Annotated in this window: 52 protein-coding genes, 1 tRNA gene and 1 other RNA gene (1 of these 54 running past the window's edge); 16 read left to right on the top strand and 38 right to left on the bottom strand. The window is 47.4% G+C overall.

What is annotated here, in order from left to right; translation table 11 throughout:
- The 3 genes in view from AB3114_RS02285 to AB3114_RS02275 are tightly spaced (at most 13 nt apart) and all read right to left on the bottom strand, a layout consistent with a single transcriptional unit that may run on beyond the window.
- Positions 1 to 546, bottom strand: the 5' portion of a protein-coding gene (locus tag AB3114_RS02285; protein ID WP_367341645.1) for an ABC transporter ATP-binding protein. Its footprint begins 129 nt before the window's first position; 546 of the gene's 675 nt are visible here — the first part of the coding sequence; its start codon is at positions 544 to 546; its stop codon lies off the left edge, out of view.
- A 13-nt stretch (positions 547 to 559) separates the two neighbouring features.
- On the bottom strand, positions 560 to 1600 hold the full coding sequence (locus AB3114_RS02280; protein WP_367341644.1) for an ABC transporter permease: 1041 nt from the start codon (positions 1598 to 1600) through the stop codon (positions 560 to 562).
- A gap of 2 nt (positions 1601 to 1602) precedes the next feature.
- Positions 1603 to 2169: a TetR/AcrR family transcriptional regulator gene (locus tag AB3114_RS02275; protein ID WP_367341643.1), complete on the bottom strand. Its 567-nt coding sequence runs from the start codon at positions 2167 to 2169 to the stop codon at positions 1603 to 1605.
- Between the two features lie 165 nt (positions 2170 to 2334).
- Between AB3114_RS02275 and AB3114_RS02270 the strand changes: the two genes are divergently transcribed.
- A complete protein-coding gene (locus AB3114_RS02270) occupies positions 2335 to 2583 on the top strand; it encodes a hypothetical protein (RefSeq protein ID WP_367341642.1) in 249 nt (82 codons plus the stop codon).
- Positions 2577 to 2924 (top strand): type II toxin-antitoxin system PemK/MazF family toxin, encoded by a 348-nt coding sequence (locus tag AB3114_RS02265; protein WP_367341641.1) that lies wholly within the window; start codon positions 2577 to 2579, stop codon positions 2922 to 2924. The genes AB3114_RS02270 and AB3114_RS02265 overlap by 7 nt, the downstream gene beginning before the upstream one ends.
- Positions 2925 to 3041: 117 nt before the next feature.
- Here the strand turns inward: AB3114_RS02265 and AB3114_RS02260 are convergent, their stop codons facing one another.
- The gene (locus AB3114_RS02260) at positions 3042 to 3878 is read right to left on the bottom strand and encodes a DNA/RNA non-specific endonuclease (RefSeq protein ID WP_367341640.1); all 837 of its coding nucleotides are present in this window, start codon (positions 3876 to 3878) and stop codon (positions 3042 to 3044) included.
- 216 nt (positions 3879 to 4094) lie between these two features.
- Here AB3114_RS02260 and AB3114_RS02255 point away from each other — a divergent pair, with 216 nt between their 5' ends.
- Together AB3114_RS02255 and AB3114_RS02250 are read left to right on the top strand one after the other, a co-directional pair.
- On the top strand, positions 4095 to 5243 hold the full coding sequence (locus tag AB3114_RS02255; RefSeq protein WP_367341639.1) for a pyridoxal phosphate-dependent aminotransferase: 1149 nt from the start codon (positions 4095 to 4097) through the stop codon (positions 5241 to 5243).
- Positions 5244 to 5256: 13 nt separating this feature from the next.
- Positions 5257 to 6243, top strand: coding sequence for a D-2-hydroxyacid dehydrogenase (locus tag AB3114_RS02250; protein ID WP_367341638.1), 987 nt, complete (start codon positions 5257 to 5259; stop codon positions 6241 to 6243).
- Positions 6244 to 6300: 57 nt separating this feature from the next.
- Here AB3114_RS02250 and AB3114_RS02245 read toward each other — a convergent pair whose 3' ends face one another.
- From AB3114_RS02245 to AB3114_RS02235, 3 genes are all read right to left on the bottom strand, one after another.
- A complete protein-coding gene (locus AB3114_RS02245) occupies positions 6301 to 7695 on the bottom strand; it encodes an amino acid permease (protein ID WP_367341637.1) in 1395 nt (464 codons plus the stop codon).
- A 132-nt stretch (positions 7696 to 7827) separates the two neighbouring features.
- Entirely contained in the window at positions 7828 to 10248 is a 2421-nt protein-coding gene (locus AB3114_RS02240; RefSeq protein ID WP_367341636.1) for an LPXTG cell wall anchor domain-containing protein, read from the bottom strand.
- 97 nt (positions 10249 to 10345) lie between these two features.
- Positions 10346 to 12118 (bottom strand): 1-deoxy-D-xylulose-5-phosphate synthase, encoded by a 1773-nt coding sequence (locus AB3114_RS02235; RefSeq protein ID WP_367341635.1) that lies wholly within the window; start codon positions 12116 to 12118, stop codon positions 10346 to 10348.
- A gap of 173 nt (positions 12119 to 12291) precedes the next feature.
- Between AB3114_RS02235 and AB3114_RS02230 the strand changes: the two genes are divergently transcribed.
- The 5 genes from AB3114_RS02230 (at position 12292) to AB3114_RS02210 (ending at position 17051) form a co-directional block, all read left to right on the top strand.
- A complete protein-coding gene (locus AB3114_RS02230; RefSeq protein ID WP_367341634.1) occupies positions 12292 to 13545 on the top strand; it encodes a DUF2075 domain-containing protein in 1254 nt (417 codons plus the stop codon).
- A 45-nt stretch (positions 13546 to 13590) separates the two neighbouring features.
- Complete coding sequence (locus AB3114_RS02225) at positions 13591 to 14274, top strand: TVP38/TMEM64 family protein (protein ID WP_367341633.1); 684 nt, start codon at positions 13591 to 13593, stop codon at positions 14272 to 14274.
- A 22-nt stretch (positions 14275 to 14296) separates the two neighbouring features.
- Positions 14297 to 14689, top strand: a complete 393-nt coding sequence (locus AB3114_RS02220; RefSeq protein WP_367341632.1) for a VOC family protein — start codon at positions 14297 to 14299, stop codon at positions 14687 to 14689.
- A gap of 16 nt (positions 14690 to 14705) precedes the next feature.
- Positions 14706 to 15245: a GNAT family N-acetyltransferase gene (locus AB3114_RS02215; protein WP_367341631.1), complete on the top strand. Its 540-nt coding sequence runs from the start codon at positions 14706 to 14708 to the stop codon at positions 15243 to 15245.
- A 63-nt stretch (positions 15246 to 15308) separates the two neighbouring features.
- Positions 15309 to 17051 (top strand): ABC1 kinase family protein, encoded by a 1743-nt coding sequence (locus AB3114_RS02210; RefSeq protein ID WP_367341630.1) that lies wholly within the window; start codon positions 15309 to 15311, stop codon positions 17049 to 17051.
- A 78-nt stretch (positions 17052 to 17129) separates the two neighbouring features.
- Here AB3114_RS02210 and AB3114_RS02205 read toward each other — a convergent pair whose 3' ends face one another.
- On the bottom strand, positions 17130 to 19136 hold the full coding sequence (locus tag AB3114_RS02205) for a KUP/HAK/KT family potassium transporter (protein ID WP_367341629.1): 2007 nt from the start codon (positions 19134 to 19136) through the stop codon (positions 17130 to 17132).
- 157 nt (positions 19137 to 19293) lie between these two features.
- Between AB3114_RS02205 and AB3114_RS02200 the strand changes: the two genes are divergently transcribed.
- On the top strand, positions 19294 to 20682 hold the full coding sequence (locus tag AB3114_RS02200; protein ID WP_367341628.1) for a hemolysin family protein: 1389 nt from the start codon (positions 19294 to 19296) through the stop codon (positions 20680 to 20682).
- A 62-nt stretch (positions 20683 to 20744) separates the two neighbouring features.
- Here AB3114_RS02200 and AB3114_RS02195 read toward each other — a convergent pair whose 3' ends face one another.
- A complete protein-coding gene (locus tag AB3114_RS02195; protein ID WP_367341627.1) occupies positions 20745 to 21629 on the bottom strand; it encodes a LysR family transcriptional regulator in 885 nt (294 codons plus the stop codon).
- Positions 21630 to 21666: 37 nt separating this feature from the next.
- Complete coding sequence (locus tag AB3114_RS02190; protein ID WP_367341626.1) at positions 21667 to 22584, bottom strand: prenyltransferase; 918 nt, start codon at positions 22582 to 22584, stop codon at positions 21667 to 21669.
- A 92-nt stretch (positions 22585 to 22676) separates the two neighbouring features.
- On the opposite strand from AB3114_RS02190, the gene AB3114_RS02185 reads away from it, so the two are divergent.
- Entirely contained in the window at positions 22677 to 23663 is a 987-nt protein-coding gene (locus AB3114_RS02185; RefSeq protein WP_367341625.1) for a polyprenyl synthetase family protein, read from the top strand.
- Between the two features lie 70 nt (positions 23664 to 23733).
- Here the strand turns inward: AB3114_RS02185 and AB3114_RS02180 are convergent, their stop codons facing one another.
- The 11 genes from AB3114_RS02180 to AB3114_RS02130 all read right to left on the bottom strand — a co-directional run bounded on the left by AB3114_RS02180 (position 23734) and on the right by AB3114_RS02130 (position 36039).
- Positions 23734 to 24765: an NAD(P)/FAD-dependent oxidoreductase gene (locus AB3114_RS02180; RefSeq protein WP_367341624.1), complete on the bottom strand. Its 1032-nt coding sequence runs from the start codon at positions 24763 to 24765 to the stop codon at positions 23734 to 23736.
- Between the two features lie 31 nt (positions 24766 to 24796).
- Entirely contained in the window at positions 24797 to 24967 is a 171-nt protein-coding gene (locus tag AB3114_RS02175; protein ID WP_367341623.1) for a hypothetical protein, read from the bottom strand.
- Positions 24968 to 25181: 214 nt separating this feature from the next.
- Complete coding sequence (locus AB3114_RS02170) at positions 25182 to 26555, bottom strand: SLC45 family MFS transporter (protein WP_367341622.1); 1374 nt, start codon at positions 26553 to 26555, stop codon at positions 25182 to 25184.
- A gap of 47 nt (positions 26556 to 26602) precedes the next feature.
- Positions 26603 to 28285 (bottom strand): alpha-glucosidase, encoded by a 1683-nt coding sequence (locus AB3114_RS02165; protein WP_367341621.1) that lies wholly within the window; start codon positions 28283 to 28285, stop codon positions 26603 to 26605.
- 208 nt (positions 28286 to 28493) lie between these two features.
- A complete protein-coding gene (gene cydC / locus AB3114_RS02160; RefSeq protein WP_367341620.1) occupies positions 28494 to 30245 on the bottom strand; it encodes a thiol reductant ABC exporter subunit CydC in 1752 nt (583 codons plus the stop codon).
- A complete protein-coding gene (cydD, locus tag AB3114_RS02155; RefSeq protein WP_367341619.1) occupies positions 30235 to 31962 on the bottom strand; it encodes a thiol reductant ABC exporter subunit CydD in 1728 nt (575 codons plus the stop codon). Before cydD ends, cydC begins: the two co-directional genes overlap by 11 nt.
- Before the next feature lie 16 nt (positions 31963 to 31978).
- Positions 31979 to 32998, bottom strand: a complete 1020-nt coding sequence (gene cydB, locus AB3114_RS02150) for a cytochrome d ubiquinol oxidase subunit II (protein ID WP_367341618.1) — start codon at positions 32996 to 32998, stop codon at positions 31979 to 31981.
- On the bottom strand, positions 32999 to 34429 hold the full coding sequence (locus AB3114_RS02145) for a cytochrome ubiquinol oxidase subunit I (RefSeq protein WP_367341617.1): 1431 nt from the start codon (positions 34427 to 34429) through the stop codon (positions 32999 to 33001). It lies immediately after the preceding gene.
- Positions 34430 to 34761: 332 nt separating this feature from the next.
- A tRNA-Ala gene (locus AB3114_RS02140) sits at positions 34762 to 34834 on the bottom strand.
- Positions 34835 to 34887: 53 nt separating this feature from the next.
- Positions 34888 to 35376: a flavodoxin family protein gene (locus AB3114_RS02135; RefSeq protein WP_367341616.1), complete on the bottom strand. Its 489-nt coding sequence runs from the start codon at positions 35374 to 35376 to the stop codon at positions 34888 to 34890.
- Between the two features lie 141 nt (positions 35377 to 35517).
- The gene (locus AB3114_RS02130; protein ID WP_367341615.1) at positions 35518 to 36039 is read right to left on the bottom strand and encodes a GNAT family N-acetyltransferase; all 522 of its coding nucleotides are present in this window, start codon (positions 36037 to 36039) and stop codon (positions 35518 to 35520) included.
- Positions 36040 to 36184: 145 nt separating this feature from the next.
- On the opposite strand from AB3114_RS02130, the gene AB3114_RS02125 reads away from it, so the two are divergent.
- Positions 36185 to 36826: an endonuclease III domain-containing protein gene (locus AB3114_RS02125; RefSeq protein ID WP_367341614.1), complete on the top strand. Its 642-nt coding sequence runs from the start codon at positions 36185 to 36187 to the stop codon at positions 36824 to 36826.
- A 44-nt stretch (positions 36827 to 36870) separates the two neighbouring features.
- On the opposite strand, the gene AB3114_RS02120 is transcribed toward AB3114_RS02125, so the two are convergent.
- Genes AB3114_RS02120 through AB3114_RS02110 form a run of 3 tightly spaced genes read right to left on the bottom strand, consistent with a single transcriptional unit; the run spans position 36871 to position 39210 of the window.
- Positions 36871 to 37683: a glycosyltransferase family 8 protein gene (locus tag AB3114_RS02120; protein ID WP_367341613.1), complete on the bottom strand. Its 813-nt coding sequence runs from the start codon at positions 37681 to 37683 to the stop codon at positions 36871 to 36873.
- 25 nt (positions 37684 to 37708) lie between these two features.
- Positions 37709 to 38338, bottom strand: a complete 630-nt coding sequence (locus AB3114_RS02115) for a hypothetical protein (protein ID WP_367341612.1) — start codon at positions 38336 to 38338, stop codon at positions 37709 to 37711.
- Positions 38335 to 39210 (bottom strand): DegV family protein, encoded by an 876-nt coding sequence (locus AB3114_RS02110; protein ID WP_367341611.1) that lies wholly within the window; start codon positions 39208 to 39210, stop codon positions 38335 to 38337. Before AB3114_RS02110 ends, AB3114_RS02115 begins: the two co-directional genes overlap by 4 nt.
- Before the next feature lie 181 nt (positions 39211 to 39391).
- Here AB3114_RS02110 and AB3114_RS02105 point away from each other — a divergent pair, with 181 nt between their 5' ends.
- The gene (locus tag AB3114_RS02105; protein ID WP_367341610.1) at positions 39392 to 41083 is read left to right on the top strand and encodes an NFACT RNA binding domain-containing protein; all 1692 of its coding nucleotides are present in this window, start codon (positions 39392 to 39394) and stop codon (positions 41081 to 41083) included.
- A gap of 65 nt (positions 41084 to 41148) precedes the next feature.
- On the opposite strand, the gene AB3114_RS02100 is transcribed toward AB3114_RS02105, so the two are convergent.
- The 6 genes from AB3114_RS02100 to AB3114_RS02075 form a co-directional block, all read right to left on the bottom strand.
- Positions 41149 to 42105 carry an L-lactate dehydrogenase gene (locus tag AB3114_RS02100; protein WP_367341609.1) on the bottom strand — a complete coding sequence of 319 codons (957 nt, stop codon included), beginning with the start codon at positions 42103 to 42105 and terminating at the stop codon, positions 41149 to 41151.
- Between the two features lie 135 nt (positions 42106 to 42240).
- The gene (locus AB3114_RS02095; protein WP_367341608.1) at positions 42241 to 44763 is read right to left on the bottom strand and encodes a carbamoyl phosphate synthase large subunit; all 2523 of its coding nucleotides are present in this window, start codon (positions 44761 to 44763) and stop codon (positions 42241 to 42243) included.
- A 1-nt stretch (position 44764) separates the two neighbouring features.
- Positions 44765 to 45844, bottom strand: coding sequence for a carbamoyl phosphate synthase small subunit (locus AB3114_RS02090; protein ID WP_367341607.1), 1080 nt, complete (start codon positions 45842 to 45844; stop codon positions 44765 to 44767).
- A gap of 15 nt (positions 45845 to 45859) precedes the next feature.
- The gene (locus AB3114_RS02085; protein WP_367341902.1) at positions 45860 to 46753 is read right to left on the bottom strand and encodes an RluA family pseudouridine synthase; all 894 of its coding nucleotides are present in this window, start codon (positions 46751 to 46753) and stop codon (positions 45860 to 45862) included.
- Positions 46754 to 46777: 24 nt separating this feature from the next.
- Positions 46778 to 47218, bottom strand: coding sequence for a signal peptidase II (lspA, locus tag AB3114_RS02080; RefSeq protein ID WP_367341606.1), 441 nt, complete (start codon positions 47216 to 47218; stop codon positions 46778 to 46780).
- Between the two features lies 1 nt (position 47219).
- A complete protein-coding gene (locus tag AB3114_RS02075; protein ID WP_367341605.1) occupies positions 47220 to 47615 on the bottom strand; it encodes an EbsA family protein in 396 nt (131 codons plus the stop codon).
- Positions 47616 to 47646: 31 nt separating this feature from the next.
- Between AB3114_RS02075 and AB3114_RS02070 the strand changes: the two genes are divergently transcribed.
- Positions 47647 to 48042 carry a ribonuclease HI family protein gene (locus tag AB3114_RS02070; protein ID WP_367341604.1) on the top strand — a complete coding sequence of 132 codons (396 nt, stop codon included), beginning with the start codon at positions 47647 to 47649 and terminating at the stop codon, positions 48040 to 48042.
- Here AB3114_RS02070 and AB3114_RS02065 read toward each other — a convergent pair.
- The 4 genes from AB3114_RS02065 to AB3114_RS02050 all read right to left on the bottom strand — a co-directional run bounded on the left by AB3114_RS02065 (position 48039) and on the right by AB3114_RS02050 (position 50730).
- The gene (locus tag AB3114_RS02065) at positions 48039 to 49184 is read right to left on the bottom strand and encodes a class I SAM-dependent RNA methyltransferase (RefSeq protein ID WP_367341603.1); all 1146 of its coding nucleotides are present in this window, start codon (positions 49182 to 49184) and stop codon (positions 48039 to 48041) included. The two genes, AB3114_RS02070 and AB3114_RS02065, sit on opposite strands and share 4 nt — an antisense overlap.
- A gap of 70 nt (positions 49185 to 49254) precedes the next feature.
- Positions 49255 to 49628: RNase P RNA component class B (rnpB, locus tag AB3114_RS02060), an RNA gene on the bottom strand.
- Positions 49629 to 49640: 12 nt separating this feature from the next.
- Positions 49641 to 50006 carry a cell division regulator GpsB gene (gene gpsB, locus AB3114_RS02055; RefSeq protein ID WP_367341602.1) on the bottom strand — a complete coding sequence of 122 codons (366 nt, stop codon included), beginning with the start codon at positions 50004 to 50006 and terminating at the stop codon, positions 49641 to 49643.
- A 124-nt stretch (positions 50007 to 50130) separates the two neighbouring features.
- Positions 50131 to 50730 carry a DUF1273 domain-containing protein gene (locus tag AB3114_RS02050; RefSeq protein ID WP_367341601.1) on the bottom strand — a complete coding sequence of 200 codons (600 nt, stop codon included), beginning with the start codon at positions 50728 to 50730 and terminating at the stop codon, positions 50131 to 50133.
- Positions 50731 to 50812: 82 nt separating this feature from the next.
- Here AB3114_RS02050 and recU point away from each other — a divergent pair, with 82 nt between their 5' ends.
- Complete coding sequence (gene recU, locus AB3114_RS02045; protein ID WP_367341600.1) at positions 50813 to 51424, top strand: Holliday junction resolvase RecU; 612 nt, start codon at positions 50813 to 50815, stop codon at positions 51422 to 51424.
- An 11-nt stretch (positions 51425 to 51435) separates the two neighbouring features.
- Positions 51436 to 53700 carry a PBP1A family penicillin-binding protein gene (locus tag AB3114_RS02040; protein ID WP_367341599.1) on the top strand — a complete coding sequence of 755 codons (2265 nt, stop codon included), beginning with the start codon at positions 51436 to 51438 and terminating at the stop codon, positions 53698 to 53700.
- 54 nt (positions 53701 to 53754) lie between these two features.
- On the opposite strand, the gene AB3114_RS02035 is transcribed toward AB3114_RS02040, so the two are convergent.
- From AB3114_RS02035 to AB3114_RS02020, 4 genes are all read right to left on the bottom strand, one after another.
- A complete protein-coding gene (locus AB3114_RS02035) occupies positions 53755 to 54531 on the bottom strand; it encodes a DnaD domain-containing protein (protein WP_367341598.1) in 777 nt (258 codons plus the stop codon).
- Positions 54532 to 54616: 85 nt separating this feature from the next.
- Complete coding sequence (gene asnS, locus AB3114_RS02030; RefSeq protein WP_367341901.1) at positions 54617 to 55915, bottom strand: asparagine--tRNA ligase; 1299 nt, start codon at positions 55913 to 55915, stop codon at positions 54617 to 54619.
- A 19-nt stretch (positions 55916 to 55934) separates the two neighbouring features.
- Positions 55935 to 56453: a DUF5590 domain-containing protein gene (locus tag AB3114_RS02025; protein ID WP_367341597.1), complete on the bottom strand. Its 519-nt coding sequence runs from the start codon at positions 56451 to 56453 to the stop codon at positions 55935 to 55937.
- A gap of 50 nt (positions 56454 to 56503) precedes the next feature.
- Positions 56504 to 57671, bottom strand: a 1168-nt coding sequence (locus AB3114_RS02020; RefSeq protein ID WP_367341596.1) for an ATP-dependent DNA helicase, incomplete at its 5' end; no start/stop codon positions are given.

Raw genomic sequence — 57671 nt, 5'->3', positions numbered from 1 at the left:
TCCTACGACGCGCACCCGTGAAGAATCGAGGGCGGCCGTCGGTTCATCCGCTAACACGATGGCCGGTTGCTGGTACAGTGCCCGGGCGATTGCCACCCGTTGATTTTGCCCACCAGAAAGCTGGTTGGGATACTGATCAATCAGATCGGCAATGCCCAGTTCCTGAAGCAACTGATCTAGCTCCTTGGGGTTCAGCGTTTGGTCGGAGACCTGGCGCACCAGCTTAAACTGGTCGCGCACCGTCAAATACGGCAGCATCTCGTAGTTTTGCAGGATAAAGCCAATCTTATTCAAGCGCAGCTGGTCCCGTTGCCGGCTAAAATAATGGGCGATATCTTCCCCATCCACCAGCACCTGCCCACTCGTGGGACTCTGCAGGCCACCGGCGATCGTGAGGAAGGTGCTCTTTCCCGAGCCGGATGGGCCGAGAACAAGACTCATTTCACCTGAGCGAGCCTGGAAATTGATGTCGGTCAGCGCCTTGACCGTGTTAACGCCCTTGCCAAAAACTTTATTGACGTTTTTTAATTCTACTCTGACAGTCATTCTTTCACCTTCCCTACTTCAATGCGTCCAGCGGATCGATCCGCATGATCATTGCGGTCGGCAGACAGGAACTCAGCAAGCCGATTCCCAGAATTGCGAGAACCATCCAACTCAGCTGGTGCGGATCCATCAGGACAGGTACACCTGCTGGCAAAGCTTTGATGGTGATCCCAGTCAAAACGACGGCAATAACCACTCCGCTGATGATCAGGATCAGGGACTGGGCAATCGTCGCCCCAACCAGCTTTTCAGACGGAATCCCCTGCGCCCGCAGCAAGGCATACTGCTTGGTCTTTTGCATCGTCAGAATGTATAAAAATACAGCGATGACGACCAAAGAAATGACAAGCAGGAAGCCGATCATCATCTCAAAAGTGGTGTTCTGCGCGGTATAGCCCGGCAACTTGTTGATGAACTGTTTGATGCCGTACCGGCGCATCCCCGCATAGTGGTGGTGGCTGGCTTTATCAGAGATCAGGGCACTGCCGACGAAAGGTCCACCGTGGAGTTTTTGCCACTGACTGAGGGTCGTGTAGGCGATGGGCGCGATGTTCAGCTTGGCATCGCGAGCAAAGCCGACGACTTTCAGCTGTTTGTTCCCGTTAAAGCTGACCTTGGTCCCGAGATGGTAACCCTGCTGGCGCAGTGATTCGTCGAGAACCAGCTGGCAGTCGTTACGCAGCCAGTGGCCACTGACCAATTGGATCTTCTTTTGCGCGATGAAGTCGTGATTTTTCAGGCCGACCAGTTGGACGTCCTGCTTATGGGCAGCCCCCTGGGTTCGCTTCAGTTGTCCCGGCACATCCCCGATCAATGCCATATGTTTAGGTACCTGGTTTGCCATCAAGGTCGACTGGCTGAGGCGGTCATTGGCGTTCTTATTTAGCCAGACCGTTCGCGTGTCCCAGGATTTGAGGGCAGCAGTGTTTTCGTTGCTCAGGCCGTTCATCAGCCCCAGTAAAATGAAGAGCAGGTAGGTAATCATCACGATCATGGTGATGATCAGGCCGTAGCGCAGCTTTTCTTTTTTGATTTCTCTTAATGCCAAAAACATGATTACGATTCTCCTTGAATGATCCTTAGCAGGTTGCCCAAGCGCTGAACGATGGCGTCTTGCTGTGATGGATTGACGAGGGCTTCATTGATCGACTGGTGGACGAGCGTTTGGATGGCCCAGATACGGTCGTCCTTTTGGCTGGCGACGACGGTGTGGTCAATCTCGTGCCCGTGAGCGTGCAGCAAGCCGACATTGATGCGGATGTGGAAGACCAACCACTGCCGCAATTGCTGCTCATCCACTGCCTGCAAGAGGTGCTGGACGGCGGCGAGGTAATCTTTTGTCGTTGGTTTTTGCTTGCCTGTCAGGTCTAAAGGCTGGTGCAGCTGGCGCATCGCCTGGCCGTATGCATAGAGGTAGGCGTCGTCGAGGTCCGCAAAGTAGACGTAGAACGATCCCCGCGCGATATGGGCATCTCGGACAATCCGCGCCACCTGTGCACTGGCTAGCGAGTGACTAGCAAATTCATTCATCAGCGCTTTCGTGATACGGTCGCGCTTCTCGGCTTTCAGTTGTTCGAATTTTTGACTTGGCATCTGTCGATGGCCTCCTTCGTGTGATGACACGGTGTCATTTTTAACAGTTATGATTATAGTGGCGGAATGACATGGTGTCAATATCCAGTAAAATAAAAATCATCGGGCCGGAAGGGGCGGGCTGACTGGGGTTTAGTAATTACTAAAGTAATGATTTATGCTATAATTATAAAAAAGTCCAAGAAGGTGATCTTAATGAATAAAGTAAAAGCTCGTATTCAAGGTAATGCACTAGTTGTTACTATTCCTAAAGCTTTAAATGTTAAGCCTGGAACTGAATTTAAATTCAAAAAAGGAAAAAATGGCTTACTTACTTTGATCCCCATAAGCAAAGAACCGCAAACGCTAGAGGAATTGTTTAAGGATTGGCATGGCGATTACCAAATGCCCGATGATTTAAAGGACTGGGATAACACTAAACCGACAGGAGAAGAATTATGGTAAATAATGATATACTTACACGTGGAAGTATAATCTACATCAATTTTGACCCATCAGTGGATGCTGAAATTGAAAAACGTAGACCTGCCGTCGTTGTTAGCAATAATATTTTATCTAACACATCACCGTTTGCATGGGTTGCTCCAATCTCTCACGGAAACTTTAACGGTAAAGATTATCCTTTACATGTAAAGTTAGATAGTCGAACCATCATCAACGGAACAGTGTATGTTGAACAACTAAAGTCCTTTGATTTTAAAAAACGAAAATGGCAATTTGTTGAAAAAATGCCAAGTGATCTATTTCGAGATGTGCTAACCAAAGTACAATTGGTTGTAAAATAAACTGACAATGCCAATAACATAGTAATTTACAAATTAAATATGAATCCTATACAAGAAAAGAGCGGTTTTTGAAGTGCCATAAAATTATCAGACACTTCAAAAACCGCTCTTTTTCTATTATCTTTGCGTCACCGCGCCTGTCGCATAGTTAATGCTGATGTTGCGTTGGACATTAGGCACGAAGACGTTATATTGCAAATTGCCGTCCGCCGACTTGGCTTCGATATGCGCCCCGGCCGGCACGATGTCGTTGCCATTATAGACATCAGTAACCCGGTAGCGAACTTGCTCACCCCGGTCGAGGGCCTTCCTGACTAAGCCTTCATAATAATTTTGGCCAGTGGAATAAGGACTAGCGGCTTCGTTGGCCCAGGCCGTCTGCGTCGCGATGTTATTCGGGTTGGACTCGGAAGCATCGAAGCCTCGCAAGCCGCCGACCAAGGCATAGCCTAGCAGGTGCCCCCGGTCATAGGCGTGGGAATAGCCCCCGCTGAGGTTAGTGGCCTGCAAGAAACCAGCCGGCTTCCACGAGCTAGCACCATTACCCGTCACGGAACGATTCTGGTACTGGCGAGTAGTCTTGTTAAGCCACGCATCCCCCTGCCACGGTCGTCCCTGGGAATCCAGATGATCAACCGCCCACGGGGCAGCATTGGTATTGGCATTGAGCTTGGTTTGGTCATTATTCACCGTAAAGGCGCCGAAGCCGTTCCACTTGGCAGAACCGCCCAATTGCTTTTTTACACTGGGCGTCAGCACAGCCTGGGCCTGCTGCTTGGTCGGTGGCTGCCGAACCGACTGCTGCGACGTACGATTCCAATAGGTGCCCCGCGTCCAGGCCAAAGCGCTGTTCAGCTTCGACTGACCGCCGAGGTTTAAAAATGCAAATAAAACCAGCACCAGCGGAATCAGCCAATGCCGACTCCACCAGTGGCGGCGATGAAACTTTCTCATGATCTTTTCCTCCACGCGTTTATTATACCCCATTCGAACGTCTGTTCATATGGATGTTTTGACGTAAAGCGGAGAGATTCATACATATTTAATGCATAAATTTACAATAATTTGCATATTTGCCTAGACTTTTTCGCCATTTGCGTTTATACTACGAATAAATTAGATCAATCTCATTTTTTATGAACGGATTTCTCATCAAAGAAAGGTGAAAGTATGGATAAGTCAATTTTAAGTCAACCTTACCAAAAGCCAGCCAAAAACATCCTGGCTGATGTCTGCGCGATGGCCGCTTCGATGGACAACGTCATCGATCTGTCCGTCGGCGACCCGAATTTCAAGACTCCGCAGCCGATCATCGACTACGCCTATAAGAAGACGAGCGAGGGCATGACCCACTACACATCGGCAGAAGGACTGCCAGAATTGAAAGCAGCCCTCTGTGATTACTACAAGCAGTATGACCTGCACTTCGATCCTGATCAAGTCCTCGTAACGGTCGGCGCCCAGCACGGCTTGTTCATCGCCCTGGAAGCGATCCTGGATCCCGGCGATGAAGTGATCATCCCCCAGCCGAGCTATTCACCCTACATCAACCAAGTTAAGATCGCCGGTGGCAAGCCGGTGACGGTTGACAACAAGGCTGCCGACAACTTCGCCATCGACGCAGATGCGATTGCACAAAAGATTACGCCGAAGACCAAGGCAATTATCGTCAACACCCCGAACAACCCGACTGGGCACCTGATGAGTGAATCCGAAATGAAGGCGCTGGCGGATCTGGCCATTAAGAACGACCTCCTGATCTTTAGCGATGAAATCTACGCCGACTACATCATGCCGGGCAAGCATTTCACACCGCTGGCTAAGTATGCACCGGATAATGTCGTCACCAATGGCGGAATGTCCAAGTGCTTTGCCATGACCGGTTGGCGGATCGGCTACATCATCGGTCCCGACTGGCTGATCAACGCGGCCAACGAAGTCAACGACGCTGTTACCTACGTCGCACCGACGATGTCCCAGGAGGCTGCCATCTACGGTCTGCAGCACCACGATGAATTGTCGCAGCCAATCGTCGCTGCTTTCCAGAAACGGTTGACTTACCTGCAAGACAGCTTATCCAAGATTGACTGGATCAAGACCGTCCCCGTCGATGGCAGCATCTACATCTTCGTCGATATTCGCCAAAGCGGGCTCAACTCGGTCGACTTTGCCGATCAACTGCTGAAAAAAGCCGGCATCCTCGTCGTGCCCGGCTTAGCCTTTGGTCCAGCAGGTGAAGGCTTTATCAGAATTGCCGCCACCCAGCCGATGGATCAGCTCCAAGAAGCCGTCAAGAAGATCAGCACGCTGAAGTGGTAAGGAGGGGTTTTCATTGAAAATTTTAATGTACGCCACACTGGCACCAGAAAGAAAATACATTGAACAGTGGTCCAAGAAAAATAACGTGGAAGTCAAATGCGTGGACGAACGCCTCAACGCAAAGACCGTCGAATGGGCCAAAGGCTTTGACGGGATCGATTTTCAGCAAACCCATTCCCTAGAACCGATCGTTTACAAGAAGCTCCACGAATACGGCATCAAGCAGCTGACTGCCCGGATGGTCGGCTATGACATGATCGATTTCGACCTCGCCAAGAAGTACGATCTGATCGTCACCAACGTCCCGGCCTATTCACCGCGGGCAATCGCCGAAATGGGCTTGACCCAGGCCCTGCAGCTGGTGCGGAAGATGGGTTATTACTACCAGCGGATGGACAAGCTCGACTTCCGTTGGGCCGGGCTGGAAAGCACCGAAATCTACAACCTGACCGTCGGCATTATCGGCGCCGGTCATATCGGTGGTGCTACCGCCCAGCTCTATTCCCTGCTGGGCGCCCAAGTGCTGGCCACCGACCCGGTCAAGCATCCCGAATTAGAAGCTTACCTGACCTACACCGATCTCGACACGATCCTGAAGGAATCCGACATCGTCACCATCCACACCCCGCTCGATGACAGTACCGCCAACATCTTCAACGCAGAAACGTTCAAGAAGATGAAGTCCACGGCCTACCTAATCAACATGGCGCGTGGTGGCTTGGTCAAGACTGACGACCTAATCGCCGCCCTGCAAAAGCACGAAATCGCGGGTGCCGCCCTCGATACCTTAGCCGACGAAGGTCAATTCTTTGAAAAGCAAGCCAAGCCGGAAGACATCCCCGAAGACTACAAGACCTTACGGGCCATGCCGAACGTCCTGATTTCACCGCACAGCGCCTTCTATACTGACACGGCGATGAAGAACATGGTCGAGATGGGACTCGATGATGTTGTGGCGATCGTCAATGGCAAGCGTCCGCATTACCCGGTCATTCAGTAAGAATGATGGCATAGCAAAAGCCAGCTGCCCGAAAAAGTAGCTGGCTTTTTGTGTACCCTACTTTTCAGCAGGAGCATTGTGAACGTAGCGGAACCAGTAGCGAATCGACAGCAGAATCAGTACCACTGCCCCTACGCTGACGGAAATCCGCGTATCAGGATTGATGAACATAAATACTAAGATGACCAACAATGAAATGATGGCAAAGTAGTTAAACCACGGGTAAAGCGGCATCTTGAACGGGTGGTCGCTGAGCTCGGTGCTGTTGTCCCGCCGGAAGCGCAATTCTGACAGCAGGATCACGAACCATGGCACCATCCCGGGCAGCACACTTGAGGAGTAAACCACGACGAAGATGTTGTTGAATGATGGGCTGACCAACTTCAAGACTTCGTTCAGGACGAAACCGATCAGAATCCCGGCAGAGATTGACAGGATCGCAAAGTTCGGCACAATTCGCTTTGACAGGTGACCGAAGAAACGCGGAGCTTGGTGGTCGTAGGACAGCTTGTACAGCATCCGGCTGGCACTGTAAATTCCGGAGTTGCATCCCGACAGAGCCGCCGTCAAGACAACAAAGTTGATGATGCTGGCAGCACCGGTGATCCCCACTTTCGTAAAGGTTTCAACGAATGGCGAACCCACGGAATTTAGCTGGTTCCACGGGTAAATGGCGACGATCACGAAGATAGCACCGATGTAGAAGATCAAAATCCGCCAGATGATGGAACGAACAGCTTTGACGATCGCGTCTTGTGGGTGAGCCGCCTCACCAGCGGTGATTCCCAGCAACTCAATTCCCTGGTAAGAACCAACGATGATCGAAAGCGAGAACATGAAGCCTTTGAAGCCACCGGTGAAGAAGCCACCGTGACGCCACAGGTTGCTGATACCGACCGGCTGCCAGTGGTTGCCGAGGCCCAGGCAAATCACGAGCAAGCCCAAGATGATCATAAAGACGATCGTAACAACCTTAATCATCGCAAACCAGAATTCCAAACGTCCGTAAGCCTTGGCAGATGCCAGGTTAGCCAGCGTCAAGGTGACGATCGCGACCACCCCGGCAATCCAGTTCGGCATATGTGGCCACCAGAAATTCAGATACTGGGTAGCCGCAATGACTTCCGAAATGCCGACGACGATAAACTGAAACACGTTACTCCACTTGGTCAGGTAACCAGCCAACGGGCCAATGTAGTGACTCGCGTAGTCGGCAAAAGAACCCGTCCCGGGACGCAAATAGATCATTTCCCCCAGCGCGCGCATAACGGAGTAAAGAACGATCCCCACAAAGGCATAGGCCAACAAAACCGAAGGCCCCGTCCACTTAATCGTCGATTGCGAACCCATGAAAAGACCAACACCGATGGTCCCCCCTAGAGCAATCATTTCCATCTGCGCCGAGGTCAGCGTCCGGTTTAGCTCAACCCCATTTGAATGTTTCTCGCTCATGAATTTCATCCTCCCGTGAGCTGGTCAAGAAACCAACTTCGATTAACTTACGCAAAGATTAGAATACCATTAAAATATAGTGAATCGCAAGTCTAATCGGGAGGGTAATAAGCGAAATTTGTCTCATTGCGGTTATTTTGGCCGTTTTGTCAGACCCAGCAGGGAGGCCCCAGCCATCATCATGCCCAGCAGTGATACCCAAAGGGATCGATGATTATCCCCCGTCTGTGGCAAATTATCATTATGACAATCAGCTGAAGGCATCGTCATCTGATTGAGTTCATTAATCTTTTCTAAGTCACTGGCAGCTGGATCAGTCTTGAATGAAGTCGGCTGACTTGCTGGCATGCTGGTTAGCTCCGGTGCTGACTGAACGGGAACGTTCTCCTGAGCGGAAGGCACTGTCGTAACGGGGATTGGGGCTGGCTGATTATCTTGGGCGATCATATTCTCCGCAGCCGCGCTGCTAGAGTGGTCGCCTGCTGGCTTAATGACGGGCTGATCGCTACTAGCTGGTGTCTCAGTCTGAATTGCGTCGTCTTTTGTGGTAACTGCGCTGTCCGTTTGGCTTTCGTCTTCCTTCGTTGCTGGTGTCGCATCGGTCTGGGTCCCTGAATCAACCGAAACATTATCATCCGTCTGCGTCCCGCCATCGACAGCAGTGCTAGCATCAGTCTGGCTACCTTGATCACTAGTGTTCACTGAAGGAGTCTGAATAGTTGCATCTGTGGCTACGTCCTCATCAGTCTGACTCGCCGAGTCCGCCGTCCCGCTTCCTTGATCATCGGTCTGGCTACCGGTGTCAGTCTGGCCGGAGGAAGCGTCAGTCTGGACTTCGTCATCCTTTTTGATCACTTCATCGGTCTGGTTCCCACTGTCACTAGTGGCGGGGCTATCGGTCTGACTCGCACCATCACTGGTGGCCGGTCCGTCGGTCTGTACGCCATCATCAGTGGTCTCTGTTGTGGTCGTTTGGCTGGCACTGTCTTGATGGCCAGTGGTTTCAGTCTGGGCAGAACTGTCTTTGTGTTCCGCTCGCTCCGTTTGAGTTGAACTGTCCTGATGCTCAGCTGTCTCCGTCTGGGTTGTGCCGTCAGCCACGTCACTGTCCGTTTGCGATCCTGTATCTTCCGTTACCGTGCTATCAGTCCCGGTGTCTTCATCTTTCTTGTTCGTTACGTCAGTCGCGGTGCCCTCATCAATTTTGGCACTATGATCCGTTTGCGTGCCTTCATCGCTGGTATCAGTGCGATCGGTCTGCGTGCTACCGTCAGTCTGAGGAGTGGTCTGCGTGCTGGCATCGTCTTGGTGCCTCTGCTCCGTTTGGGTACCATTCTCAGTTTTTTCGGGATCGTCAGTCTGAGTCCCGGTATTGCTAGCTTTTTCTTCGGTTTGCACTGCCTGGTCCTTCTTAACGCTGTCCTCCGTTTGAGTCGTACCATCGGCCGTAGCCGCCTTGTCTGTCTGGGTGCCTGCATCACTCATGCTAGGTTCATCCGTCTGGCTCCCTTTATCTTGTGGTTGATCCGTTTGGGTAGAGCCATCTTGGACATCGTGCTGCTCCGTTTGGGTGGAATCAGCATGACTAGCAGCTTGGTTGGTCTGCGTTTGATCATCCTTGGAAGTTGGTTGATCAGTTTGGATGCCAGTATCAGCAGTTCCATCGTCAGTTTGGCTTCCGTCATCCTTGCCCGGCTTTGCTGAGTCAGTCTGGCTAGCCTCATCCCCATGACTCGGCGTGACCGGAGTTTGGGTCGTCGCATCGTCTTTGGTGCCAGTCGATGTATCCGAACCCGTTTGACTACCAGACTTATCAGTGGCTGTGGTATCACCCCCAGCAACCCCGTCACGGATGAAGTAAAGGTCGAATGGACCAAATTCACGAAAATCTCCCGAGACCCGAAAATCATCCGCAGTCTTCATAGCGCCCTTGGCCTGGATGTGCTGAATGGACTTCGGACTCAGCCGGTAGCCCTTAAATACCGGCAAAATCAGTTTCTCGCCATCAACCGCCTCTGGGCTGAGGATGTGTACATAGGTTAAATTCGTCTCACCCTTGAAATAGTTATTGACAATTTCAGTACCGTAATTGACGAAGATGTCACGCACGATCGTCGCTTGATCTTCGAAGTGGCAGTTTAAACTAAATTTAGCCGTCTTGCTGATCCGCATGTGGGTAATTCGCGGATAAACATAACAGTCCACTTTGTCCCCACTGGCCGGAGAATGAATGGCAATGATTGCTTCGCCCTTCTTCGGTGACAGGGTATAACGCCGCAGTTTTGCGCACCCTTCCTTCGTAATGGCAATTCCTTTGCCGGGGATTCCTGGTGCATCTTCTTCATAAACAACTTGATTATTTTCATCGATAAATCGGACGTGGTAAGGCCGACTTTGTGAACTAGCCAGGTTGATTCCGACGTTATTGCTTGCAGCATGAACTACCTGCGGTGCTGCCCAGCCCAGTGAGCATAAGCAGAGCGTCAGTGAAGCGGTCGAAACCATGCGGCGTCGCCAATTCAATTTGGATTTTGCATAAACATACTTATTCATAAAAAAACTCCTTATTCGTTCTTCATAAATAAGTACGTGATCTTCACCAAAAATTACCGCAAAAAAAATCCCCGTCATTTGACGGAGATCAATAATTTTACATCGTGGAATAGATGACACGCTCAATATCATCGACAATTTGTTCAGGCGTCAGGTGATACCACTTGTACAGCACATCCAATGGCACGTTGTCGGCAAATTCCCGTGGTGCCCCAAAGGAAAGAACCTTCATATCGGAAGCCCCGTAGTAACGCGATAGTGTTTCACCAAAGCCACCATCAACGCTGCCGTCTTCCAAGGTCACAACCAGGTCATGATCCTCATGCAGGTAGTGTAGATCTTGTTGGTCGATCCCGGTAACTGAAACGGGGTCGATCAGGGAAGCATCGATATTCAGCTTCTTCTTCAGTTCTTTCTGGACCTCTTCACCTAGCTTCCAGAAATCACCAACAGCCATGATAGCAACCTGGCTACCCTTGTGGGCAACGTCGTAGTCGATATGGTTGTAGTTATCGTGCTTAGCCTTGCCATGCAAAACCGGCTTTTCTGGTTGACGGATGATCACCGGCACATCGCGCTGCTTGATACCCCAGCGCAGCATGGATATCATTTCTTCCATCGTGGTCGGTGCAAAGTATTCGAGGTTTGGCAAGTTGCTGATGAATGAAATATCAAATGAACCCTGGTGCGTAGCAGAACCACCGCTAATGGTGCCGCCACGGACAATCATCACGATCGGGGCATCGTTCAGGGCCACATCATGGATCAGCTGGTCGAAAGCCCGTTGCAAGAACGTGCTGTTCATAAAGACGACCGGCCGACTGCCACCTTGGGCTACCGCTGCCGCACTAGAAACACATTCTTGTTCGGCAATCCCGGAGTCCCAGTAATTATCTGGATACTTTTTAGCTAGCCGTTCCAAATCAAATAGACCTGGCGTTGCGGCGTTCATAGCCATTACCGGCACACCGGCTTCGATCTGCCGTTCCAGTTCGTCGATCACGGCTCCACTATAAGTTTCTTTTGGCGCAGCCTGTAAGGCCTTGCCAGTCTTAGGGTCGAATGGTGGACGCCAGTGGAATTCCCGCTTGTGTTCTTCGGCTAATTTGTAACCCTTGCCTTTAGTGGTGTGAATATGGAGAACAATTGGGTGGTCGATGTCCTTCACATCTTTGAAGACGTCGATCATCGTCTTTAAATCGTTGCCGTCCTCAACGTAACGGTAATCCAGCCCCATAAACTTAAAGATGTTATTAGCTGATTTTCCGTGAGTATCGCGCAATTCCTTCAAGCCAGAGTAAAAACCACCCTGGTTTTTATCAATAGAAATCTCGTTATCATTGACTACGATAATCAGGTTGGAATGTAACTTTGAGGCGTTATTAAGCCCTTCAAAGGCCAAGCCGCCTGAAAGTGATCCATCCCCGATGACCGCAACGACGTTTTCGTGCTTGCCCTGCTGGTCTCTGGCAATCGCCAAACCATCAGCCAACGCAATGGACGTCGAAGTAAGACCGATTTCAAAGAAATCGTGGTCGCTTTCTTCTGGCGATGAGTAACCGCTGACGTCTTTATAGTGCTCGGGATCGAGGAAGGCTTCCTTGCGACCCGTCAGCATTTTATGCGCATAACTCTGGTGTGAAACATCCCAAACTATCTTGTCGTGCGGTGAATCAAAAACGTAGTGGTAAGCCAACGTCAGTTCAACAACTCCTAAGTTTGGACCAACGTGACCACCAATTTTTTCATCACGTTCCAAAATGAGCTGCCGAATCTCACTAGCCAGCTGTTTCAACTGGTCCAATGACATCGGCTTCAAATCCTCGGGTTCATTCACCTTATTTAATAGGTAATCTGGATGCAAATTCATCAAGTCCACCCCTTCAGAATGATCATCTGTTTATTTGTTCGTTCTTTCCGTACTTTCCTATTTTACATCAAAAGAGCACGCCTGAGAAGTCGCTAACTTTCCGATAGTATTCACAAGCGCATTGCAATCACTTTCGTTAGGCTTATACTCATTGCAAAGGAGCGTTTTATCATATGGAATCTTCAGTCAGTAATGCAGCAATCGACAAATTATCACCGACACTACCACTAACGGCCGAGCAGGAGCGCTTAGTCCAACAAATTCTGCAATTTTGCAAGGACCACCTCAAAGATAACAACCCGGCAGTATTTACGATTTATGGCGACGCCGGCACAGGGAAAAGCGTGGTTCTCTCCCACCTTTTCGCGAGTTTGCAGTTAGCGGCACGCACCCAGCCCGACAGCCCTTTTTATAAGAGCAATAACTACTTTACCGTCAACCACCCGGAAATTTTAAAAGTCTACCGGGAACTGGCGGGTAAACAGCAGCACCAGTACAAAAAGGACTACCAACGGCCGACTTCCTTGATCAACCGCCTAGATAAGGAAGGAAAAGATGTCGACGTCGTGATCGTCGACGAAGCGCACCTCCTCTTATCTAAGCCAGATCATTACAACAACTTTTATCACCAAAACCAGCTGGTCGAGCTCCTGCATCACGCGAAAGTGGTCGTGCTCGTTTTCGATCAATTTCAAGTTCTGCGAATGAAGAGCCTGTGGACACCCAAGCGTTTGCAAAAGATCACTAACCGTTACCCCCACGCCGAATACCACCTGCACCATCAATTCCGGATGACAGCCAGCGACGAACTGCTCGATTGGTTTAATCAGCTGACTGAATCACGGATCATCAAACAGCTGCCAATAAGTGCCCGCGATCACTATGATTTTCGAATTTATGATGACGCTGAAGCCATGCACCAGGCGATTGTGCGTCGCAACCAGGAAGTCGGTTTAAGCCGTATCCTGTCAACTTCGGGCTATCCTTCCACGTTGGATGGTGGTAAGCACTACATCGATGAAGGCCACTTCCACCTTCCCTGGGACCAATACAATTTCACCAGTACACCCTGGGCCGAAATTCCCAAAACCATTAACGAAGTAGGATCCATTTACACCTGCCAGGGCTTTGACCTCAACTATGCTGGAATCATCATGGGTCCAATTATCTTTCAAATCCCTGGTACCAAGCAGATCGATATCGACTTTGGCAAATACACCGATACTGAATCCCTCAAACGCCGTGATGATCTCACCGACCCTAAAGAGATTAAAGAACTCAAATATAAGATGATTCTGAACGCCCTAAACGTCATCTTAAAACGTGGCGTGCGCGGCACTTATATCTACGCTCATGATCCCCTGCTCAGAAAAACACTCTATCAAATGTTTATTAAGCGTGGTTGGGGCGACGTGCTGGCAAAATAAATATGCTATTATTATATTGGTATATTGTGCAAACGAGGGATTTCAATGCAAAAACAAAAACAACTGAGCAAATGGCCAATTATCATCGCTGCGGTCATCATTTCTTTGTTGGTGATCTATTTCATCTACCGTGACTTTCGGCCAGAATTAGTCATGCTCTTCAACCTCAACCACCATAACCGGGCCGTCCTCGCGCACATGATGCGGAGCCACGGCCTACGTGATATGGCCTTACTAACCATTTTGGTTGCTATCTTTAACGCCATCCCTGGGATGTCTAATTCCATTTTTTGTGTCTTCGCGGGACTTTGTTTTGGGCCGTGGATTGGCCTAGCCATCAACTGGATCGGTGACGTTTTGGGGAACTGCTGCGTTTATGGTCTATTGAAACAAGTGAAATTGTCGCAAAAGTTCAAACATAATAAGACCCTGGAAGCCCTGCTTAACCATCCCCACCAACGATTAAGGCTGACTCTGGGCTTCATGATTCCGGTCATTCCAAGCGTGATCGTCAATTACGCTTGTTCGCGTCATCGCTATTCTGCCGAAGAGTACTTGCCGATGGTGGGTGTGGGAATGCTGCCAACAGCCTTTATCTATGCCTTTGGTGGTGATGCCCTCTTCAAAGGCAACATCAAGCGAATCATCATCGCCGTCGTTTTGATTATCATTATTATTGCCGGTGCCAAAGTCATCAACAAACGCCGGGCAATTAAAAAACAAGCTTAGTCTTTCAAAGGAGTTCTGAAAAATGAAAATGCGCCGCTTAGATCACATCGTTTTGTACGTTAAGGACATGGAAGCTTCACGGCGGTTTTACCACGAAGTTTTCGATATGCCGATTTTAGATGACCAGAGTACCGAAGATTACGTAACTTTACGTTGCGGACACCAACTGATCCGCTTGCGTAAAGCGGGATCAGACAAGGGACTGGTCGTTGAAAAGCCGGAAGCCGGAACCGCTGACTTTTGCATGGTTGCCCGCGACAAGATGGACGACATTATCCGCCACTTCAAGAGCTATGAGGTACCGGTGGTCAAAGGCCCCGTCACCAAACACGGCTCTGAGGGCGAGATGCAATCGATCTACGTTAACGACCCCGACCAAAACTTAGTCGAAGTTGCTGTTTACCAAAATAAATAAGAAGGAGTGAGTGACGATGGCACAAAATGCCCAAGAAGCAATCTACATCAAATTGGCCCACAAGGACGATTTGCCGACAATCATGCAGTTTATTGAGGAAGGCCGCAAGCAATTAAGCAATAAGGGTATCCCCCAATGGAATAACGGTTATCCCAGCAACTTGACGATGCAGCAAGATATCGAAGCCGATAACTGCTACATGTTGATGGTTGGCGATCAGCCCGCTGGTTGCGCCACCTTGATGCTGCAGGGCGACACCTACTACACCCACATCGTTACGGGTAAATGGAAACAACCGGGCCACCCCTTTGCCACGATTCACCGAGTCGCCGTTTCGGATAAATTCCGGGGGATGCGGCTTTCCAGCTACCTCTTCTCGGCAATCATCAGCATTGCCTACGAAAAAGGAGCCCGCAACTTCCGGGTTTCGACGCACGCCACCAACAAGGCAATGCAAGCTTTGCTGGCCAAGTTCGGTTTCACTGAACAGGGAACGGTCTACACTGGTCCAAACCCCGACGACCTGCGCAACGCCTTTGAATTAAACTTAAAGTAGCTAATCGTGAGGCTGAGGATACCGTTTGGATTTCTCAGCCTTTTTTACTGAGGGGATCACAACATGGCTAATACCGAAATGAGCAGATCAGCACGACTGAACGAAATCATCAAGGTCGTGCGCAAATACAAAATGATTAGTAACTTCTACCATCAGACCAACCCGCAGGACTTCCGGCACGGTCTCGAAGAGCTCGGGCCCACTTTTATCAAGGCCGGACAGATGATGTCGACACGCCCCGATTTAGTCAGTCCCGCCTATATTAAGGAACTGCAACGGCTCCAGGATCACGTTCCCGCCGATAGTTTTGCCGTTATTAAAAAATCCGTTGAGCATTCTTTAGGTCAGCCCATGAACCAGGTCTTTAAGTCCTTTGACGAGAAGCCCTTTGCCAGTGCCTCAATTGGGCAGACTTACCATGCTCAATTAATGGACGGGACAGCCGTGGTCGTTAAGGTCCAGCACCCCCACGTCCAAGAACTGGTTAAAACGGACCTGGCGCTCTTTGACCAGGCTATCAAAATTGTGAATGTGGTGCCATTTGGCAAAATGGTGATCGATCCCCAGCGGGTGTACCAAGAACTGAGCAATTCCCTGCTCAACGAAATCGACACCAACCGGGAAATCAAAAACGGTGTCGAGTTTTATCGGCTCAACAATGATGATGACATCATCAAGGTGCCTCGGGTTTACGAAAAAGAATCCGCCCAGGGCTTGCTGGTCAATCAGGCGATGAATGGTACCAGTATTAAGCATTTGATCCACCAGCCACTGAGTGACGATCAGGATAAGAAGAAACAACAACTAGCGGAGCGGCACTACATCGCGCGCATTCTGGTCCGCAATTTCATCAAACAGGTTTTCGTGGACCACTATTTTCACGCCGATCCCCATCCGGGCAACCTCCTATTCTACCGCTTAACACCGGGTGATCCCGATTACGACCGCCAAGCCAGCGATCACCAGTGGTCGGGACAAGTCAAAAGCCTCCAGCTATCGGCTCAACAGAGTCACCGCTTACCACCTTATCGTCTGGTTTACCTGGACTTCGGGATGATGGGCAGATTAACCTCGAACCTCGCTGATGGCATTGCTGACATCGTCCTGGCCCTCAATTCTAAGGACAGTCACTTCATCGGGCAAGCCATTTTGGCCGTCTGCAACCGAACCGGCCAGGTGGACAAAAACCAGTTTTATGAGGACCTCGACTCCTTTATGCGTCCCTACTTCAGTGCCGGCCTAGGTGAAATTGATTTCAGCAACTTCACCTTCCAGATCATCAACCTTTGCGAAAAGAATCATCTGCAGATGAAATCCGAGGTCACCCTGCTGATCAAGGCCTTCGGGTTGCTAGAAGCGACCGTCGCTGCCCTCGATCCCAGCATTTCTATGATGAACGTGGCCCGGCCTTTTGCCCGCCAGATAATCCGCCGGCGATTCAATTGGCGTAATACCATCGATGAAGAGCTGGTCACCCTCTACCGCGGGCTCAAGGCCAGCAGCACTCTGCCGATCAAGGTCAACGAGCTGATTGATAGCATCAGTACCGGCCAAGCGCGCATCAAGTTTCAATACCAGCATGAATCAAAAGTTCTGCGGGCCGTTGAACGGATCGTCAACCGCCTGATGATCGTCATCATCCTGGCAGCCGTCATCCTCGGTTCCTCGATCCTGGTGGAAGGCAGTGCCAACCACCCGAACATCAACCGTCTCGGAGTGGTCGGCTACTCCGTCGCCATCATCGTGATCATCATCCTAGTCATCAACGAAATCATCAGTCGCTGGCGACGCAGTCATCGCCACTAAATAGTGAGAAAAAGCCCGGGCATTCGGCATCACCGAAGGCTCGGGACTTATTTTTTGGCAAATCTCACTCTTTAGAACTTATTTGGAATTAATCACATCATCCTGATCAAGCTTCTTTGCACGCCGTCGTTTCAAGAATAACGGCACACTCTCCACTACCGTATCCGAGAATTCCAAACCATAGAACTGAACCGGCGAAACGGTGTGGTTCTGTAGCCAAATCCGCGTCTGGATGAGGAAGCGACGCCAACCGCCGATATCCGTGTCAGGAGCTAGCAGTTCACGGATAAAGACGAACTTGAAGTCGCCCACTTTCCGTCCTGGGGTGGTCGTGTAGTACTGCGGTTGCTCATCGATGACCCCCTGCTTCATTAAATCAGTGACCACTTGCCGCAGGTACATATTGACACTGTTGTTCATCTTAAAGCCGAGGTAAAGCTGAAGATCGACGATGTTGCGCGTCCCCATCATGTCGACGGTGTAGTAACTGGTGTATGGTTCGTCCGTCGTATTGACCGTCACAAACCAGTAAACCTTAGCCCGCTTGGTATTTTTATCCAAAATCGAATACAGTGATTCCCGCTTGATCATGTGGTTTTGGTCATTGATCCGCGCCATCATGACTAAGTTGGAAACGTAAAGCGGCACTGATTCGTCGTGGGCCAGCTTGGTTAGCATTGGCTTAAAATCATTTAGGCAAACGTGCTCGCTTTCGTCTGTTAAGTCGTCACGCAGGCGATTGCCGTAGAACCAGCCAACCATTGCCAAAAGTATGATCCCGGTCAAGAGCAAGGTAACGAAGCCGCCGTGGACGAACTTTGTCAAACTCGAAATGAGGAAGATCATTTCAATCAGGAAGTAGATGGTGATATAGATATTAGCCAACAGTTTATTAGCTTTGACGCTGATGTACTGGTGAAGCAAGAGACTCGTCATCAGCATGGTAAGCGTAATGGCCAAGCCATAAGCTGCTTCCATGTGAGCTGATGTTCGAAAGCCAAACAAGATCGACGAGGTCACCAGACACAGCAACCAGTTGATCGGGGCGATGTAGATTTGTCCACGGCTGAGCGTCGGGTGTTGAACTTTCAAACGCGGTAGCAGCTTCAGGCCCACTGCTTCTTCAACCAAGGTGAAGGAACCGGTGATCAAGGCTTGAGACGCAATGATGGCCGCCAGGGTAGCAATGACAATCCCAAATAAGTAGACCTGCTGCGGCAGCATCTGGTAGAAGGGATTGTAACCCGTGCCCTGTGCACCTAAACGACCGAGGTGGCTGATCAAGTAAGCCCCCTGCCCAAAGTAATTGAGGGTCAGGGCAGTCAACACGATGGGCCAAGTAAGGTAAATCGCGTCGCGCCCAACGTGACCCATGTCGGAGTACAAAGCCTCAGCCCCCGTCGTCGCTAGGAAGACACTGCCGAGAATAAAGATGCCGACCTTATTTTCCGGAGAAAAGAGGATTTGCAGGCCATAAAGCGGATTGAGGGCTTTAAAAACGGGCCAGAAATTGCGGATATTAAAGACCCCAAAGAACGCTAAAAAGCCAAACCAGAAGACCATGATCGGTCCAAAAGCGTGGCCGATAAAACTGGTCCCGAAGCGTTGAATACAAAACAGCAGCAGTAAGATCAAAAAGGTAATCAGAATCACTTGGTCTTGACTATTCACAAGGACTCCATGACTAGCAAATCGGACGCCCTTGAGCCCTTCAATCGCTGTCGTCACCGTCACGGCCGGGGTTAGCGTTCCGTCGGCTAATAATGCCGCCCCACCGATCAAGGCCGGGATGATCAGCCATTTGGCATAACGTCTGACTAAGGCGTACAGAGCAAAAATGCCACCTTCACCTTTGTTATCGGCCCGCAGAGCGATTAAGACGTATTTAATCGTCGTCATCAGCATTAAGGTCCAAAAAACAAGGGAGAGACAACCGATGACATAAGTTTTGGTCAAATGTTGTGTTCCCCCGACATCATTAATCAGAGCATTCATCACATAAAGAGGTGACGTTCCAATATCCCCATAAACTACGCCAAGGGCAATCAACGCGTTGGCGAGTAAGTGTTGATGTTGATTCTGCATTTGCTCACTCCCAAATTTGAAGTACGTTCATTTTAGTGCTTTCTTTGTCCCCCGTCCAGTAATAGGCGAAGATTATGTGCAATTACTGCTTGCTTATTGGTAAGTTTGCTATAATATGGTTAGCAATAATATTATTTCTGAAAGGAAACCGGTGTCTATGAATTATGATCCTACCAGTCCAGTAATTTTAGTAATTATTATTGGTATTTTGCTTTTTGCGGCTTTGTTTACGCTCCTCGAATACTCCGTTGTTAAGGTGCGCCCGACCGAACTTGCGGAACTCAAACAAAACCGTAAAACCAAACGGGCAATGTACATGGTTCACCACCTATCCGAGTATCTATCGACGGCCCAAGTTGGGGTTACCGTCACTTCCCTGATCTTAGGTTGGTTAGGTGAAACTTATGCCACAGATATGTTGATGAAGATCAACCTTTTGCCAAAGAGCATCGCTGGTGATGTTTCTGGAATCCTCGGCATCTTGATCTTCACTTTCCTGCACGCGGTCTTCACCGACCTGGTACCAAAGAACATGGCCATTGACCAACCAGTGCGCATTCTGATGACCATCGTCACCCCAGTGCACTTCTTCCATATTCTGTTCTACCCGCTAGTTTGGTTATTCAACATCACCGCTGCGGGCGTCACGAAGCTGTTAGGCTTTAACCCACACCCGAACGAAGATATTTACTCCCAAAATGAAATCATCACTTTGTCGCAGCAATCAGAAAAAGCCGGTGAGTTGGATAAAGATGACGTCCTCTTCATGAAGCGTTCCTTTGAAATGAACGACAAGGTCGCTTCAGACGTCATGATTGACCGGACCCAGTTAACGGTCATCGACAGCAAGGCAACGGTAGCCGACGCGGCTAAGTTGTACTTCAGCAAGAAATTCAGCCGTTACCCCGTCGTCCGTAACGGTGACAAGGACCACATCCTTGGTTACGTCTTTAGCTACGACATCATGAGCCAAAACCGTAATAACCCGAAAGAAAAAGTGACAGAGATCATGCGGCAAATCCCGATGGCCTACGAAAACGACTCACTCAACACGATCATGCAAACGATGGTCGACAACCTGGTCCCAATTGTCGTTATCCAAGACGAATACGGTGGGACTTCCGGGATCATCACCGACAAGGATATTTACGAAGAACTCTTCGGCAACATCCGTGAGGAAATCGACCACGATGGTGATGAAATGATCCAGAAGTTAAAGAAAGACGCCAAGGGCAACCAAAGCTACAAGGTTTCTGGTAAAGTTAACCTCGACGATTTCCAACGCTACTTCCAGGAAAGTATCGACCAATTTGAAAACGCCGAAGCAACGACTTTAACGGGATTCTTCTTGGAGGAAAAGTACGAGCTGAAGGTTGGCCGGCCAATCCGGGTTGATGGATTTTCATTCACCCCGCTGGATTACAATAACGCCTACGTTAACAATTTCAGAGTAGTGCAAATTAAGAGCTCGGCTGATCCAAAGAAGGAAGAATCAGATGAAGCCGAATCTGATGAAGATGCAGATTCCAGTTCAGATCAAAACTAATTAAAGCCGAACGCGAAAAGCTCCCCCTAGCCTAATAACAGGCCAGAGGGAGCTTTCTTCTTTTATTTCACAGAAATTTCATCGGCTACCAGTTGAAGAAAACGTTCAGAAGCTGGTGACATCGCCACGTTTTTACGCCAGGCAAGAACGTGGCCCGTCGTCTTGGTTGGGGTGACCGGAACAAAGGCCAGATCAGGATCATTGAAGTTTTGGAACACCCCTAAGATGCTTAATCCGTAATAGCCACCTCTTTTAATCATCTGCATCCCATTCATCGGCAAATTGATGGTCATCCGCACGTCCAGCTTATCCTGATCCAAACTAAGGACATCACTGACGTCGTTACGCACGATATGGCGGCGGGTAACGATTAACGGCAACTTGTAAATATCAGCCCGGTTCATCTGTTGACGGACAGCCAGCGGGTCATCAGAACGCATGATGATTCCCCAGGTTTCCTTAACGGGCAAAACAACGTAATTATATTTAGCCGCTTCAACCGGTTCAATCAAGGCCGCCATGTCAAGAAGCCCGCGGTCCAGGTGTTCTCGTAGCGTATCACCATCTCCATCAAACATGGAAAAGCGAACAGCTGGGTGCTCTTTTTGGAACTGTTGGATCAGTTTAGCAAGAAAAGGCGAAACGCTGCTTTCAACACAGCCCAGATGAACGGTTCCCGTTAAATCAGTATTCTGTTGTTGAAGGTCGTTGGCTGTTTGCTGCAATAACGTCAACATCATCTTGGCGCGCTCCTGAAACAATGCACCACCCTTGGTCAGCTCCATGTGCCGGGGCTGGCGAATAAAGAGCTTGGTCCCTAATTCCTTCTCCAGCTCCATTATTTGCCGCGATAACGTCGGCTGAGTGACATGCAATGCGTTGGCAGCCTTAGTAATATTGCCTGTTTTAGCAACCATCAAAAAATACTTTAAAACACGGGTCTCCATCAAATATGCCTCCTAGTAATTATCCGTTATCAATATTTTAATGCATCAGCCGGATAATTAAAATGCCGATTAGGTAACTTACCGCTTGCGTAGCGGAACCCACCAGCAAAGTTCTAACACCACTCAAAAATGTCTCCGACTTAACCTGCTTATGAATCAGCAGCCTGGTTTGCTTGTAAACGAACGGAATGATCAAGATAGTCAGCAAAACTGTCCACGGGGCAATCCCGATGAATGGCGAAACCACAATTAAAACCATTGCAATCACGTTTTTAACAGAATAAGCAATCAAACCGTTTTTAATCCCGATATAGTGGATAATCGTGTGACGATGGTTGTTTTCATCTTCCTGCATATCGCACAGGTTGTTAGCCAGCATCAGGTTGGAAATCCACAATTGGTCAGGCAGAGCAATGACGATCAAACGCCAGATGGTTGACCAGTTCCACTGAAAGACCTGGTAAGAATTGATGTAAACACTGATCAAGATGATCATAAAGCCCATCGTGAAGCCAGAGAAAAATTCACCAAGTGGCAGTCCAGATAAGGGGTGCGGACCAGAAGAATAAAAAATCCCCACCAGAAAACAAAAGATTCCCATCCACAGGACTGGCAACCCGGCTTTCACTACCAGGTAAATCCCCATAATCGCAGCAACGATCGAAAAAGCCAGCAGCAAGCCGAGGACTAAATTAGGGTTAAGGTTTTCACGGCCGATGATATTGGTCTTACGCTTGTAATTGACTGTATCAATGGCGTGACGATAATCATTATAATTATCCATCATGTCAACGGCCATGTTAAACAAAAACATAGCGATAAAGAAGATAATGGCTAATGGCCAGTTGAGATGGTGAAGATAGTAAGCACTAAAACACATCCCGATGATAAAGGGAAAAACGCTGGCCGTCTTGGCCTTCATTTCTACCAATTCTAAAAACACGGGTAACGACATAAAATTGACATCTCCTCAAACAAAAACTAGTTGTCTACCCTTCTTTAGGGTAAAATAAGAAGTGACGATTTACAAAAGGGAATTGACAACACATGATTAATTTTAACGCACCTTCCGACTATCCGCTGATCGGAAAACAACTAGTGCAAGTCAACCGAGTTATTAACCAAAGAATCAACACGCGCTATCCCGAATTGCAGGATGCCCTGCGCACGATGGCCAGCCATGGTGGCAAATACATCCGGCCCACAATTGTATTATTGATGGCCCGGATTATCGATCCCAGCCTAAAGAATGAGCGTTTGATCAAGGTGGCTGCTTCAATTGAAATTCTGCACATGGCTTCGCTGATTCACGACGACGTCATCGATGATTCGCCCAAACGTCGTGGCGCCGTCAGCATTCAAAGCCGTTTTGGCAAAGATATCGCTGTATACAGCGGCGACCTTCTTTTCACCGTCTTCTTCGATTTGCTGACGGAAACAGCGGCAGATCGCGCCAGTTTCCAACGCAACGCCCATGCGATGCGCCACGTTCTCAACGGTGAATTAGGACAGATGGCCGAGCGCTTCGATATTCACCAGGGCCTCACTAATTACCTGCGCAACGTTAACGGCAAGACGGCTACCCTGTTCTGGCTAGCTGCCGGTGAAGGCGCGAGGCTGGCAGGCGCCACCAACCGCCAAATTTTTTGTGCCCGTAGTTTTGGCCGCAATATCGGCATCAGTTTTCAGATGCTTGATGATCTTCTGGATTATTCCAGTGGTGACAGCCTCAACAAGCCGGTGATGGAAGACTTATCAACCGGTGTCTACTCTTTACCGCTGTTGTTGGCCCTCCAGCATGCTGATGCTGCCAAAAAGTTAAAACCGCTCTTGGCCAAAAAACGTCAGTTAACAGCTGATGATATGGTGACGATTCAACAAATTGTTAAGGCTTCTGGTGCACTTCAGGAAGCCGAACAGTTAGCCACCAAATTCACTAACAAGGCTCTGCAGCGCCTGCACGAATTGCCGGCAGGTCCTACACGTAAATTGATTCATGAGCTAACGATCTCGATGCTGCACCGCAACAAATAGCATAAGAAAAGACTCAACTTAGCTGTGATTTCTGTCGCAGCTAAGTTGAGTCTTTCTTTTAGCTTTCGTATTAGTGATATAAATCGAATTGACCCAGTTTCATCATCTTGCCAGCGCCACCAACCTGGTAAAGCGACTTATCAGCAATCAGCTTCTTCATAATGGAAGCAGACCGGCCAGTGACATCGACACCCATTGCCCGGCCAAAGGCGTGGGTATTACCGATCGAAACGACGGTTCCCAACCAGTGGTACTTGTAATCTTCCTTAACCGGGTTGCCGTTCAGCCGTCCAGCTAAATCGCGGGCCGCAAAGCTAGCCATCGACAGAGCAATCTGAGCGGACGGATTATAGTACTTGTCTTCTCCCTTAGTAGGATTATGGACAGAGGCAACATCACCCAAACTGTACATGTCGTCATGGCCAGGGACGGTTAAGTGGCTAGTGACGGTTATGCGACCGTGGTGGTTCTTGAAACCAGAGTCATCGATGACTTCGCTGCCACCGACACCAGTCGTCCACAAAATCGTGTTGCCTTTCAGCGCGTGCCGTTGACCACTTTGATCGTTGGTATGCACGTAATTGACGACACCAGGGAAGATTTGCTTGATAGTAGCACCCGGAATGATCTTAACGCCCAGATGGGTCAAAGTGTGAATACCATATTGGGCAACCTTGGGATTAAATTGCTTGAGCAGACGCGTTAAAGTATCGATCAAGGTAATCTTAATGTCATCAGCCTTGCAGCCAGCCATTTTAGCGATTTGGGGACGGATATCATCAATTTCACCGGCCAACTCAATACCGGTATAGCCCATCCCACAGATCAGAATTTGCAGATCAAGGGGGTCATGGAACTTCTTGTAATGATCTGTCACCGTTTTAAAGTGCTTTAAGATGTTCACCGCATCATTAACGTTGGTCAGAGGGAGTGTGTTTTGCCGAGCGCCTGGAATATCGTAAGTTTCACTCCTGAATCCTAAAGCTAGGACACAATAATCATAAGTGAGCGGATCGTGATGCTGCAGCTTAATCTGCTTGTTTTCAGGATCAACTTTCATAACCCGGTCCTGAACAAAAGTCGTAATCTTCGGATCGATCATATCTTTGATCGGGTAAGAGATCTCTTCTGGTTTAACTTTTAACTTTGCCTACCGCAACCTGGTGAATCTCAGTAGTTTGGTAGTGGTAATCATTTTGGTCAACCAGTGTAATCTGGACAGCCGCAGGATCAACCCGCTTTTGAAATTTTTCGATAAAATGCAAGCCAGCATAACCTGCACCCAAAACGACAACTCTTTTCATCGTAAGCACCCCTCAGTCAACACTTGATTATCGCCAGGCATTTGTGCAAGATAATCAGCGATAAATCTGATTATTTCCATATAATAAAAACATCAATTATAAGCATAACTTTGTACGAAACAACTGTCAACAAAACATTTTTTCACTAAGAAAACGAAAACTCCGGTGCCCAATAAGCGAGCACCGGAATTTATCAACTATTGGTTACAATAAATTATTTAGCAGCTTCCTTGACGGCAACCCCTTCGTGAATGTTAGGCACAACGATTGCACCGATTAGTAAGGAGATACCGGCAATCAGCATCATCATCGTCTGGTTGTGACCCACTGCTGGGAAGATCAAGAAACTTGCCAGTGAAGCGATGATTTGTGGGATACAAATCCCAATGTTAAAGAGACCCAGGTAAGCCCCTTCGTTTTCACCATTCAATGATGAAGTCAGCAGAGTAAATGGAATCGTGTTGATACTGAAGTTAGCAATACCAAACATGATCATTGCAATGACGGAGACAGCCTTGGAAGTAATGAATGCCATGCTGCCCAAGCCAATGCCACCAAGGGCCAGGCCAAAGATGTACCATTTCTTCCGGGAATTTGGCTTTGCCTTAGCGTAAATCAGGCCCCAAACGATACCAGCAATACTGTAAACGGCGGTCAAAACACCGTACCAGTTACCGGCAGCTTGGTATCCGGCAGAGCTGACGTTGGTAGTGTGCCAAATGTTCTTCGCAACCGTCCCGGTCGTGTAAGTCCAAACGTACATGATAGCGAACCAGGAGAACAATTGAACCAGGTTAATTTCCCAGAATGAACGCGGAGCAGTCTTGACCAAGTGCCAGAGGCTAACCTTCTTCTTAGCTGCAGCAACGTCGATGTTGTGGTACTGAGCATAGTGATCCGGGTCGTATTCCTTGACGTTAAAGACGGTCCAAAGGCCAGTAACAAGCAATACAGCAGCAGCTACCAAGTAGGCCCAAATGACAGTGTGCGGAACAACACCCTTCTTAGCAGTGTTAGACATCCCAAATGCCGTAAAGATGAACGGGAGCAAAGTGGCAATAATTGCACCGGCATTGGAGAACACTTGCTGCCATGACCAAGCGGCGTTCTTCTGCTTGTTGTTAACCATGTCACCGACTAGCATCCGGAGTGGCTGCATGCAGACGTTTGAGAACAGGTCCATGAAGCAAATGGCAATAGCGGCATAAATCATCGCTGCCAATGAACCATAACCGAAACCAAATGAACCTGAGAACGGCAGCATGATCAGAACCAGTGCTGCGATTGGGGTCCCAAAGAGCAGGTATGGCAGCCGCCGACCAAAGCGGTTCCAAGTCCGGTCAGAGAACTGACCCAAAATCGGTTGAATAATCATCCCCATCAGCGGTGGGAAGATGAAGAAGAAACCTAAGTTGTTCGGGTTAGCACCAATCGTTTGGCAAATCCGACTCATCTGCGAACTTTGCAGCGAGAAGGCCATGTTGATGCCAAAGAAAGCAAACGTAATGGAGAAAATTTCGTACTTCGTTAAATTAGGCATCCCGGCGTCGACATCAACCCGGTTGTCCTCATTCCTTTTTTTCGTCATAGTGATTCCTCCTAATCATTTTCAACAGCTAATCTCTCGTGAAAAGATTAATATTGGTAAACCTTGGCTTCGTATGGACGAATCGAGTCACCAGCATCATCAGCGTAGTTACTGATCAAGAGCTTAGCATCTGCTGGAACGTCAAAGTGGCGTTGCAGCGTCTTCTTGCTATAGTTGCAGATGACAAGCAAGGTGGTGTCGCCATTTGAACGCAGGTAAGCAAAGACGTCAGGATCGTCTTCGTTACCCTTAGCCAACTGATAGTCACCATTGGTAATCACTGGCAAGTCGTGGCGCAGTTTGATCAACTTCTGGTAGTAATAGAAGATCGAATCAGGATCAGCCAGAGCCTTCTTTACATTGATCTGCTTGTAAGATGGATTCATCTTTTCCCAAGGAGTACCGTCAGTAAAGCCGGCGTTTTCGCTGTCATCCCATTGCATCGGCGTCCGGGCGTTATCACGGCTGTTGCGGGCAATGTACTTCATCATTGTCTTGCCATCCAGCAGGTGCTGGTCATCAACTAGTTGGTGATAAGCATTGATCGATTCGAGGTCCACGTAATCACTCAACTTTGGGAACTTGGCATTCGTCATCCCGATTTCTTCCCCTTCGAAGATGTATGGGGTTCCCTGCTGGAAGTGCAGCATCGTTGCCAGCATCTTGGCTGACTTAACACGATATTCTTCCGTACTATCATCGCCAAAACGAGACACTACCCGTGGCTGGTCATGGTTGTTCCAGTACAGTGAATTCCAAGCCTTCCCCATCAGCTTTTCTTGCCACTTGGAGAAGTTAGCCCGGAGGTCAGACAGTGAAGCTTTCTTATCATTCCACTTGCCTAAGGCTGGGTTATCGTTGCCATCCAGTCCCATGTGTTCAAACTGGAAGACCATGTTCAATTCTTTATTGTCCAGTGAAGCATACTTTTCGGCGTCTTCAGGCGTTGCGCCTGGGGTTTCACCGACGGTAATCATCTTGTGCTTGCTCATCACGTTCTTGTTCATTTCTTGCAAGAATTCGTGAATGCGTGGCCCGTTAGCAACGATTGGCTGGACGTTAGCGTACTTTTCATCGGCACTCTTCTTACCATCAGGCAGGCCTTGTGGCTTTGAGATCAGGTTGATGACGTCCATCCGGAAACCATCGACACCCTTAGCAGCCCACCAGTTCATCATGTCGTAGACACTGTGACGAACCTTTGGATTCTCCCAGTTCAGGTCTACTTGTTGGGGAGCAAAGAGGTGAAGGAAATACTGGTCGGTGTCCTTGTCATACTGCCAAGCAGATCCTGAGAAGTATGAACCCCAGTTATTAGGTTCGTGACCATCTTTGCCATCACGCCAAATGTAGTAATCACGGTAAGGATTATCCTTGCTCTTCTTTGATTCCTGGAACCAATGATGCTGGTCTGAAGTGTGGTTGACAACTAGGTCCATCACTAGCTTCATACCACGATCATGAATTCCATCAATCAGTTCTTGGAAGTCGTCCATGTTGCCAAGAGTTGGGTTAATGGCCTGGTAATCACTGATATCATAACCATTATCAACCTGAGGCGACTTGTAAATCGGGTTCAGCCAAATAATATCTACGCCAAGCTTTTTGAGATAGTCAAGATGTTCGATAATCCCACGAAGGTCACCAACACCATCGCCATTACTGTCTTGAAAACTCTTTGGATAGATTTGATAAACAACGGAATTCTTCCACCAATGTTTGTTCTCCAATTGAGTCCACTCCTTTGCAATAAACCAAACAGCTAGGCAAACGTTTGCAATACTTACAATTTTCATAGTACCATCATTAGACCAAAAAACAAGGTAAAAAAGAAAACGATTACATTAATTAGGCAAAAGAAAACCCGTGAACGCTTACAGTCCCACGGGTTTGTCCTAACGAAAAATATTTTAAATTTTTTACCAATTGTAATTCAGACTACAGACGCCCTTCATCAGCCGCTTTCAATTCACGGAAATGCTGATTCGTCGCGGCCAACTCCTGTGGCGTCCCCTGCATCGTCAATTGACCATCTTCCAGGAAAATAACCTGGTCCATCTGGTCAATTCCCTGCAAGTGGTGGGTAATCCAAATCAGTGTCTTCCCCTTCAACTGAGTCAAAATCGTATCGATCAAGTCCTGTTCCGTCAATGGATCCAAGCCGACAGTCGGTTCATCAAAGAGGACGACTGGAGAGTCTTTCAGTAAGATCCGGGCCAAGGACAGCCGGTGCCGTTCCCCACCAGAGAAACGCAGTCCTGCTTCATCGACCATCGTATCCAGGCCCTTTGGCAATGCTTCGACCATGCCCTTCAAATTGACCCGGTCTAAGACGTCCCAAATTTGGTCATCAGTCGCGTCTTCATTGCCCAAACGGATGTTATTAGCAATCGTCGTATTAAACAGGTATGGAGACTGGTTCATCACCCCAAGGTAATCAGCCATCTGGTCACCAAATTTGGCAGTTGGCACACCATTGAGAGTTACCGTACCCGAGCTTGGATGACGATCACCACGCAGCAAAGCAGCCAGGGTGGTCTTGCCCGAACCACTCCGGCCCAGAATGGCAATTTTTTCACCCTGATGAATTGTCAGATTGATACCCTTCAGGATTTCCCGGTTAGTTTTGGGATACGTATAGTGAAGATCTTTGACATCAAACTGATAAGGTGCAGTCAATTTCAGCTGGTGATCAACCGCTTTTTGCGGATGATTCAAATTGTTCAACCGTAGCAGTGAATCGGTGTAGATGTTCGTTTCCTGGGCAGCAGCCGGCAGAGCAGCGAATGCTTCATCCAATGGGAAGATTGCCAAAACAAAGGCTGCAATCCAGTTGGTATTTGGTCCATGAACGCCGCCAAAGGTCTCGGCACCCCAGATAATGAGGCTAACGGCAATTGCCAGCAAAACCAGTTGCTGAACAAAATCCCTGAATAATTCAAAGCGGTGCATGGCAGCCTTTGTCGCAATCAGCTGGTTCTCATGTTCCTGGTGGCCCTTAACATAGGCGTCACCACGGCCTGCAAAGGTCCAGTCCATTACTCCCATAACGTTGTCAGTCAAATCAGCGTAAAGGGCATTCTTCTGCTTCTTTTCGGCTGCTTGACGGGCCCCATTGACCAGAATCGACCAAAATGGCACGGCAAAGATCATTAAGGCCAGCAAAACGAACAGCCACAGACCCATCAAAGGTGAAATGATGCCAATGCCGACGACGATGATGACGTACAGTCCCCATGAAACCATCATCGGAAAAATTGTCCGCAGATAGAGGTTTTGGATATGACTGACGTCTTCGGCCAAGATCCCTAAAATGTCACCCAACTGGTACTTGCCGGTTAAGAAGACAGCGTCAGGTTCCAGTGAATCATAGAGCTGTTTACGGAAATTCGATGTCATCTTCAACACCCAGTTATGGCTGGTCAGCCGTTCCGCGTATTGGAAAGCCGGACGGCCGATACCAAAAGCCCGCGTGAGGACAATCGGAACGTAAACCAGCAAAATGTTGTACGGGTGAGTCGCCGATTTAGAAATCAAATAACCCGCCGTAAACATCAAGGCACCAGCGCAAAAGAAGGTACAGATCCCTAGAAAGATGGCAATCAAAAGCGTCCAACGGTAGCGTTTGAGGTACGGCCGAACCCAACGATCATGTTTTAAAGCGCGAAACAAGGGAATTTTATTGAGCATTATTGGACCCTCCTCTCATTTGATCAACCAGGTCTTTAAAGTAGCCATTCTCAGCGAGGAGATCCTGCTGAGTCCCCTGCTCAACTAGTTGACCATGGTTCATTACTAAGATGTAATCCATTTCGTTCATCCAGTGAAGCCGGTGCGTCGCAAAGATAACGAGTCGGTCTTTCATCAACGGCAACATCCGTTGTTTTAATTCCAACTCGGTTTCAATGTCCAAGTGGGCGGTTGGTTCGTCGAAAATCAAAATGCGTCGCTTCCGATCAAGAAAAGCCCGCGCCAGGGCAATTCGCTGCGCCTGGCCACCACTGAGGACTCGTTTCCCGCTGCCGATCATCGTATCGATTCCCTGCGGCAAATCTGCCACCAGGTCGTCTAAACCGACGACGTGAATTGCTTCCTTGATCTGCTCATCGCTGACGTTCGGGGTGTAAAAGGCCACGTTATCGCGCAAGCTTGCAGTGAAAACATATGGTGATTGAGGGATATAAATAATTTGTGAACGCCACTGCGCTAAATTCATCTCTTTGACTGGATGACCCTGAATAACGAATTGACCATCCTTAGGCTTCAAAAAGCCGGCAATCATGTTAATTAGTGTCGTCTTGCCGGAGCCGCTCATCCCGACGATCCCAATTTTACTTAAGCCATGCAGCTTAGCGTTGATCGGCTTAATTTCAGCACCATGTTTATAACGGAATGAAATGTTTTGCAGCTCCAAGTCGTCGTTTGCTGACCACGGATGCAATTCAACCTTTGGTTCCACGGGGTTGGGACGGGCTAAAATTTTGTTAATGGCTTCAAAAGAATTTTTACCATTGAGCGTTGCATGAAAGTCGCTAGCAAAATTGCGGATAGGTTTGAAGTATTCGGGTGCCAGAATCAAAATTGCCAGCGACGGAAACAGGACTAGTTTAGCCTGAATCAAGCCGTAACCAAGGTAAACCGCCAGGATAGCAATCGACAGGGTCGTGAAGAAATCGAGAGCAAAAGTCGATAACATGGCGATTTTCAGGACGGCCATCGTGCTGTGACGAAAGTGTTCACTGGAACGGAAAATACTCTTGGAATAACGCTTGCTCAAACCGACGTACTTCAAAACGTCGATGCCACGCAAGGAATCAAGAAAGTTATTCGAAAGCTTAGTAAATACCCCAAACTGCGTCTTTGCCTTATCCAAGGCTGCATTCCCCAGCAAAATCATAAACAAGATAATTAGTGGGTAGACAGCTAGCATGATCAGCGCACAGACCCAGTTTAAATAAAAACTGAGCAGCAGAATCAGTACCGGAACGATCATCATCACCAGCACTTTGCTGAACATCAATTCGATGTAACGTTCAACGTTAGAAATCCCGTCTAAGGTCAGCGTCACCAAGTGACCAGTCCCCTGTTCTTGAGTAACAGCGGGCCCTAGCGCAAAGACTTTCTTTAGCAACTGCCCACGAAGGTCTTGGGATTCAGAACGAGCGTATTTACTAAGCATCTGACCACTAAGCCAGTTAATGCCTTGCCGTCCGAGAAAGCAGAGTGCAAAGAGAAGCATTGCCCTCAACTGTTCCTGCCAGTGCTGACCATGCCACAGTCCGACAAGAACGGCTGTTAAGAATAGCGCCTGACCAATAATCAAAACGGCTTGCAGAACATAGAGCCCTACAAGCCGCTTGAGAATTGACTTGGCGCCCGGAAGTTTAAAGAGCGCTTTATCAATCATTTAATTCATACCCCCGTTATTTACTTGCTGCGGAGACACGTGGCATCGCAACACGCTTCCGGAAAATCCAGTAAGCCCAAATCGTGTATGCCAGAATAAACGGCAGCAAGATGCAAGTTGCGATCGTCATAACTGTCAAGGTGTATGGCGATGAGGAAGCACCAGTAATCATTAAGTCATATTTCGGTGAAATTGAAGAAATCAATACACGTGGGAACAGACCAGCGAAGATCAGTACAACCAGAGCAACCATCGTGAGACCACTCATGATAAATGCCAGGCCTTGCTTGTTAGTATGAACTGATACGTGAGCAATCACTGAGAAGGCAACGATCAATAATAAGCAGAGAACGGTTGCTACTGGGTGAACACGTAAGAAGTCAGTTTGGAACAAAAGCAATAGTGCGAAGATCACTTCACCTGCGTAAAGAACGTAGTAAAGCTTGTTAGCATATTGTTGAGCACGCTTTTGAATTGCACCAGTGGTCTTCAGTGCAATGTAGTTCAGACCGTGCAGGTAGCAGAGCAAAGTCAGTGCAATACCACCGACGAGTGAGAACCAATTGATGTAGTCAAAGAAGTGCGCATTCATGTTCGTTTGGGCATCGAATGGCATCCCCTTGATCATTGAAATGAAGACGATCCCGAAGAAGAATGGGACGATGAAGGAACCACTAGCCAAAGTGTTCTCCCAAATGTGCTTCTTTTCCAGCGGACTGTGAGCCCGGAATTCGAAGGAAACACCACGGATGATTAACCCGATCAAAATGATGAAGAAGATCAGGTAGTAACCAGAGAACAGTGCGGCATACCAGTTTGGATATGAAGCAAACATCGCACCACCAGCAGTGATTAACCAAACTTCGTTGGCGTCCCAAACAGGGCCAAAGGATTCGATTAACTGTTCACGTTCAGCTTCGTCATGTGCCAGCGTTGGGACAGCCATCCCAATACCGTAGTCAAAGCCATCGAGGAAGAAGAATCCTGAGAACAGGACGCCTAACAAGATGAACCATAAAATTTGTAGAAATGACATCTAGAAGGCCTCCTTTGCAAATGGATCTACCTTTGCGGAGTAGCCATAGTCAATGTCATCAGTTGGGTTGTTACGCAGGAAGCGAACAATCAACCCGATCAGAACAATTGCCAGTGTCAAGAACAGGCAGAAGTAGACGATGTTAGAAATCAACAGTGAAGCGACCGAAACGTTCGGTGATACACTTTGCATAATCGTGTACATGCCATAAACAGTCCATGGAGCACGGCCTAATTCGGTGATCAGCCAGCCACAGGTGTTGGCAATGAATGGCGTAAAGGTCATCAAAGCCATTACCCACAGCGTCCACTTGTGCTTATACATGTACTGCGATGATTTCCGGGTCATAAAGAGACCAATCAAAGCAACTAAGAACATCAATGTCCCGAATCCAGCCATGAACCGGAAGCTCCAGAACAAAGTGTTAACAGGTACATAGTAATCGACTTTATTGCCGTCGATCTTTGCACCATACTTGTGAACCAATTCTTGGTTCACTTCGTCCATCCCTTTAACGGCACCCGTCGTCTTGTGGTAAGACAGGATAGACAGCATGTCCGGGATGTCGATGTGGGCCTTAATTTGGTGATCCTTGGTGTCGGCAAAACCGATCATTGTCCAAGGAGCCTTATCACCAGTTGTCTTGTAGATGTCTTCAGTAGCAGCAAACTTCATCGGTTGTTCGTTAACCAAGTAAACCATTTGCTTGTCACCGAGGTAAATACCACAAGCACTGAAGATCAGCATAACCCACAGGCCAATCCGCATCGTCTTCTTGTAAATGTTGCGGTTTTGGTCGCTAAGTGAACGCTTCTTCAGCAACTGGAATGCGGATAAGCCAGCGAAAATGACACCACCCATTAAGAGGGCGTTCAAAACAACGTGGCCATATTCGTAGTGCAGTTGCGGATTACCAAGCAGTGCCCAGAAGTTAGCCATCTCGGCACGGCCGTGACGAATCACATAACCAGTTGGGTGTTGCATAAAGGAGTTAGCAGTCAGAATCCACAATGCAGAAGTCATCGAGCCAAACACAACCATCCAACTAAAGAAGAGGTGCAGCCCCTTCCCAACCTTGGTCCAGGTAAAGTGCCACAGACCAATAAACGTCGATTCAATAAAGAATGACAACAAAGCTTCGAACGCCAGTGGCGCACCGAAGATGTCACCCATGAACCGAGAATAATCAGACCAGTTCATCCCAAATTGGAATTCTTGGATGATACCAGTCACGACACCAACGGCAAAAGACAGTAAGAAGACATTACCCCAAAAAATAGTCATCTTCTTATAATCTTCGTCTTTGGTGCGGACGTAGATCGATTCCATAATTGCTACGACAAATGCCGTCCCGATAGAAAACGGAACGAAGAAAAAGTGGAATACAGTCGTCATCGCAAACTGGAAACGAGCCAATGAAACAATTGACATCATTATCCCTCCAGTTTCACCAAAGCTTGCAATCACTAATCAGTTATTTAATGATCACAGTAAGAATTATTGCTTACAACGACAGTGTACACCTTTCCTAAATCGTTTTCAATACCAGGGTGTTGGTCTTATCCTTAATCTTTCAGGGATAATCATATGAATTCATTTAATTTATAAAGTGCAAAATGCTTATCATGTGCTAGCATGATAAGCATTTTAGATAAGTAATATATTTCTATTGAAATTACGTAAATTTTTAACGTCATAAAGCGATAAAAAGTCCCCAACGCTAAGCAATTAAACGTGGGGACTTCATTTAATAACTATATCGATGGACGGTACGAGATTTGAACTCGTGACCTCTTGCATGCGAAGCAAGCGCTCTCCCAACTGAGCTAATCGCCCAAAAAGGTTACGTCTTTTATTATAATTTGTCAGTTCAGTTGGTCAAGAACCACTTATTTAACAAGTTTGTTGTCCTTCAGCCACTTTTCAATTGGCTGCTCGGGATGAAGGGTATTAGCACTCTGAATCGATAACTCGCTCTTGGCAGTTAAGCCGAGGATATCCTTTAAATCACGCTGACTGTTATTGTGGTTAGAAAAATCATAACTATCAAAAATATATAATTCCTTTTTACTAAGATCGTAATCATTCAAAAAGGAAACAACAGCCATTGGTACGGAAAACTCCCAAATCGGGAAGCCAACAAAAATTTGGTCATAATCGTCCATATCGTCAATCTTGTCATTGCTTAAGTTTGGGAGTAGTTGGTTGGTATATTCGATATGGGATACGGCTAAAGCCTGATTGTAATCAGATGAATAAGGTTTTTTAGTCTTAATTTCAACCGTCTTAACGTCCCCCAGTTGACGGCTCAATTCATCTGCCATTTTCTTAGTGTGACCACTATAAGAAAAATACAATATTAATTGTTGTTTAGCCATGATAATCATCTACTCTCATCAATCTTTTTGCTTTGACCTTTACAGTCAATCTAACTATATCTTTTTTTAATATCAAGTGCAAGTCATAACAAGCAAAAGGACGTAGGAAAAAACGTATTTTTCCTGCGTCCCTCGTAAAGATTAATTTTTAGTCACTAATTCGTAAACGTATGACTCCTCGTTTTCCCGGTAAACTCCGTGAAGAGTGCCAACCCGCTTAAAACCATGTTTCGTAATCAGGTGTTGCATGGCTTTGTTATCTTCATGTGTATCAATGCGCAATGAATCAACATCCGGTTCATCTTGGAAGTAAGTAATGAAAGATTCGAAAAGCTGTGATGCATAGCCATGTCCAGCGTGGTTAGAATGAATAGCCACCCGGTGAATGGTCCGGTATTTGTCAGTGTCAATAAGCCACTTTCCGTCTAATTGATCGTATGAGTGATCCGGCGGCGTAACAACGGAAAAGGCCCCAATCGTTTCTTCATCATCGGACCGAACAAGGTATGCGAAGCCATTTTCAATATCTTCTTTAATATGTTGGCGGTTAGGGTAATCACCCTGCCACTGATCAATCCCCTGTTCAGCAAGTTGGTTGCGACCATCTTCCAAAATCGTCATCAAACGATCCAGGTCTTCTGCTTTTGCTTGACTAATCTTCATCAATATCACCTCTCAATTTTTTGCACAAGGATTAATTTACCATATTCAGATGCCCGGATGCAAACGAGATGCCTGAAGGCCTTTCAACTGACCCGTGAATTGAGAAGTGTCATAATAGGAGTAAATAATTAACGGAGGCAAGTTCATGATCCTGACATTAACTCAGCTGTACCACAAAATGATGAACAACATGGGACCAACTCATTGGTGGCCAGCTGACAGCAAGACACAAATTATTATCGAAGCACTGATGATCCAAAACACCAACAGCCGCAATGCCATTCGGGCCTCCGCCCTCTTTGCCAAAGCTAGCAATTATAATCCTGCTAAAATTGCTAAAATGCCAATCACAGAATTGGAGAAACTGGTCAAACCGGCTGGCTTTTACCATAACAAAAGCCGGGCAGTCCAAACCTTATTCCAGTGGCTCAGCACGGATGATTTCGACTATCTGAAAACTGCCCGCCGTCTCGGTAACAACTTGCGCCCATCGTTAATGAAATTGCGGGGAATTGGCGACGAAACAGCTGATGTGCTGCTCACCTATGTGTTTGATCGGCCAACTTTTATTAGCGACCACTACGCCAGGCTGTTATTTACGGAACTTGGCGTCAAAAATATCAGCAATTACCAGAGTTTGGCTAAGCAAATAGCCCTCCCCTCTTCTTTCTCACTGAACGACGCTCAAGAGTTTCACGGGTTGATCGATGAATTCGGCAAAGTAGCTTTTCATCCCCGTGATGCCTTTCAACAGTCTTTTTTGAGTGGTGACCAAATCAAATTATAGATAATAAGCAGCCCTGAAGATCTGCCTTCAAGGCTGCTTGATTTTTATACTAGTTGACTAGCCAAGTGATGATAATGCTTGTATAATGCCGTGAATTTGCCATGGTTCATGTTAATTTTCCACGGCTTATCGCGCCCGCAATAATGCAAAATGACGGTATTGTTAATCACCCATTCGAGATTCCATTGTCCAAAAGAAATTGTTTGGTATGTGGCAAGCTTTCGCGCGTCAAAGTTATATAGCTGGTCTGGTACAGATTTGATCTTGTCGCCATACAAAGCGTTCAGGACATCCTGGTCTGGTAGAAGCAAGACGTGATCGCGAATGTAGTTGAAAATATCGTTTGCTTTGACATTGTCACGAATCGCTGCCAGATTCATCAACAAAACACCAGAGTTATAGTAGCCCTTGGATTCAAAGTTTTGAAGACGAATCCGGTTGATTACCTCAGTCGTGTTAGTCAAATTGGTGTGAATGGCCGAGGCATAGAGATAACCAGCGAGATCTGTCTGGTAGAGCGGCTTCAAGTCATTAATACAGAGTACATCAGCATCGAGATAAAGGATTCTATTAATCTTTTGCGGTAAATAATAATGAGCGAGCAAGCGGTAGTAAATAGTTTGGGGATAACGATCAGTGATCGGCGCGTTCGCAAAATCTTCGGGATTAACGATGATTGGTACAAAATTCATGCCTAATTTTTGGCAAAAACTACCTAACTCGTCCTGGCGAGATAGTTGATGATCGCTGATAACGTAAATATCAAAGGCGCTATCTGGCGTATTAGTTTTGATCGAAAAAAACACGGTTTCTAAATGAGAAACGTAACCATCATCAATCGAAAATAAGAGGTTCACCGTCCGTCATCCCTTCACCAGCAACCTATCCTTTATCCTGCGTGTCATCACTTTTTTCAGAATTGTGAGAACTTAAATCAATTTCAACACTGCCATTATCATCATCAGCCGGCAGTTGATGGTCAGGACCATCACCACTTATTTTCAGCAGCCAGCGAACAAACGAAATCGCAGGCGCAGTTAGTAAGGCGTACAGGAGTCCGCTTAATATGGCAACTGGGAAAAACTGGCCCCAAAAGCTCCAAACCCCTGTTAGCTGATGGGTATAAGCCCAGGCAATAATCAGATAGATCACCGTCATTGAAGCCACCTGGGACAGTCCCATCGTAATACTGATCAGGCGACTTTGGGGAGCAGTCTTCTCGGGATGCCGCCGAATAACCCAAGCTACGGCCAACCAATCCAGAATCAGAATTAAGAGATCTGGCCAGGAAAGCCAGTGCAAGATTAACAAAATAACCGTCGCAGCAATGGCCGCCAATAAAGCGGTCGTCAATTCAAATGACCCCAGTATTGTCACCGCAATAACTGGCACTAACTGAATGTCGATATTGCCAGACGGCAGCATCGACTTAAAACGAAAGTTGGCCACTAAAATCATTAAAATGACCAGGACCGTCAGTACTATGTAGTAGAACCAACTTTTGTTTTTCATAGTGGCTTCCGCTTCAGATCTTGATTCCAGGAAATAGCTAAAGCGCCCTGCCCGATGTGAGTGCCGACAACCGGGCCAAAGTAAGATAATTCAAATGGAATATCTGGATGATCAGCAGCTAATTTATCCAGCCACTTCTGGCCTGCTTTGGGACAGTTAGCGTGGTAAACAATAGCACTAACTGGGTAATCGACTTTAGCGATTTCTTGATCGAAGATTTGTTCACAACGCAATTTAGCCTTTTTCATCGAACGAACCTTTTCAAAAGCTTCGATGGCGTGCCGTGGCGTATGCATCGTCAGCAATGGCTTGATCTTTAAAATAGACCCAACAAAACCGCTGGCGTTGGACAAACGACCACCACGAACGAGGTTTTGCAAATCGTCAACGACAAAGACGTCGTTGAAGGTCTCCCGGTACTTGGAAAGATTTGCCAAAATGGTGTCTAAGTCTTTGCCGGCCTCGACTTCACGAGCGGCTTCAAGTACCAGGCGCCCCATCATCTTAACCGTCAGATACGAATCGACAGGGACAATTTTAATGGTGTCCTTCATCTCTTCAGCAATTTGGGCCACCGTGTTGACTAAACCAGAGATTGCCTTTGACAAATGAATACTAATAACCGCATCATAGCCATCATCAGCCAACTGTTGGTATAAATTCATCAACTCACCAATTGGTGGTTGGGATGTGCTGGGAAAAGATTGGGAATGGGCTAATTTGTCGTAAAATTCTTCAGTACTGATGTCAACCCCTTCACGATAGCTTTGGCCATCGATCATCAGTGGGATGGGCACAACATGAATATTATTGTCTTTGACTTCCTCTTCACTGAGGTAGCAAGTGCTGTCAGTCACAACAGCAATTTTCATAATTCAACACTCCAATAACTGTCTTGTTAAAAACGCAATTTGGCGCTATTGACGCACAATTATGTATTAAGAATAACACACGAACCGAACAAAACCAATTCTCATTAGATCGTTCTCTTTGCCTCCCAGTCATGTTAAACGGTATAATAGTTAGGCATATTTGTAATAGGAGGAAATTTCAATGGCATTCGATGGTTTATTTACTCATGCAATGGTCCATGAACTAAAAAAGCAGCTGCGAGGCGGTCGCATCAACAGAATCAGCCAGCCATATCCTGCCGAACTGTTGATGGTGATCCGCTCACACCGTCACAACCAAACACTACTCCTATCTGCTAATCCTTCGTATCCACGCGTTCAGATCACCACTATCCCTTACCAAAACCCAGCGGTCCCAACTAATTTCACGATGACGATGCGTAAGTATTTGGAAAGCGCCGTCGTTGATGACATAAAACAAGTGGGAAACGACCGGATTGTCGAGTTTTACCTCAGCACAAGAGACGAACTGGGCGATGTCCAAGAGCTGGTTCTGGTCGTTGAAATTATGGCTCGTCATAGCAACGTCACCCTCGTGCACCGCAAAACCGGGAAAATTATCGACGCTATTAAGCACGTTGGCAGCGACGTTAACCGGGTACGGACGCTGTTGCCGGGTGCCCAGTTCATCATGCCGCCGAAGCAAAAAAAGACTAACCCTTACCAGGCCAACCAACATTACACTACCCTTGCCCGTCAAGATGGCCAGGATGTTAAACAGCTAGCTCATGATTTACAGCATCAATATGAGGGTTTTGGTCGTGAGTCAGCCCAAGACCTTGCTGATCGGCTTGTAAATGCTGATAACCTGCCAATTGCTTATGGCACCTTCCTTCACGGCTTCGAAGAGCCCCAACCAGTCATCATGACTGACGAATGTGGTAAAAAGCATTTCTTTGCGTTTTCACCGGTTAATACCGACCATTATCAAGAACCACAGACGTACCCGACCCTTTCAGCGATGCTCGACGCCTTTTACGCCAACAAAGCGGAGAGTGACCGGACACGTGAATTAGCTGGTCAGGTACTCCAAGTCGTGAATAATGAGCTCAAAAAGGACCGGCGCAAGGTCAAAAAATTCAACCACGCCTTAGACGAAGCTTCACGCGCCGATTATTACCGTATCCGTGGAGAAATCTTGACAACGTATCTGGGAAAGCTTCAACCAGGGATGAAGGAAATCAGTCTTCCTAATTTCTATGACGAGAACCGCCCGCTGAAAATCAAATTGGAGCCGGAGTTATCGCCGTCCCGTAATGCCCAACATTATTTCACACGCTACGACAAACTGAAGAAGTCCGTTGCTCACGTCAATGAGCAAATGGCCAAGACGAAGGACGAGATCAACTACTTCAACGGCATCAAAAGTCAGCTCGACATCGCAGCTCCTGCCGACGTCCAAGAAATCAAACTTGAACTGGAAGAAGAAGGATACCTGCGGCGTAAAAAACGTGGGAAGCGGCGTAAGCCACGGGTTTCAAAGCCACAACAGTTCCTGGCTTCGGATGGAACCTTAATTATGGTAGGAAAAAACAACCTCCAAAATGATCGCCTGAGTTTTAAGATTGCTAATAAGAACGACACTTGGCTGCACGTCAAAGATATGCCCGGTTCCCACGTCGTTATCAGGGATGCTAACCCCAGTGACCAAACCATTCTTGAAGCAGCCCAACTGGCAGCCTACTTCTCCAAGGCGCGCCAATCCGACAACGTACCAGTCGACTACCTAGCGGTTAAACACCTTCATAAACCACATGGTGCTAAACCTGGATTTGTCACCTTCCGGGGACAAACGACGATCAACGTGACACCGCATTTACTGAAAACTAAGTAACAAAATAAGCCGTTGAGCAAGATTTTGCTCAACGGCTTATTAGTTTTTAATGGCTGATAGCCAGCTTAGTTCTTGGAATCTGCTTCAAAAGCGTCATTCAAGATCTTGCGCAGGGTGTCAGCTGACTTGTGGAACTTTTCAGTTTCAGAGTCCTCCAAAGGAATTTCAACAACCTTCTTAACACCAGAAGCATTCAGAACAGCTGGCGTACCCATGTAGAGGTCCTTAACACCATATTCACCATTCAGTGGTGCTGAGATTGGCAGGACGGCATTTTCGTCATGCAACAGTGCACGAACAATCCGCATTGCGCAGGTAGCAACACCATAGAAAGTAGCACCCTTGTTGTTGATGATGTCGTAAGCCTTGTGAATCGTCTTGTCTTCGATGTCATCAAGGTCAGCTTGGCTGATACCTTCTTCTTTAGCAATTTGCAGCAGTGGCTTACCGGCAATGGATGCTTCGTGGTATGCAGCAAATTCGGAATCACCGTGTTCGGCCATGATGTAGGCATCGACATCGCGTGGGTCAACGTCCAGACGCTTGCCCAGAGCGACACGCAGACGAGCAGTATCCAGGGAAGTACCAGAACCAAAGACACGGTTCTTTGGCAGACCAGAGAACTTCTGAGCAGCTGCAGTCAGAATGTCAACCGGGTTGGCAACCACAACGATAATACCGTCAAAACCAGAAGCCATCAGTGGTGTAATGATGGACTTCATGATCTTAAAGTTCTTACCAACAAGTTGCAGACGAGTTTCACCTGGCTTTTGTGGAGCACCGGCAGTGATGACAGCGACGTCAGCGTCCTTGCAGTCTGAGTAATCGCCAGAGTAAATCTTCTTTGGAGCAGTAAATGCAGTGGCATCCTCAAGGTCAAGGGCGTCACCGGTAGTTTGCTTCTTGACGATATCAATAATTGGCAGTTCCTCAGCCAAGCCCTGTTGGGTCATTGCAAAAGCAAATGATGAACCCACAGCGCCGTCACCGATCAGAGCAACTTTTTGGTGAAGTTTAGACATAACAGAATCATCCTTTCTGATTCATTTAGAATATTAGAAACATTTTTATTATAACATGAACTTCACAGATGTAGACCACTGAAATTTAGTTAAGCGCTATCTTGATTGCGAGTAAGCGTTAGTCAATTTTTTATTTTAGCCCAAATTGGGGTCACGGTCGATTTCCATCTTGGCGCCGATGATCGTACGAACACTTTCTTCCCCATTATCGATATGTAAAGCATGGAAAGGAAAACTAGTACGGTAAACAGCGTGCATGGCATCCTGATGACTAGCCAGTTGCTGGGCAAATTTTTGACCATCAAACTGATTTAAAAGCAAACGCAAGTTGATATCAGGTAAATTGATACCCAAGACCTTGCTCAAAGAGACCATTTCGGTCAACGGCAATAATTGCACTGCCTGCAACTGGATCAAATCGTCATCCGACTTGCTGAAAATTAGCTGGTAGATGCCAGGCTTCTTCAACTTCCCTATTTCCTGTTGACCCAGACGGTGCATAATCGTTTGGTTCCGCGCCGATAAGTTGGCCGGATAAAATTCACCGGTTCCCTGGTACGAAAGGGTAGCTGGTGACTGAAAATCACCAATGATTCCTAAGCTGTAGGCATGCTGACCATCAAAAACCAGATTGTCATTGTATAGCGGCTCAACGTTGCTAAACTGCTTAATTTGAGTTTCAGCTGGCAATGATAGAACTTTGGTCTTTTCAGATAACTTCAATTTTAACTGTTCAGGCTTCTCAGTTGCCGGCAAAATGAGGTAATCTGGCTGCTCGACAGCCAGCACTGAATTGATCATTTCTTCCGTCACCGGCTCGATGTAACGCTTATCAGCAAGAAATGTACTGAGACTCAGTGAGCTCGGATTATTGTTTAAAACGACGGTATGGAAACCCTCTTGTTTGAAGTAATTCAAGACAGAGGCAGTGAAATATTCACCAGCAGTGCTTTGACCGACGTTGATTGGCCCCAGTCCGACTAACATGACTACCGGAGCTGGACTAGCCTGCGTTTCGTTTTCCTGTTCAAAAGTGCTATAAAAACTACTAGTATGGCACTCAAATTCGCCAGCAGAAGGTTCAACTTCCTTGTAGGTGCGGTTCATTTGGTGAGCATGGCGCATCGCAGTAATTTTAGATGGTGCCTCGCTCCAAAAGCGAGCAATCATTTGGTCACTAATACCTAGATACTTAGCTTCTTCAAGAACTGGGGTCGACCCCGGATCTTTAGCCAATTCTCCGTCAATGTGCAAGAGCTTCTTCAACTCGGTAAAGTAGTACTGGTCAATATGGGTGATCTCACTCAACTCACTGACGGAGTATCCCCGGCGCAAGGCCTCGATGAGCAAGAAAATCCTCCCGATACGGGGATGAATCAAGGCTGTTTCTAGATCTTCATCACTTAGCTGCTTTTGTTTAAGTAGACGTAAATCATCACGCCCGAGCTTTTCAAAAGCGACGTCTACCTTGCTGATTGCTTCGGGCAAGCTCCGTCCGATGCCGATCACTGCACTGATCGATTTTTTCTCCGTGGTCAGACGGCAGTTGTTACCCTTGAACAGTTCATAGGGCCAGATAGGCGCGCGCAAAGCCACGTGGTCCATCACCGGCTCCGTCAAAGCGGCGTGCTTAAAGTAGCCGTGATCAAGGTGAATGTCTCGCAGGCTTTGCCCCGAATACAAGTCACCGATGATGCGGCTGATCGGGTATCCCGTCGCCTTTGTCGCAAAAGTCGTCATCCGATCGAGATAAGGGCTATTTTTGATGATATAGAACTGCTCCCGATCTTGATCCAGGGCAAACTGGATATGGTTCAGACCAACGATCCGCAATTTTCGGGTGATGGCAAAGGCCGTATCGCGCATGTCCTGCAATTCGCGGTCGGTTAGCGTCTGCGCTGGCATGACGGCAACAGAATCACCCGCGTGGGTACCGATGGGATCTGCATCTTCGATCACCCCGAGACTCATCATGGTCCCGGAAGCATCCCGCAAAACGAGAAAACCGATTTCCTTCAGTCCGGCAAGACTCTGTTGCACCATAATTTGTCCGGAACGCGAGTGTTGAATGCCACGCATAACAGCCTTGTTAAGTGATTGCCGTTCATGAACAATCTGACGGAAGCCCGTTCCCGCAGGCATGATGGAACGAATAATCACGGGCAGGCCAACTTTATCTGCCATCTCAGCCGCATCCTGGTAGTTATCAGTTGTCGCAATGGCCTTCGTCGGGGCATCAACACTATGCAAGGTTCGGTTAAGTAACAGTGGATTGTTAATTTGACGAATGGTCGATAACGGAACGCCAACAACCTGCAGAGACGTTCGCTGAAAAATTCCAGATTCGGCAACCTCTTGAACGATCTCGAAGGCATGACGACCACCCAAGGTCGGCACGAGATAAGTCGGCTGATAGCGACGGATAGCTTGAACTAAGTTCTTTTCGTTCACTGCTTTGATACATGCTATATCGATAGCTGAACGGCTATCCAAAGAATAACTAAAAGCATTATTTGACAGCAGAATTGTTTGGAATCCTTGATTTTTTAAGGTCGTCGCCACTTCAAAAATCAAAGTGTCAATTTCTTCGGCATGTTGTAAATTATCGGCCCCAGTACCAATGATCAAAACTTTTTCGTGTTTTTGCTCCGTTGCCATATTAACGATCCTCTCTTAGTCGCATCGTATCCATGAATTCATCAAAAAGGCCATCTGTTTCGTCAGGACCAGGCGCCCCATCAGGGAAAAATTGAACAGAAAAGGCTGGGTAATCCCGATGACGCAGCCCCTGCACACTGTTATTAATTAAATCGATGTAGGTCACGTAAAGGGATGTCTTATCCACGTCATCGTGGCGAATAACAAATCCTTCTGCCTGCGTGGCGTATACGATTCTCCCCGTGATAACTTCGGTAATCGGGTGGTTCATTCCATGGTGTTCTGGGCTGATTTGGTGCAACTGACAGCCATTCGCCAGCGCAAATAATTCGTGACCTAAGCCGATGGCAAATAAGGGTACCCTTTGTTGAATTTTCCGAATCATGGTCAGCACTGAAGGAACAATGTTGTTGGGATTGCCAGGGCCACTAGACAGAACCACCCCATCTGGGTCCAGCCGGAGTATCTCCTCAGCCGTGGCATTGTAAGGCAGGACAGTAACGTTGCACTTCCGACGCGACAATTCACGCAAAATGCCATTTTTCAGGCCAAAATCGACAACTACTACACTCATCCCCACATCCGGATCAGGATAGGGCTTCGGTGTGGAAACCTGGGCCACTTGTTGATTGGTGAGAACGGTGGCTTGCAATTGATCAAAGGCATGATCATCAGGAACAGGTACAATGCTGCCCTTGAGAGGTTTTTTCGCATCCCTGAGGCGGTGCACCAAGGCGCGGGTGTCGACGTTTGCCACACCTGGGATATTCATCGAGTTCAAGTAACGGTCGAGCGTTAACCGACGAACCTTAGTGGTGGAAATGTTTGCCAAGCTACGGACAATCACACCTTTGACTGAAGGCACAATCGATTCGTAAACATTGCGTTGAATCCCCGAATTACCGATATCCGGATTAGTAAAGACGACAATTTGGTTGTGGTAGACCTGGTTGGTGATGATTTCTTGATAACCAGTCATGCTGGTCGTAAAGACCATCTCACCAAAAGTTACCGCGGGAGCGCCAAAACCTTCTCCAGCGTAAATTGAACCATCTTCAAGTATTAAGTACCGAGCTGACAATTTCTCTCCTCCTCCCTACTCAACTGAATCGGTGGCGTTTAAATGATCAAGCATCTTTTGGAACCAATCTGGCAGTGGTGCGGTAAAGAGCATTTCTTTTCCCGTCCTTGGATGTTTGAATCCCAGAAGTCTTGCATGAAGATACTGACCATTGCCCGGCAATGTTTTACGGGGGCCATATAATGGATCGCCGGCTAGCGGATGGCCGATAGAAGCCATGTGCACACGGATTTGGTGAGTTCGGCCTGTTTCCAAATGACAGGAAACCAGCGTGTAATGACGATAACGCTTTAGCACTTGGAAATGCGTCACCGCGTGCCTGCCATCCGTCACGATAGCCTGTTTTTTACGGTCGCGTTTTGAACGCCCAAGTGGTGCATCGATTGTCCCGTGGTCTGTTTTAATGACACCATGAACTAAGGCAACATACTCGCGCTTCGTTGTTTTTGCTTTGAGCTGGCTGGCCAAGGAGCGGTGAGCCTGGTCATTTTTAGCGACCATTAGCAGTCCAGATGTGTCTTTATCAATTCGATGAACGATGCCGGGGCGAAATTCTCCATTGATGGTCGACAACGGACAATGATAAAGCAGGGCGTTGACTAAGGTATGGTCGGGATGCCCAGGTGCCGGGTGAACAACCATTCCTTGAGGCTTATTAACAACCAGCAGATCATCATCTTCATAGACAATATCGAGTGGAATATTTTCTGGATCTAGCGAAATCTTATGGGGCTTGGCAGGAGTAACACTGATTTGATCTCCAGGCTGCACCTTATATTTATCAGCAACTTCTTTGCCATTTACTTTGACAAGGCCTTTTGCAATCCATTTTTGCAACTGGGAACGGGAATGATCCTGTAAAAGCTGGGCTAAAACCTTATCAAGCCGCCCTTTTTCACCGTCGTGAATCGTAATTGTTTTTGTTGTCAACGCTCAATCATCTTCCTTAATAATGAACCAAGCCAAAGCGATTACCCCGATTGTCAGACAACAATCAGCAACGTTAAAGACGGGAAAATCGATAAACAATGTTTCAAACATATCCACTACGTAGCCAAGTCGGATGCGGTCGATAAAGTTGCCAATAGCCCCTGCTAAAATCAAAGAAAGGCAAACCATGACCGGCCGCTGTTCACGAAAATGGTACATCAAAGCAACAATAATAATTAAGGCGACAATGGTGATAACCACAAAGAACCATTGTTGACCCTCTAAAATGCTCCAGGCAGCTCCCCGGTTATGCAAATCGGTAAGTCCCATCACGCCTGGCAAAAGGACAAGCGTGTGGTTCATAGCAATGTGTGTGCTCACGGCCCACTTAACCACTTGGTCAAGCAACAGAAACAATATCGTTAATAGCGGATAAAGCCACATTTCACATCTCCACCTTAGCAATCTTCATCATTCGTTTAATGTCAGCAATCGCTTGTTTGCGGAAAGTAAACGTCAAAATTTCGCCGTTGACCGTCATCGTCAAGGTATGTGTCGTGAAGACGGGTTGGCGAACATCCTTCAACGGAATCGTCAGAAAATCCTTTTGCAGGATCCGGCTATAAACCATTTTCGAAGGGGTGATGACAACTGTGCGGCGTGACACGTTCAAAAATGCTAAAATCAGAAATAAAGCAATGAAACAGGCACTAATCCACTGAAAATGTGTAATTTCTAACCAGATAATTATACCAACGATTAATACCATCAGTGTCCAACACCAATCGATGATCATGGTTGTCATATTTGGTTGATAAAAGTATCTCTTCTCTTCTTCCATTGAATACTCCTTGTAATTTCAGGTGATTATGATGATTAAAATGTTTACTGATGCCGCTACTAAAGGCAATCCAGGGCCAACAGGACTCGGCATCCTGATAATTCGCGATGGTCAGCAAGAACAGCTGACCTCTCAACTACCATGTGCCAGCAACCACCAAGGTGAATTTGCCGCTGCCCAATTTGGCTTTGACTACCTCGTCAAGCATCATTTTAACAACGAGCCTATCTTATTCTATACCGACAGTCGGCTCCTTAGCGACTCCATCGGCAAAGCATACAGTAAGCACTACCAGGAACAGTTATCCCAGCTACTGAATAGTATCGACCAGCTCGGCACCGTCGTCACCCAATGGGTTCCAGAAAGCCAAAATCATGGTGCACATCACTTGGCCAATCAGGCTCTCCACCAGTTAGAAAGGCATTAGTTCTTCTGTGGGCGCTTGCGATGGCCCCAGAACTGAAAGAGGTCGGTTCGCAAAGCCCCGTTGTACAACTTGCGGCGCTTAGTGGCTTTTTGCCCATAATAATGTTCAAATTCTAGGTCAGCGGTCAAAATGTACTTGCTCCACGTCGTCATTGGCCGATACAGTTCACCCATCTGACGGTAAAGCTCGCGAACACTATCACGATCCCCTAGCCGTTCACCATAAGGCGGGTTTGCCACAATCACACCGTTAATTTCATCAGTACGCCAGTCCTTAACGGCAAGCTGTTTGAAATGCACATCATGGGTTAAACCGGCCGCTTGGCAGTTAGCTTTAGCAATTGCAATCATATTTTGATCGATATCATAACCGTGAATGTCCAGTGAAACATCGTAGTCAGCCGCATCATCAGCGGCGTCACGTAATTCATCACTTAAACCGGCAGGCACCAGGTTATCCCATGATTCACAAATGAAATCACGATTGATACCAGGTGCAATGTTGTGACCAATCAGGGCAGCCTCAATCGGAATCGTACCGGAACCGCAAACTGGGTCGACAAAGGGATTGTCTGGAAACCAGTGTGCCAGTAGAACAAGGGCTGCAGCCATGTTTTCTTTGAGCGGGGCCCCACCCTTTTCACGACGGTAGCCGCGTTTAAAGAGTGAGCTTCCTGACGTATCCAGCGTCAACAGCACATGATCCTTAACAATGGCTACTTCAAGTGGATACGTAGCACCTGATTCTGGCAGTCGCGTCCGACGATGGTATTTATCAGACAGTGAGCGCACAATGGCCTTTTTGACGATGGCCTGCACGCTCGGCACGTTATGCAGCTGTGAACGGTGGCTGCGTCCTTCAACAGGAAAAGCAGCGTCAATCGGCAAATAATCTGCCCACGGCAAACGATAGGTTTGATCAAAAAGCTCATCGAACGTCGTTGCGTTGAATTCGCCGATAACGATCTTGATGCGGTCAGCAGTGCGCAACCACAGGTTAGTCTTGATGATGTCTTTCATTGTCCCCTGAAACCGCACACGTCCGTTTTCAACTTGAGTCTGGTAGCCCAAGTTTCGCAGCTCTTTACCCACCAAGGCTTCAATCCCAGAAGCCGCGGTCGCAATTAGGTCATATTTTTGCATTTTTATCTCCTCGAAAAGGATAATTTTCCATAAAAAAACCCGGGTAAAACCCGGGCGCCTGTTTGCAAACTTCTGTAGGCCATGTTTTGTCGTAATTCAACTATCAGGCAGCAGTTGAATCGAGGTAATCATCTATCTCAGGGCATAAGCCCTCCCCTGGAATCGCTTCAATTTGCTATCCAAAGCTCCCCTACCGTAGTTTGGGTTTACCGCTTGAGGGGTTTACCGCGTTCCACCAATAACGTTTCCGCTATTGCTTCGTCACTGTGGCACTTTTCAGGGATACTGGGACGTAGCCGAAGCCTTAGCCGCTTTTCCCGCCGTTACCGATAAATCGGCACCCCGCCTTATTTTTTCAGCGAGCACAAACACTACCAGCATCGCAGCTGGTGCGAGCATGGACCTTCCTAACACGACATAAGCCGTGCTCAATTACCCAAGGTTTGCAAATATTGTTTACAGTAAATGCGAATCGGAATCGTCACTCTCGCCGTTGTACTGCGGGCCAAAGACACGGCGCTCCAAATTGGACAAACGCTTTAAAATGTCCATATTCGTAGCACTAGAAACTGGCTGCTGGTTAGCATCAGGCTGGCTGATCGAAGAACCAACTTCGACCTGCCGGTTTAATTCGTCTACCTTTGCCTTCAACCGGTCATTTTCGTTCTTTAACTGAGTGATCTGTGAGTGGAAAGTGTCGTAATCCTTAATAACGTCATCAAGGAAGGAATCAACATCAGCCCGGTCATAGCCAATCCCAATGCTCTTTTCCTTGAATTGTTTTTGTAGAATATCCTTGGCAGTAAATTTAATCTCAGCCAAAATCAACACCCCATTCGTTGTATATTCCGTAAACACATCATTTATCTTACCAAAATTTTTCTCACTTGCAAAGGCTGAGAAACGAAATTATTGACAATTTACGATTACTTAAAATTCTCTACTATTATTGAATGCTGTGAAAGCCACCCGAATCATTTTGTTTCTTTTCCCGCTGTCGTTCTGACCACTCCTCGGCAGCCTCCTGCAATTCATCAAAATCAATTAAACGCAGCGCATAATCATGGTTCTCCTGCCAGCGCTTAATAGCACGGTAATCCCACACAGGTTTACCTTCAGAATCTAAATCATACACCAAAATAGCACTTTCACTATGCCCCAACATAAAATGAGTGTAGTTTTGCAACTGCTGCGGAGACTGGTAAGAGGCTCGCGAAACATCCGCCGCAAAATCCACCGCATTTTTGATTTTGGTCAGCGCCATCTGATTGTCCTCCTGCCAGCGATTGCCAAAATCCGCAAATGGGGACATGATGGCAATCCTCAATTGCTGGTAGTCTTTTTTTAGCTGAAGGCCTGCTTCGGCTGCCCAGCGTTCAACTCCCATCTGGGGGCCCGTTAACAACCAAAATTCTTCTGTAGATTGGTTAAGCATTTCAACTAACGTCTTTTTTAAGACTTCTTTAATAACTTCAGCTTTTGGATCATCATCCTTAAAGGCTTGCAGCTCATAGGCGCGGTAACCACTCACCCAGATTCGTCGCATGACATCCTCCTGTAATCATTTAGTAAACTTCCTATTAGATAGAACTCTGGTATAATAACACGTAGTCAAGGGAGGGAGAAGGATGGCTATTCACTACCCCAGTGGTCAAAAGCCGGCTAAAAAAGTTAGTTCCGCAATTCCTACACCGCACGAATCCATTTACGCGCGACGGGGGATGTCACTGGAAGCAGAGCTCAACGAAAGCAATGGCTATTATCTGGCTACGAAACGCGCGGTGGTTCATAAAAAGCCAACGCCCGTCCAGTTAGTGAAAGTCGACTATCCCAAACGAAGCAAAGCTGTGATCAGGGAGGCCTATTTCAGGCGTCCCTCCACTACTGATTATAATGGTGTGTATCACAGTCACTACATCGATTTTGATGCCAAGGAAACACGCAACAAGCGCTCTTTCCCTTTAAAAAACTTTCACCAGCATCAAGTCAGCCACATGAAAGCCTGCGTTGAACAGGGTGGGATTTGTTTTGCAATTATCAAATTCTCAACCCTCGACCGTTGTTTTCTTTACCCTGCCACTAATCTTTTTGCCTGGTGGCAGCACTTTACTGGTGGCGGCAGAAAATCGATTCCCTTAACGGAGATTATTAAAGATGGCTATGAAATCGAGTACGGGCTCAACCCTAGGCTGAAATACCTGGATGCCCTGGACTCCTTTATCCACGACCATCAACTGTAAAGGAGTTTGTTATGTCTGATAATCAATCAGAAGCTCGACAAGACTATCGTACCAATAACGATGATGGTCAACAAAGCGGTGGTGGTGGTTCCCTTCTGCGGCGTATCCTGCTTTGGATTCTCGGAATCATCGTCCTCTTAATTGTAGGTGGGGCTTGTCTATTCTTCTATTATGCTTCAAGTGCGCCGAAGATTAGCCGCAACGAATTGGCTAGTCAATCGACGACTACCATCTATGATCGCGATAACCGGGTTATTTCTCGACTGGGGGCTCAAAAACGGGAATACGCTAGGGACAGTCAGATTCCTAACTCCCTCAAGCAAGCGGTTGTATCAATCGAAGACCGGCGTTTCTACAAACACCATGGTGTCGACCCTGTTCGTATTCTTGGGGCAGCAGCTAACAACTTAGTTGGCCGTTCGAACGGAATGCAAGGTGGTAGTACCCTAACTCAGCAGCTGGTTAAATTATCAGTCTTCTCCACCGCTGCTTCCGATCGAACCTTTAAGCGCAAAGCCCAGGAAGCTTGGCTAGCTATTAACGTTGAACGCCACTTCTCCAAACAACAGATTCTGGATTTCTACATCAACAAAGTTTACATGGGCAATGGCGTCTACGGGATGAAGACGGCTGCTCAGTATTACTATGGTAAGAACTTAAACCAATTGAACCTTGCTCAGTTGGCCGAACTCGCAGGAATCCCACAATCCCCTACTTACTACAACCCATTATCCCGCAACACCCAGTACGCTACCCAACGGCGGAATGAAGTGCTGAACGCCATGGTTCGCAGTAAGTACATTTCCAGTGCGCAAGCTAACAGCGCTAAGCAGCAAAGCGTTACCAGTGGTCTTGACCCTAGTCACGGTAACACCAGTTCTGGTGATGCCAACGTCAACGAAAAAGTCGTGGATGCTTACGTCAAGCAAGTGATGGGCCAGCTTTATGCCAAGGGCTATAACCCGTATAATGACGGTTTGCAAGTCCACACCAATCTCGATCTAGGTGCCCAGCAGCACCTCTACAGTGCCGCCAACAACGGCGGGGTTAACTTCCAAAGCGATAAGGAACAGGTTGGTGTTGCCGTCACCAATCCGCATAACGGTCAAATCGTTGCCATGCTTGGTGGGCGGAAGACTGGTAAAACGATCTTCGGTTTAAACCGGGCTGTGCAAACTGACCGGTCGTCTGGTTCCACCGCCAAGCCACTGATGGACTACGGTCCCGCTATCGACTACCTCCAGTGGCCAACATACAAGAGTGTTCAGGATACGCGCTTTGTTTACCCAGGCACCAACGTTGTTCTTCACGACTTTGATCACCAGTATAAGGGCACGATGACGATGCGCGACGCGCTGGTTCAATCACGAAACGTGCCAGCTATTCGCACTCTGCAGACCGTTGGTATTAGTCGGGCAACCGAATTTCTCAAGGGCCTCGGCATCAGTCAAAAGAAGGCTTACACCCTGCAAAACGGGATTGGCTTGTACATTTCACCATTACAGATGGCTGCTTCTTACGCTGCCTTTGCTAACGGTGGGATCTATTACCGTCCTTACTACATCAGCTCAATCACGACTCAGGATGGTCAAACAATCAATTACTCACCTCATGGTCATCGCGCGATGAGTCGTGCAACGGCGTACATGTTGACCTGGATGATGAAGGGTGTTCTGACCGACTCTCAAGGCAGTGGACGTGCGGCTCGAATTAGCGGTGTTCACCAAGCCGGTAAGACTGGGACTACCGAATACCCTGACAGTGGCCATTCTGGTGTAATGGATTCCTGGTTTGCTGGTTACACCAAGAACTACTCAATTGCAGTGTGGACCGGCTATGACCAACCGATGCAGCCTAACAGCGGCATCTCCGAAAGTCATACAACTGATGCCCAACTGTTATATAAGAGTTTAATGGAATACCTCGACGAAGAAGATCACGCTAGCGACTGGTCCATGCCAAGTTCAGTCGAGGCCGTCCGTTACCGTGGACACCGTCAATTGGTTATTCGCGATTCGAAATGGGCCTTTGGTATGATGGAAGATACCGGCAATGACAACGTCGATAGTTCTTCCTCATCCCGGTCCAGTTCATCATCTTCGAGCTCAAACGGCAGCAGTTCACGAGCTAATTCATCAAGCCGTCAGGAAAGCAATAACGGTGGTGGCGCAAGTTCCAGTTCATCTGCTGCTTCGAGCACCAGCACCAATGCTAATAGCACTAGTGGAAACAACAATAACAACGCAAACAGTAATAGCGGTGGCAACCAACAGTAGCCTAACTATTGCTGATACTTTAAAAGGCAGTTCCCAAAAGGGAGCTGCCTTTTATTAATGCTGCTTTGATTTGGCATCCTTATCTCCGCCAATCTTGAAGATAGGAATGTGCTCGTGACTCGGTTTCACCTCATCGCCTTTAGCCATGTTAGTGCGTTTCTGTAGAAATTTTTGTTTGGCTGCATTCACTTCTGCAGGAGTCTTGATGTTGTTCTGGTACCAATTGAGAAGGATCCGGTCCATGTAACTGAACTTGAATGTGCCGTTCATCACGGCTTCCTTTAAAGCCATCAAGATCATCTCGGGAGAATAGTGATCTTTATCCAACCAATCTGCTACCTGATCCATTTGAAACGGCGAGAGCATCCGCCCAAATTCTTGCTGGATTTGGTTAAAGACATCCTGGCGACTTGGTTTTTGTTTTGGACTGGAAACATTAACATCAGCCTCATTAGCTGCCCCTTCATCACCGTCATTAAAATGATGATCAGGCTCCATTGTCACTGTTTTCATCCGCTCTAGTAAAGGTGAAAAGTCGTAGTACACTTCTTCTTTTCCCGTCCCGTCATGGCGGATGCTTTGACGTAAGAGGCCATTAGACATCATCTTTTGAATTTGCCCATAAACCTGATCATCACTAGTCTGCAGCCAAGTAGCAACGGCATGAACATCAGGCATTGATACACCACGATCAAGAGCCGATTTCAATTCTAAATAGATAACTAGCTGTGCCGTCGTCATCCCAAATTCATGATAATGGTGCAGCAGAAGATTGCTAACGTTGGTTTCCCCTGCCTGAATATAACGGTTAATAAAGTCTTCTTCAGCCATTGATTTCACCTCTTTTGTCGTGACAAAATGAGGGACCGCGATATTAATACCACAGTCCCTGCATTTTTATTTATAAATCATTAAATTACGGCTTCAAACGGTTGATCATCCGTGGGAACGGAATTGTTTCACGAAGGTGATCCTGCAGGCAAATCCAGCAGAGGAAGCGTTCAAATCCCATCCCAAAACCAGAGTGCGGAACAGTACCATACTTCCGTAAGTCTAAGTACCACTGGTAGGTCTTCGGATCAAGATGAGCATCCTTGATGGCTTGGAGCAATGTATCATAATCAGTTTCACGCTCAGAACCACCGATGATTTCTCCGTAACCTTCTGGGGCTAATAAGTCAGCACAAACGTATTTCTTATCATCCTCAGGATCGGTCAGCATGTAGAATGGCTTGATGATCTTCGGGTAGTTCAATACAAAGACTGGTTTCTTAAACTGATCGGCCAGGTAGGTTTCTTCAGGTGAGCCGAAGTCGTCGCCCCACTTAACATCCAAACCACCATCTTGGAGCATTTGAATGGCCTTGTCGTAACTAATCCGTGGGTAAGGCGTTTCAGTAAACGGCTTCAGAGTTTCGGGATCACGACCAACGGTCTTTAATTCGCGTGGGCAATCTTCCATCAAGCACTTAACCAAGTAAGCCACATAGTCTTCTTGGATCTTCAAACTTTCATCTTGGTGCATGAAGGCCATTTCTGGTTCGATCATCCAGAATTCAGTCAAGTGACGACGGGTCTTTGACTTTTCAGCACGGAAGGTAGGTCCGAAAGAGTAAACCCGTTTCAGAGCCATGGCCCCCGCTTCTTCATAAAGCTGACCACTTTGTGACAAATATGCATCTGTATCAAAGTATTCAGTATGGAAGAGGTCGGTGGTACCTTCTGGTGCGTTGGCAGTCAGCAGTGGTGCATCGAACTGGGTAAAGCCGTGTTGACTGAAGAATTCGTAAGTGGCGCGTTTAGTTCTGTCACGAATCCGCATCAAAGCAGCCGGACGAGTAGAACGTAACCACAGGTGACGGTGATCCATCAGGAATTCAATCCCGTGATCCTTTGGGGTGATCGGGTAATCTTCACTGTCACCAATCTTTTCGATGTTGCTGATGTGAATTTCGTAGCCGAAGTGAGAACGCTTGTCTTCCGCAATTTCACCAGTGACGTACATACTGCTTTCCTGACGCAGATCGTGACGCGCCAAGTCAAACATTTCCTCAGAAGTCTTCTTTAAAAGTATGCCTTGGAAAAAGGCAGTCCCATCACGCAGCTGTAAGAAGGCGATCTTTCCGCTCGAACGTTTGTCAGTCAACCAACAAGCGATGCGAACCGTTTGACCTACGTATTTAGGCGCATCAATGATATCAATTGTTTCCAAAATAATTCCTCCCTGGAGTGGTTTACAAGTTGTTAATCTGCTGAACTAAGTGCCCAGTTTTAAAATTAAATAAGTCGTAGCAGAGCTTTCCTTGATGATTCAAATAAGTTACTTCCCAAACCGTCTTGTTATTGAAGATGCCAGGTGCAACTTTTAAGACCTTGCGTGGCTTCTCGTTACTCCAAACCTTTGCCAAGGCTTGATTACGAGTAATTCCACTGGCCTGTTTGACTACCCGCACCGATCCGCCTTTTTGGGGAATGATCACCAAAATGGACTGATTGGATTGGTTTTTACCCGCCACCGTGTAATAAGTTTTTTCACGGTTGTAGATATAAAATGCGCTCTGACTTTTTAGGTTAGCGTACTTCCGGGCAATTTGCAGAGCCTGCCTGTCAGCCGCTCGACGCGGATGATTGCCAAAGGCATAAATGCTCCAGCCTAAGAGAAAGACCAGCAGGATGATCAATAATAAATTACGAACAACCCGCCGTGATGAACCCCGACTGTGGGCACGCTGAATCTCACGACGACTTTGCATATGAGCCATCCTTTCTCAACATTTGAAATGTCTGTTCTATTATAGCAAACCTACTTGTTTTGTGCCGGACGATGATGGACTTTTAAAAATTTTTTTGCTTCTCGGACAATTTTCTGGGTCTTCATTACCTTTTTAGGCATGTCCTTAGGTAAAGCCCGCTGCATTGTCTGACCATAACGCCGGTTTTCTAAGCGGGGATCCAGGCAAACGGCTACCCCGTAGTCTTCTTCATCCCGCAACAATCGACCGATTCCCTGGCGCAATTTCAGTGTTGCTTTTGGCAGCTGCAGTTGGTAGAAAGGATTTTTGCCTGAATGTTGGATCAAGTTATACTGCGCACGATTGAGCAGCTCATTAGGCGAATCAAAAGGCAAACGCGTAATGACCAGCAATTGCAATTGATTGTCTGGCAAATCGATCCCTTCCCAAAAACTAGCAGCCCCCAGCAAAACTGAGCGGGTTCCACTAGCAAATTGCTTCAAGAGCTTATCGCGGTTGCCGGTAATGCCCTGAGCAAGGATGTCACGCTGGTTAAAGAGATCCGTCCCCCTTAATTGACTATAAACTTGCTCGATCGTCAACAGGGAATTAAAGAGAACCATCGTTTGACACTGGGTAGCGTCAGCTAAATCATGGATGCTTTCGCTCAGGTAACGGATGTAGTCGCTATTATTACGGCTAGTCGGCATCGGAGCATCACTGGCAATTAGCAAACTAGCATTGTTAGCAAAATCATACGGAGATTTGAAGCGTTTGACCCTCGTCTCCTCATGATCAATATCCAGTTGGCGGTAAGTAAATGATGAACGTGATGAGGTCAAAAGAGTTGCACCAACGAATAATGGCTTAGTGAAGTAGGGATATACCTGCTGACTTAGGAAATGGTTGTTAGCCAGCAAGCCACCGCTTAATTTCATCGTGCTCCGTTCATGCGACTGTTGGATGGTCAGCCAAAAAGCCGAAGATTCACTGCGCTGTTTGAGGGTCAGAGAGAAGTTATGCAAAACTTGGTCTGCATCTGCTAACCGTTGCAAATGCGTCTGGAATTGCGTCATCAGGTAACGATCGCTCGGTAACCAGCTCTCCTGCCGACTGACAAAGAGGTGCTCTAACTCACGAAAATGGAGTCGGACACTAGCTAGTGACTGCTCGAGGTGCATCATCACCGGATTAGTTACCGCTAAAAGCTCGGCTAACTGTTGGTTATCAACCTGTTCC

The organism is Limosilactobacillus sp., from assembly GCF_040772465.1.
Taxonomy (GTDB): Bacteria; Bacillota; Bacilli; order Lactobacillales; family Lactobacillaceae; genus Limosilactobacillus.
This window is presented reverse-complemented; position numbering and strand designations above follow the sequence as displayed.

What these genes read in the sequence shown, in the direction of transcription:
- AB3114_RS02205 (WP_367341629.1), bottom strand. Translation starts at nt 19,136, where the DNA reads ATGCAGAATCAACATCAACACTTACTCGCCAACGCGTTGATTGCCCTT.
- AB3114_RS02255 (WP_367341639.1), top strand. Translation starts at nt 4,095, where the DNA reads ATGGATAAGTCAATTTTAAGTCAACCTTACCAAAAGCCAGCCAAAAAC.
- AB3114_RS02070 (WP_367341604.1), top strand. Translation starts at nt 47,647, where the DNA reads ATGATTAAAATGTTTACTGATGCCGCTACTAAAGGCAATCCAGGGCCA.
- AB3114_RS02095 (WP_367341608.1), bottom strand. Translation starts at nt 44,763, where the DNA reads ATGGCAACGGAGCAAAAACACGAAAAAGTTTTGATCATTGGTACTGGG.
- AB3114_RS02210 (WP_367341630.1), top strand. Translation starts at nt 15,309, where the DNA reads ATGGCTAATACCGAAATGAGCAGATCAGCACGACTGAACGAAATCATC.
- AB3114_RS02235 (WP_367341635.1), bottom strand. Translation starts at nt 12,118, where the DNA reads ATGAATTTGCATCCAGATTACCTATTAAATAAGGTGAATGAACCCGAG.
- AB3114_RS02110 (WP_367341611.1), bottom strand. Translation starts at nt 39,210, where the DNA reads ATGAAAATTGCTGTTGTGACTGACAGCACTTGCTACCTCAGTGAAGAG.
- AB3114_RS02180 (WP_367341624.1), bottom strand. Translation starts at nt 24,765, where the DNA reads ATGATCGATCCGAAGATTACGACTTTTGTTCAGGACCGGGTTATGAAA.
- AB3114_RS02200 (WP_367341628.1), top strand. Translation starts at nt 19,294, where the DNA reads ATGAATTATGATCCTACCAGTCCAGTAATTTTAGTAATTATTATTGGT.
- AB3114_RS02280 (WP_367341644.1), bottom strand. Translation starts at nt 1,600, where the DNA reads ATGTTTTTGGCATTAAGAGAAATCAAAAAAGAAAAGCTGCGCTACGGC.
- AB3114_RS02040 (WP_367341599.1), top strand. Translation starts at nt 51,436, where the DNA reads ATGTCTGATAATCAATCAGAAGCTCGACAAGACTATCGTACCAATAAC.
- AB3114_RS02240 (WP_367341636.1), bottom strand. Translation starts at nt 10,248, where the DNA reads ATGAATAAGTATGTTTATGCAAAATCCAAATTGAATTGGCGACGCCGC.
- AB3114_RS02025 (WP_367341597.1), bottom strand. Translation starts at nt 56,453, where the DNA reads ATGCAAAGTCGTCGTGAGATTCAGCGTGCCCACAGTCGGGGTTCATCA.
- AB3114_RS02050 (WP_367341601.1), bottom strand. Translation starts at nt 50,730, where the DNA reads ATGCGACGAATCTGGGTGAGTGGTTACCGCGCCTATGAGCTGCAAGCC.
- cydD (WP_367341619.1), bottom strand. Translation starts at nt 31,962, where the DNA reads ATGATTGATAAAGCGCTCTTTAAACTTCCGGGCGCCAAGTCAATTCTC.
- AB3114_RS02175 (WP_367341623.1), bottom strand. Translation starts at nt 24,967, where the DNA reads ATGAAAAGAGTTGTCGTTTTGGGTGCAGGTTATGCTGGCTTGCATTTT.
- AB3114_RS02215 (WP_367341631.1), top strand. Translation starts at nt 14,706, where the DNA reads ATGGCACAAAATGCCCAAGAAGCAATCTACATCAAATTGGCCCACAAG.
- AB3114_RS02265 (WP_367341641.1), top strand. Translation starts at nt 2,577, where the DNA reads ATGGTAAATAATGATATACTTACACGTGGAAGTATAATCTACATCAAT.
- AB3114_RS02190 (WP_367341626.1), bottom strand. Translation starts at nt 22,584, where the DNA reads ATGTCGTTACCCGTGTTTTTAGAATTGGTAGAAATGAAGGCCAAGACG.
- AB3114_RS02260 (WP_367341640.1), bottom strand. Translation starts at nt 3,878, where the DNA reads ATGAGAAAGTTTCATCGCCGCCACTGGTGGAGTCGGCATTGGCTGATT.
- AB3114_RS02115 (WP_367341612.1), bottom strand. Translation starts at nt 38,338, where the DNA reads ATGAAAAACAAAAGTTGGTTCTACTACATAGTACTGACGGTCCTGGTC.
- AB3114_RS02125 (WP_367341614.1), top strand. Translation starts at nt 36,185, where the DNA reads ATGATCCTGACATTAACTCAGCTGTACCACAAAATGATGAACAACATG.
- AB3114_RS02075 (WP_367341605.1), bottom strand. Translation starts at nt 47,615, where the DNA reads ATGGAAGAAGAGAAGAGATACTTTTATCAACCAAATATGACAACCATG.
- AB3114_RS02100 (WP_367341609.1), bottom strand. Translation starts at nt 42,105, where the DNA reads ATGTCTAAACTTCACCAAAAAGTTGCTCTGATCGGTGACGGCGCTGTG.
- recU (WP_367341600.1), top strand. Translation starts at nt 50,813, where the DNA reads ATGGCTATTCACTACCCCAGTGGTCAAAAGCCGGCTAAAAAAGTTAGT.
- AB3114_RS02185 (WP_367341625.1), top strand. Translation starts at nt 22,677, where the DNA reads ATGATTAATTTTAACGCACCTTCCGACTATCCGCTGATCGGAAAACAA.
- AB3114_RS02230 (WP_367341634.1), top strand. Translation starts at nt 12,292, where the DNA reads ATGGAATCTTCAGTCAGTAATGCAGCAATCGACAAATTATCACCGACA.
- AB3114_RS02170 (WP_367341622.1), bottom strand. Translation starts at nt 26,555, where the DNA reads ATGACGAAAAAAAGGAATGAGGACAACCGGGTTGATGTCGACGCCGGG.
- AB3114_RS02130 (WP_367341615.1), bottom strand. Translation starts at nt 36,039, where the DNA reads ATGAAGATTAGTCAAGCAAAAGCAGAAGACCTGGATCGTTTGATGACG.
- AB3114_RS02245 (WP_367341637.1), bottom strand. Translation starts at nt 7,695, where the DNA reads ATGAGCGAGAAACATTCAAATGGGGTTGAGCTAAACCGGACGCTGACC.
- cydB (WP_367341618.1), bottom strand. Translation starts at nt 32,998, where the DNA reads ATGTCATTTCTACAAATTTTATGGTTCATCTTGTTAGGCGTCCTGTTC.
- AB3114_RS02225 (WP_367341633.1), top strand. Translation starts at nt 13,591, where the DNA reads ATGCAAAAACAAAAACAACTGAGCAAATGGCCAATTATCATCGCTGCG.
- AB3114_RS02065 (WP_367341603.1), bottom strand. Translation starts at nt 49,184, where the DNA reads ATGCAAAAATATGACCTAATTGCGACCGCGGCTTCTGGGATTGAAGCC.
- lspA (WP_367341606.1), bottom strand. Translation starts at nt 47,218, where the DNA reads ATGTGGCTTTATCCGCTATTAACGATATTGTTTCTGTTGCTTGACCAA.
- cydC (WP_367341620.1), bottom strand. Translation starts at nt 30,245, where the DNA reads ATGCTCAATAAAATTCCCTTGTTTCGCGCTTTAAAACATGATCGTTGG.
- AB3114_RS02195 (WP_367341627.1), bottom strand. Translation starts at nt 21,629, where the DNA reads ATGGAGACCCGTGTTTTAAAGTATTTTTTGATGGTTGCTAAAACAGGC.
- AB3114_RS02220 (WP_367341632.1), top strand. Translation starts at nt 14,297, where the DNA reads ATGAAAATGCGCCGCTTAGATCACATCGTTTTGTACGTTAAGGACATG.
- AB3114_RS02145 (WP_367341617.1), bottom strand. Translation starts at nt 34,429, where the DNA reads ATGTCAATTGTTTCATTGGCTCGTTTCCAGTTTGCGATGACGACTGTA.
- AB3114_RS02135 (WP_367341616.1), bottom strand. Translation starts at nt 35,376, where the DNA reads ATGGCTAAACAACAATTAATATTGTATTTTTCTTATAGTGGTCACACT.
- AB3114_RS02105 (WP_367341610.1), top strand. Translation starts at nt 39,392, where the DNA reads ATGGCATTCGATGGTTTATTTACTCATGCAATGGTCCATGAACTAAAA.
- AB3114_RS02035 (WP_367341598.1), bottom strand. Translation starts at nt 54,531, where the DNA reads ATGGCTGAAGAAGACTTTATTAACCGTTATATTCAGGCAGGGGAAACC.
- AB3114_RS02270 (WP_367341642.1), top strand. Translation starts at nt 2,335, where the DNA reads ATGAATAAAGTAAAAGCTCGTATTCAAGGTAATGCACTAGTTGTTACT.